The 54,991-nt window shown below is 61.3% G+C and carries 61 protein-coding genes and 1 riboswitch (1 of these 62 cut by a window edge); of the genes, 43 read left to right on the forward strand and 18 right to left on the reverse strand.

The features are described 5' to 3' along the window. The first annotated feature begins 51 nt into the window (after nt 1-51). The 9 genes from NAV32_RS12740 to NAV32_RS12780 all read left to right on the forward strand — a co-directional run bounded on the left by NAV32_RS12740 (nt 52) and on the right by NAV32_RS12780 (nt 7,634). Nucleotides 52-789, forward strand: coding sequence for a hypothetical protein (locus NAV32_RS12740; RefSeq protein WP_256053176.1), 738 nt, complete (start codon nt 52-54; stop codon nt 787-789). A gap of 169 nt (nt 790-958) precedes the next feature. Further along, entirely contained in the window at nt 959-2,131 is a 1,173-nt protein-coding gene (locus NAV32_RS12745) for a phage tail sheath protein (protein ID WP_256053177.1), read from the forward strand. Nucleotides 2,132-2,178: 47 nt separating this feature from the next. Continuing rightward, a complete protein-coding gene (locus NAV32_RS12750) occupies nt 2,179-2,694 on the forward strand; it encodes a phage major tail tube protein (RefSeq protein WP_256053178.1) in 516 nt (171 codons plus the stop codon). A 72-nt stretch (nt 2,695-2,766) separates the two neighbouring features. Further along, on the forward strand, nt 2,767-3,063 hold the full coding sequence (locus tag NAV32_RS12755; protein ID WP_256053179.1) for a phage tail assembly protein: 297 nt from the start codon (nt 2,767-2,769) through the stop codon (nt 3,061-3,063). A gap of 8 nt (nt 3,064-3,071) precedes the next feature. After that, on the forward strand, nt 3,072-3,212 hold the full coding sequence (locus NAV32_RS12760) for a GpE family phage tail protein (RefSeq protein WP_256053180.1): 141 nt from the start codon (nt 3,072-3,074) through the stop codon (nt 3,210-3,212). Next, nucleotides 3,184-5,784 (forward strand): phage tail tape measure protein, encoded by a 2,601-nt coding sequence (locus NAV32_RS12765; RefSeq protein WP_256053181.1) that lies wholly within the window; start codon nt 3,184-3,186, stop codon nt 5,782-5,784. The genes NAV32_RS12760 and NAV32_RS12765 overlap by 29 nt, the downstream gene beginning before the upstream one ends. 16 nt (nt 5,785-5,800) lie before the next feature. After that, the gene (locus NAV32_RS12770) at nt 5,801-6,244 is read left to right on the forward strand and encodes a phage tail protein (protein ID WP_256053182.1); all 444 of its coding nucleotides are present in this window, start codon (nt 5,801-5,803) and stop codon (nt 6,242-6,244) included. Further along, nucleotides 6,241-7,536, forward strand: coding sequence for a phage late control D family protein (locus NAV32_RS12775; protein ID WP_423836429.1), 1,296 nt, complete (start codon nt 6,241-6,243; stop codon nt 7,534-7,536). Before NAV32_RS12770 ends, NAV32_RS12775 begins: the two co-directional genes overlap by 4 nt. After that, complete coding sequence (locus NAV32_RS12780) at nt 7,506-7,634, forward strand: hypothetical protein (RefSeq protein WP_256053183.1); 129 nt, start codon at nt 7,506-7,508, stop codon at nt 7,632-7,634. The genes NAV32_RS12775 and NAV32_RS12780 overlap by 31 nt, the downstream gene beginning before the upstream one ends. A 76-nt stretch (nt 7,635-7,710) precedes the next feature. On the opposite strand, the gene NAV32_RS12785 is transcribed toward NAV32_RS12780, so the two are convergent. From NAV32_RS12785 to NAV32_RS12805, 5 genes are all read right to left on the reverse strand, one after another. Then, on the reverse strand, nt 7,711-9,756 hold the full coding sequence (locus NAV32_RS12785) for an ATP-binding protein (protein WP_256053184.1): 2,046 nt from the start codon (nt 9,754-9,756) through the stop codon (nt 7,711-7,713). A gap of 43 nt (nt 9,757-9,799) precedes the next feature. After that, nucleotides 9,800-10,030 (reverse strand): helix-turn-helix domain-containing protein, encoded by a 231-nt coding sequence (locus tag NAV32_RS12790; RefSeq protein ID WP_256053185.1) that lies wholly within the window; start codon nt 10,028-10,030, stop codon nt 9,800-9,802. Between the two features lie 19 nt (nt 10,031-10,049). Next, the gene (locus NAV32_RS12795; protein ID WP_256053186.1) at nt 10,050-10,514 is read right to left on the reverse strand and encodes a BRCT domain-containing protein; all 465 of its coding nucleotides are present in this window, start codon (nt 10,512-10,514) and stop codon (nt 10,050-10,052) included. A gap of 5 nt (nt 10,515-10,519) precedes the next feature. Next, nucleotides 10,520-11,032: a hypothetical protein gene (locus NAV32_RS12800; RefSeq protein ID WP_256053187.1), complete on the reverse strand. Its 513-nt coding sequence runs from the start codon at nt 11,030-11,032 to the stop codon at nt 10,520-10,522. Between the two features lie 75 nt (nt 11,033-11,107). Further along, nucleotides 11,108-11,521, reverse strand: coding sequence for a helix-turn-helix domain-containing protein (locus NAV32_RS12805; protein WP_256053188.1), 414 nt, complete (start codon nt 11,519-11,521; stop codon nt 11,108-11,110). Nucleotides 11,522-11,609: 88 nt separating this feature from the next. Here NAV32_RS12805 and NAV32_RS12810 point away from each other — a divergent pair, with 88 nt between their 5' ends. From NAV32_RS12810 to NAV32_RS12900, 19 genes are all read left to right on the forward strand, one after another. Next, nucleotides 11,610-11,846 (forward strand): hypothetical protein, encoded by a 237-nt coding sequence (locus NAV32_RS12810; protein ID WP_256053189.1) that lies wholly within the window; start codon nt 11,610-11,612, stop codon nt 11,844-11,846. A gap of 35 nt (nt 11,847-11,881) precedes the next feature. Next, nucleotides 11,882-12,364, forward strand: coding sequence for a YmfL family putative regulatory protein (locus NAV32_RS12815; RefSeq protein WP_256053190.1), 483 nt, complete (start codon nt 11,882-11,884; stop codon nt 12,362-12,364). After that, nucleotides 12,361-12,903, forward strand: coding sequence for an antA/AntB antirepressor family protein (locus tag NAV32_RS12820; RefSeq protein WP_256053191.1), 543 nt, complete (start codon nt 12,361-12,363; stop codon nt 12,901-12,903). Before NAV32_RS12815 ends, NAV32_RS12820 begins: the two co-directional genes overlap by 4 nt. A 106-nt stretch (nt 12,904-13,009) precedes the next feature. Further along, the gene (locus NAV32_RS12825) at nt 13,010-13,327 is read left to right on the forward strand and encodes an ogr/Delta-like zinc finger family protein (RefSeq protein WP_256053192.1); all 318 of its coding nucleotides are present in this window, start codon (nt 13,010-13,012) and stop codon (nt 13,325-13,327) included. Continuing rightward, on the forward strand, nt 13,324-13,713 hold the full coding sequence (locus NAV32_RS12830; RefSeq protein WP_256053193.1) for a hypothetical protein: 390 nt from the start codon (nt 13,324-13,326) through the stop codon (nt 13,711-13,713). The genes NAV32_RS12825 and NAV32_RS12830 overlap by 4 nt, the downstream gene beginning before the upstream one ends. A 75-nt stretch (nt 13,714-13,788) precedes the next feature. Continuing rightward, nucleotides 13,789-14,031 carry a hypothetical protein gene (locus NAV32_RS12835; protein ID WP_256053194.1) on the forward strand — a complete coding sequence of 81 codons (243 nt, stop codon included), beginning with the start codon at nt 13,789-13,791 and terminating at the stop codon, nt 14,029-14,031. Continuing rightward, nucleotides 14,028-14,267, forward strand: coding sequence for a hypothetical protein (locus NAV32_RS12840; RefSeq protein ID WP_256053195.1), 240 nt, complete (start codon nt 14,028-14,030; stop codon nt 14,265-14,267). The genes NAV32_RS12835 and NAV32_RS12840 overlap by 4 nt, the downstream gene beginning before the upstream one ends. Further along, nucleotides 14,264-17,014, forward strand: coding sequence for a toprim domain-containing protein (locus tag NAV32_RS12845; protein ID WP_256053196.1), 2,751 nt, complete (start codon nt 14,264-14,266; stop codon nt 17,012-17,014). Before NAV32_RS12840 ends, NAV32_RS12845 begins: the two co-directional genes overlap by 4 nt. A 39-nt stretch (nt 17,015-17,053) precedes the next feature. After that, entirely contained in the window at nt 17,054-17,323 is a 270-nt protein-coding gene (locus NAV32_RS12850) for a hypothetical protein (RefSeq protein WP_256053197.1), read from the forward strand. Nucleotides 17,324-17,343: 20 nt separating this feature from the next. After that, entirely contained in the window at nt 17,344-18,075 is a 732-nt protein-coding gene (locus NAV32_RS12855; RefSeq protein WP_256053198.1) for a hypothetical protein, read from the forward strand. 11 nt (nt 18,076-18,086) lie between these two features. Continuing rightward, nucleotides 18,087-18,221, forward strand: a complete 135-nt coding sequence (locus tag NAV32_RS12860) for a hypothetical protein (protein WP_256053199.1) — start codon at nt 18,087-18,089, stop codon at nt 18,219-18,221. Nucleotides 18,222-18,634: 413 nt separating this feature from the next. Further along, a complete protein-coding gene (locus tag NAV32_RS12865; RefSeq protein WP_256053200.1) occupies nt 18,635-19,141 on the forward strand; it encodes a hypothetical protein in 507 nt (168 codons plus the stop codon). After that, nucleotides 19,141-19,440: a hypothetical protein gene (locus tag NAV32_RS12870; RefSeq protein WP_256053201.1), complete on the forward strand. Its 300-nt coding sequence runs from the start codon at nt 19,141-19,143 to the stop codon at nt 19,438-19,440. Before NAV32_RS12865 ends, NAV32_RS12870 begins: the two co-directional genes overlap by 1 nt. Next, nucleotides 19,430-19,666 carry a hypothetical protein gene (locus NAV32_RS12875; RefSeq protein WP_256053202.1) on the forward strand — a complete coding sequence of 79 codons (237 nt, stop codon included), beginning with the start codon at nt 19,430-19,432 and terminating at the stop codon, nt 19,664-19,666. The genes NAV32_RS12870 and NAV32_RS12875 overlap by 11 nt, the downstream gene beginning before the upstream one ends. Then, complete coding sequence (locus NAV32_RS12880) at nt 19,659-19,850, forward strand: DUF7696 family protein (RefSeq protein ID WP_256053203.1); 192 nt, start codon at nt 19,659-19,661, stop codon at nt 19,848-19,850. Before NAV32_RS12875 ends, NAV32_RS12880 begins: the two co-directional genes overlap by 8 nt. A gap of 102 nt (nt 19,851-19,952) precedes the next feature. Continuing rightward, on the forward strand, nt 19,953-21,122 hold the full coding sequence (locus NAV32_RS12885; protein ID WP_256053204.1) for a tyrosine-type recombinase/integrase: 1,170 nt from the start codon (nt 19,953-19,955) through the stop codon (nt 21,120-21,122). A gap of 290 nt (nt 21,123-21,412) precedes the next feature. Continuing rightward, entirely contained in the window at nt 21,413-22,597 is a 1,185-nt protein-coding gene (locus NAV32_RS12890; RefSeq protein WP_256053205.1) for an MFS transporter, read from the forward strand. A 504-nt stretch (nt 22,598-23,101) separates the two neighbouring features. Further along, nucleotides 23,102-24,502 (forward strand): DegQ family serine endoprotease, encoded by a 1,401-nt coding sequence (locus tag NAV32_RS12895; protein WP_256053206.1) that lies wholly within the window; start codon nt 23,102-23,104, stop codon nt 24,500-24,502. Between the two features lie 187 nt (nt 24,503-24,689). After that, nucleotides 24,690-24,787: riboswitch (glycine riboswitch) on the forward strand. A gap of 154 nt (nt 24,788-24,941) precedes the next feature. Next, complete coding sequence (locus NAV32_RS12900; protein ID WP_256053207.1) at nt 24,942-26,216, forward strand: D-amino acid dehydrogenase; 1,275 nt, start codon at nt 24,942-24,944, stop codon at nt 26,214-26,216. A 93-nt stretch (nt 26,217-26,309) separates the two neighbouring features. Here NAV32_RS12900 and NAV32_RS12905 read toward each other — a convergent pair whose 3' ends face one another. Together NAV32_RS12905 and NAV32_RS12910 are read right to left on the reverse strand one after the other, a co-directional pair. Further along, on the reverse strand, nt 26,310-26,663 hold the full coding sequence (locus NAV32_RS12905; protein ID WP_256053208.1) for a YkgJ family cysteine cluster protein: 354 nt from the start codon (nt 26,661-26,663) through the stop codon (nt 26,310-26,312). Nucleotides 26,664-26,726: 63 nt separating this feature from the next. Then, on the reverse strand, nt 26,727-27,023 hold the full coding sequence (locus NAV32_RS12910; RefSeq protein ID WP_336604868.1) for a GNAT family N-acetyltransferase: 297 nt from the start codon (nt 27,021-27,023) through the stop codon (nt 26,727-26,729). A gap of 183 nt (nt 27,024-27,206) precedes the next feature. Here NAV32_RS12910 and NAV32_RS12915 point away from each other — a divergent pair, with 183 nt between their 5' ends. The 4 genes from NAV32_RS12915 to NAV32_RS12930 all read left to right on the forward strand — a co-directional run bounded on the left by NAV32_RS12915 (nt 27,207) and on the right by NAV32_RS12930 (nt 33,047). Beyond that, a complete protein-coding gene (locus tag NAV32_RS12915) occupies nt 27,207-29,294 on the forward strand; it encodes a 4Fe-4S binding protein (RefSeq protein ID WP_256053209.1) in 2,088 nt (695 codons plus the stop codon). Nucleotides 29,295-29,400: 106 nt separating this feature from the next. Continuing rightward, the gene (locus NAV32_RS12920; RefSeq protein WP_256053210.1) at nt 29,401-30,306 is read left to right on the forward strand and encodes a chemotaxis protein CheV; all 906 of its coding nucleotides are present in this window, start codon (nt 29,401-29,403) and stop codon (nt 30,304-30,306) included. A 64-nt stretch (nt 30,307-30,370) separates the two neighbouring features. After that, nucleotides 30,371-32,734: a DNA polymerase II gene (locus tag NAV32_RS12925; RefSeq protein ID WP_256053211.1), complete on the forward strand. Its 2,364-nt coding sequence runs from the start codon at nt 30,371-30,373 to the stop codon at nt 32,732-32,734. A gap of 106 nt (nt 32,735-32,840) precedes the next feature. Beyond that, complete coding sequence (locus tag NAV32_RS12930) at nt 32,841-33,047, forward strand: DUF3079 domain-containing protein (protein WP_256053212.1); 207 nt, start codon at nt 32,841-32,843, stop codon at nt 33,045-33,047. Nucleotides 33,048-33,065: 18 nt separating this feature from the next. Here NAV32_RS12930 and NAV32_RS12935 read toward each other — a convergent pair whose 3' ends face one another. Then, nucleotides 33,066-33,743 (reverse strand): TIGR04211 family SH3 domain-containing protein, encoded by a 678-nt coding sequence (locus NAV32_RS12935; RefSeq protein ID WP_256053213.1) that lies wholly within the window; start codon nt 33,741-33,743, stop codon nt 33,066-33,068. A 257-nt stretch (nt 33,744-34,000) separates the two neighbouring features. Further along, nucleotides 34,001-34,309: a hypothetical protein gene (locus NAV32_RS12940; protein WP_256053214.1), complete on the reverse strand. Its 309-nt coding sequence runs from the start codon at nt 34,307-34,309 to the stop codon at nt 34,001-34,003. A 384-nt stretch (nt 34,310-34,693) separates the two neighbouring features. On the opposite strand from NAV32_RS12940, the gene NAV32_RS12945 reads away from it, so the two are divergent. Beyond that, the gene (locus NAV32_RS12945; protein WP_423836430.1) at nt 34,694-35,851 is read left to right on the forward strand and encodes an NAD(P)-dependent oxidoreductase; all 1,158 of its coding nucleotides are present in this window, start codon (nt 34,694-34,696) and stop codon (nt 35,849-35,851) included. A gap of 33 nt (nt 35,852-35,884) precedes the next feature. Here the strand turns inward: NAV32_RS12945 and NAV32_RS12950 are convergent, their stop codons facing one another. The 9 genes from NAV32_RS12950 to NAV32_RS12990 form a co-directional block, all read right to left on the reverse strand. Further along, nucleotides 35,885-36,106, reverse strand: a complete 222-nt coding sequence (locus tag NAV32_RS12950) for a hypothetical protein (protein WP_256053216.1) — start codon at nt 36,104-36,106, stop codon at nt 35,885-35,887. Between the two features lie 61 nt (nt 36,107-36,167). Further along, nucleotides 36,168-37,241 carry a hypothetical protein gene (locus tag NAV32_RS12955; RefSeq protein WP_256053217.1) on the reverse strand — a complete coding sequence of 358 codons (1,074 nt, stop codon included), beginning with the start codon at nt 37,239-37,241 and terminating at the stop codon, nt 36,168-36,170. Nucleotides 37,242-37,243: 2 nt separating this feature from the next. Continuing rightward, complete coding sequence (locus tag NAV32_RS12960; RefSeq protein WP_256053218.1) at nt 37,244-37,492, reverse strand: acyl carrier protein; 249 nt, start codon at nt 37,490-37,492, stop codon at nt 37,244-37,246. Further along, entirely contained in the window at nt 37,489-39,411 is a 1,923-nt protein-coding gene (locus NAV32_RS12965) for an HAD-IIIC family phosphatase (protein ID WP_256053219.1), read from the reverse strand. The genes NAV32_RS12960 and NAV32_RS12965 overlap by 4 nt, the downstream gene beginning before the upstream one ends. A 36-nt stretch (nt 39,412-39,447) precedes the next feature. After that, entirely contained in the window at nt 39,448-40,986 is a 1,539-nt protein-coding gene (locus tag NAV32_RS12970) for an MBOAT family O-acyltransferase (protein ID WP_256053220.1), read from the reverse strand. Nucleotides 40,987-41,271: 285 nt separating this feature from the next. Then, the gene (locus NAV32_RS12975) at nt 41,272-42,612 is read right to left on the reverse strand and encodes a short-chain fatty acid transporter (RefSeq protein WP_256053221.1); all 1,341 of its coding nucleotides are present in this window, start codon (nt 42,610-42,612) and stop codon (nt 41,272-41,274) included. A 131-nt stretch (nt 42,613-42,743) separates the two neighbouring features. Continuing rightward, entirely contained in the window at nt 42,744-43,925 is a 1,182-nt protein-coding gene (locus tag NAV32_RS12980; RefSeq protein ID WP_256053222.1) for an acetyl-CoA C-acetyltransferase, read from the reverse strand. Nucleotides 43,926-43,959: 34 nt separating this feature from the next. After that, nucleotides 43,960-44,616 (reverse strand): CoA transferase subunit B, encoded by a 657-nt coding sequence (locus tag NAV32_RS12985; RefSeq protein ID WP_256053223.1) that lies wholly within the window; start codon nt 44,614-44,616, stop codon nt 43,960-43,962. A gap of 39 nt (nt 44,617-44,655) precedes the next feature. After that, entirely contained in the window at nt 44,656-45,354 is a 699-nt protein-coding gene (locus NAV32_RS12990; protein ID WP_181086396.1) for a CoA transferase subunit A, read from the reverse strand. Nucleotides 45,355-45,508: 154 nt separating this feature from the next. Between NAV32_RS12990 and NAV32_RS12995 the strand changes: the two genes are divergently transcribed. The 10 genes from NAV32_RS12995 to catA form a co-directional block, all read left to right on the forward strand. Then, nucleotides 45,509-46,426 carry a LysR family transcriptional regulator gene (locus NAV32_RS12995; protein ID WP_256053224.1) on the forward strand — a complete coding sequence of 306 codons (918 nt, stop codon included), beginning with the start codon at nt 45,509-45,511 and terminating at the stop codon, nt 46,424-46,426. A gap of 205 nt (nt 46,427-46,631) precedes the next feature. After that, nucleotides 46,632-47,585 carry an AraC family transcriptional regulator gene (locus tag NAV32_RS13000; RefSeq protein WP_272890277.1) on the forward strand — a complete coding sequence of 318 codons (954 nt, stop codon included), beginning with the start codon at nt 46,632-46,634 and terminating at the stop codon, nt 47,583-47,585. Nucleotides 47,586-47,811: 226 nt separating this feature from the next. Beyond that, complete coding sequence (gene benA / locus NAV32_RS13005) at nt 47,812-49,173, forward strand: benzoate 1,2-dioxygenase large subunit (RefSeq protein WP_256053226.1); 1,362 nt, start codon at nt 47,812-47,814, stop codon at nt 49,171-49,173. Continuing rightward, the gene (gene benB, locus NAV32_RS13010) at nt 49,174-49,662 is read left to right on the forward strand and encodes a benzoate 1,2-dioxygenase small subunit (protein WP_256053227.1); all 489 of its coding nucleotides are present in this window, start codon (nt 49,174-49,176) and stop codon (nt 49,660-49,662) included. A 10-nt stretch (nt 49,663-49,672) separates the two neighbouring features. Continuing rightward, nucleotides 49,673-50,683 (forward strand): benzoate 1,2-dioxygenase electron transfer component BenC, encoded by a 1,011-nt coding sequence (gene benC, locus NAV32_RS13015; protein ID WP_256053228.1) that lies wholly within the window; start codon nt 49,673-49,675, stop codon nt 50,681-50,683. A 115-nt stretch (nt 50,684-50,798) separates the two neighbouring features. After that, entirely contained in the window at nt 50,799-51,578 is a 780-nt protein-coding gene (locus tag NAV32_RS13020) for a 1,6-dihydroxycyclohexa-2,4-diene-1-carboxylate dehydrogenase (RefSeq protein ID WP_256053229.1), read from the forward strand. A gap of 118 nt (nt 51,579-51,696) precedes the next feature. Further along, nucleotides 51,697-53,040: an MFS transporter gene (locus NAV32_RS13025; RefSeq protein ID WP_256053230.1), complete on the forward strand. Its 1,344-nt coding sequence runs from the start codon at nt 51,697-51,699 to the stop codon at nt 53,038-53,040. A 29-nt stretch (nt 53,041-53,069) separates the two neighbouring features. Then, nucleotides 53,070-54,191 (forward strand): muconate cycloisomerase family protein, encoded by a 1,122-nt coding sequence (locus NAV32_RS13030; protein WP_256053231.1) that lies wholly within the window; start codon nt 53,070-53,072, stop codon nt 54,189-54,191. Between the two features lie 15 nt (nt 54,192-54,206). Then, nucleotides 54,207-54,497 (forward strand): muconolactone Delta-isomerase, encoded by a 291-nt coding sequence (gene catC, locus NAV32_RS13035; RefSeq protein WP_256053232.1) that lies wholly within the window; start codon nt 54,207-54,209, stop codon nt 54,495-54,497. 71 nt (nt 54,498-54,568) lie between these two features. Further along, on the forward strand, nt 54,569-54,991 hold the 5' portion of the coding sequence (gene catA / locus NAV32_RS13040; RefSeq protein ID WP_256053233.1) for a catechol 1,2-dioxygenase. Its footprint extends 516 nt past the window's final position; only the first 423 of its 939 coding nucleotides appear in the window; the start codon lies at nt 54,569-54,571; the stop codon falls past the right edge of the window.

Below are 54,991 nucleotides of genomic sequence, written 5' to 3' on the forward strand. Positions count from 1 at the left end.
CCCCTCGAAACATCGCCTATCCCGGTCGAATCAAATTGATCTGAGGTGCTCATGACTATCTACATTATCGACGGCACGGGCATCATCAACGGCCCGGTAGAACTCCCTGTTATCCCCGGCCTCGGCATACAGTTGCCGGGCAACGCCATCGAACTGCCTGAGCCGCTACCTGAGCCATCAGCCGGTCATGTATGGGCGCTTGTTGAGGGTACCCCGACGCAACTCGCCGATCATCGCGGCACCGTGTTCAGCACGGCAACTGGCGTAGCTCATCAGCACGACCAGTTGGGTGAGCTGCCCCCAGAACTGACTACCGAGCCTCGGCCTTCTGCCGATCACCTATGGAATGGCGGTGCTTGGGTATTCGATTCCGAGCTCGCTGCTCGCAACCGGGAGGCGCTGACCGTCACCCTCTGCGCCCGTATCGACGCCTCCGCCGACACCGCCCGCGCTCGCGTCGCCGGCGACCCGCTGCGCGCTGTGGAGTACGACCGCGCCGCCAGCGAGGCGCAGGCCTTCGCCGCAGCCGACTACCAGGGCGACGTACCGCCCATGGTCGCCGCTTGGGCTATCGGCGGGCGTACCGGGCAAGAGGCGGCAGACGACATTCTGCGCGAAGCCGCCCAATACACCGCCGCGCTCGTCGTCCTGCGCGAAACGCGCCTGGCGGCGAAAGAGCAGGTCCGCATCCTGATGGCCGCCGGCGAAGTCGAGCAGGCGCAGCAGGTGGTTGAGCAGACCGTTGCGGCGATCGAGGCGGCAGTGGCGGGGATCGGCAACAACGGCTGACCATCCCGCGCACCACCTCACTATGGTCAGAACCAACCCCGCTTCGGCGGGATTTTTCATGCCCGCGCTGTAACACCCCCCGCTACACAACCCGCCGCTCGCCGCCCTTGCGCGCGCGCGTCACCCTTGAGGCTCACTGATCCGGCACACGCCCGCAGGAGCCTCCCGCATGTCGACCGAATACCATCACGGCGTCCGCGTCCTCGAACTTAACGAGGGCACGCGCCCCCTTCGCACCGTTTCCACCGCCGTGGTGGGCATGGTCTGCACCAGCAGCGATGCTGATGCGGTCAAATTCCCGCTGAACAAGCCCGTACTGCTCACCGACGTGCTCACCGCTTCCGGCTCTGCCGGCGAGCTGGGCACCCTGGCGCGCAGCCTGGATGCCATCGCCGACCAGGCATCGCCCGTCACCGTTGTGGTGCGCGTGGAAGAGGGCGTAGACGAGGCGGAAACCACCTCCAACATCATCGGTGGCGTCACCGCCGGCGGGCAGTACACCGGCATGAAGGCGCTGCTCGCTGCCGAGGCGCAGCTGGGCGTCAAACCGCGCATCCTCGGCGTGCCGGGGCTGGATTCGCTGCCTGTCACCACCGAGCTGGTGGCCATGGCCGAGAAGCTGCGCGCCTTCGCCTATGCCAACGCCTACGGCTGCGAAACGGTGAGCGATGCCATCGCCTACCGCGACGGCTTCGGTGCACGCGAGCTGATGCTCATCTGGCCGGATTTCGTCAACTGGGACACCGCCACCAACGCCAACGCCCCAGCCAGCGCCGTTGCCCGTGCCCTGGGCCTGCGCGCAAAGCTGGACCAGCAAGTCGGCTGGCACAAGACGCTGTCCAACGTGCCGGTCAACGGCGTGTCCGGCCTGTCCCGCGATATCTACTGGGACCTGCAAAACCCCGCCACCGATGCCGGCCTGCTCAACGCAGCCGAGGTCACCACGCTGATCCGTCGCGAAGGCTTCCGCTTCTGGGGCTCGCGCACCTGCAGCGCCGACCCGCTGTTCGCCTTCGAGAACTACACCCGCACCGCTCACGTACTTGCCGACACCATGGCCGACGCGCACTTCTGGGCCGTGGACAAACCCATGCACGCGAGCCTGGTGCGCGACATCGTCGAGGGCATCAATGCCAAGTTCCGTGAGCTGATCCGTGGCGGCTACCTGATCGGCGGCGAGTGCTGGTTCGATGAGGCCGCCAACGACAAGGACACCCTCAAGGCCGGCAAGCTCTTCCTGGACTACGACTACACCCCCGTGCCGCCGCTGGAAGATCTGATGCTGCGCCAGCGCATCACCGACCGCTACCTCGTCGACTTCGCCGCCGGCATCAAAGCCTGACCCCACACAACCCGCGCGGCCTCGCCGCGCCGTAGGAGAGCGCCGCCATGGCCCTGCCCAAAAAGCTCAAGAACATGAACCTGTTCAACGATGGCGAAAGCTACGTTGGCCAGTGCAAGTCCGTCACCCTGCCAACCCTCACCCGCAAGCTGGAAAGCTTCCGGGGTGCAGGCATGGACGGCCCGGTCAAGGTCGACCTCGGCCACGGTGACGACGGCATCCAGCTCGAATGGACCCTCGGCGGCTGGGATCTGACCGCCCTGCGCCAGTTCGGCGCCGTACAGGCCGATGGCGTGATGCTGCGCTGGGCCGGTGCCGTACAGCGTGACGACACCGGCGAAGTCTCCGCCGTGGAAGTGGTCGCCCGTGGCCGGCACGAAGAGATCGACTTCGGCGATGCCGAGTCCGGCGAAGACACCGAGCATTCGTTCACCACGACCTGCAGCTATTACAAGCTCAGCGTGGACGGCAACGTCGAGATTGAAATCGACCTGCTCAACTTCGTGTTCGTCGTCAACGGCGAAGACCGCCTGGCTGAGCACCGCGCCGCCATCGGCCTGTAACCAATGTGAGGGGCAGCTCCAATTGGTTAGGAGCTGCTCGCACAACCCACTAGCAACCCAAGGAGCAACCCCATGAGCAAACCCACCCATAGCGACCCCCTCGTCCTAGAACGGCCGATCCCGCGCGGCGAGAAGAACAGCATCACCGAGATCACCCTGCGCAAGCCCGCCGCCGGCGAGCTGCGCGGCCTCAAGCTGGCCGATCTGATCAACGGCGACGTCAACGCCACCATTCGCCTGGTGCCGCGCATCAGCCAGCCGACCCTCACCGAGCAGGAAGTCGCCGCCCTGGACGTCGCCGACCTGCTGGGCTGCGCGGATACCATTGCCGGTTTTTTGCAGAAAACGACCGTCTACCTCGAAGCGTAGATGACGTCATGGCGGACATCGCCTTGGTGTTCCACTGGAGCCCGGAGCAGATGAACGCCATGCCACTGACCGAACTGATGGACTGGCGCGAGCGCGCCATCGACCGATGGGAGCGCACGCATGGCGCGCGATCTAAGCCTACGCGTTAACCTCAAGGCCCTGGACAACGCCACCAAGCCGCTGCGCACCATCGCCGGCGGCGCGGTGGGCTTGGGTCGCGCGCTCAAGGACACCCGTGGCGAACTCAAGGGCCTGCAGGCCCTGCAGAAGGACGTCACCAGCTTTCGCAACCTCAAGGGCGCGTCGGAGCAAACCGGCGCGGCCATGCAGGCCAACCGCGAGCGCGTCAAAGCGCTGTCCCGCGAAATGGCCAACACCGCCACGCCCACCAAGGCGCTCACACGCGAGTTCCAGGGTGCAGTCCGTCAGGGGCACAACCTCAAGCAGACGCACGCCCAGCAGCAGCGCGAGCTCCAGGGCCTGCGCAGCAAGCTGGGCGAGGCGGGTATCAGCACCCGCAGCCTGACGCAGCATGAGCGTGAGCTGCGTCAGCGCGTAGAGGGCACGAATAAAACGCTGGCCCAGCAGGAGCAGCGCCTCAAGCAGCTCACCACCCAGCAGAAGCGCCTCGGCCAGGCCAAGGCCCAGTACGAGCGCACCCAGCAACTGGCCGGCAGTATGGCCGGCGCCGGCGCCGGCGGACTGGCGGCAGGCAGCGGCATCCTCTACGCCGGGGCGAAGATGTTGGCGCCAGCTGTGGCTTCCGAGCAGCAAGGCTCGCTGATTGCAGCACAAAGCGGTGAAGGCGCAGACCGGGCTGGGCAATACACCAACATCATCAAGGGCATCCGCGCAGATGGCTTAGGCGGTGACGTGGCCGCCGTAGGCGCTGCTGTAGCGGCTGTCAGCAGCACCTTGGGCGCGCTGGGTAAAGTGAGCGACAGAGAACTGGACCGTGCCTCGCGCAAGGCTCTGGATATGTCCGCCGTACTGGGTGGTGACGTTGTCGAGCACATCCAGACCGCCGCCATCATGATGAAGAACGGGCTGGCCGGCAGCAGCGACGAAGCGTTCGACCTCATTACCCGCGGTATGCAGGGTGTATCCACCCAGATGCGCGGCGAGCTGCCAGAAATTCTCCACGAATACTCGACCCACTTCCGGGGCTTGGGCTTTGATGGCAAGGAGGCCATGAGTCTGCTGGTGGACATGGCCGCGCAGGGTAAATTCGCCCTGGACAAGACGGGCGATGCGCTCAAGGAATTCAGCATTCGCGGCTCGGACATGTCCAAAGCCAGCGTGGCGGCCTATGAGATGGTCGGGCTGAACGCCGAGAAAATGTCATCTGCGATTGCGCAGGGTGGCGATGGCGCACGGCAAGCGCTGGAGCAAACGGCCAAGGGCCTGATGAAAATCAAGAGCCCCGCAGAACGCGCCAACGCTGCCATTGCGCTGTTCGGCACGCCTGTAGAAGACCTGGCAATCGATCAGATACCTGCATTTTTGCAGGCGCTATCCGGTAGCACCGATAATCTGGGCAAGGTCGAAGGTGCAGCAGATCAGCTGGGAACAACACTGCGCGACAACCTCGGTGGCGATCTGGATAAATTGAGCGGCTCCTGGGGCGCGCTGGTTTCCTCCATGTTCAATGATCAGGGCTCAATGCTGCGCGACGTCACCCAGACGCTCACCGGCATCATCGGCGGGGTGAAAGGCTGGGTTGCCGAGAACCCCAAGCTGGCCAGCAACCTGGTTAAAACCGCTGCCGGTGTGGCCATCCTCATGGCCGGCATGGGCGGGCTGACGTTGGCGATTGCCAGCATCCTCGGCCCGTTCGCGATGGTGCGTTACGGCATGATGCTGTTCGGCATTCGCGGGGCGGGGCTGGCCGGCACGCTGTTTAACCTCGGCAAAACGGCGCTGCCGCTGGTGGGCAAGGGCATCCTGTTCATCGGGCGCGCGCTGATGATGAACCCCATCGGGCTGGCCATCACCGCCATCGCTGCCGGGGCCTACCTCATCTACCGCAACTGGGAGCCGATCAAAGCGTTCTTCCTGGGCATCTGGTCGGAGATCCGCGCGGGCATTGGCGGTGGGCTGGCGGGCATTGGCCAGCTGATCGTCAACTTCAGCCCGCTCGGGCTGTTCTACCGCGCATTTGCCGGGGTGATGAGCTACTTCGGCGTGGATCTGCCAAGCAAGTTCAGCGAGTTCGGCGGCAACATGATCCAGGGGCTGATCAACGGCTTCACCGGGATGTTCCCCAACCTCACCGCCGCCATCAGCGGGGCGGCGACCAGCGTGGTCAGCACGTTCAAGGGGCTGCTGGGCATCCATTCGCCGTCCCGTGTGTTCGCAGGCCTGGGCGGTGACACCATGGCCGGCCTGGAACAAGGCCTGGCAGGCGGCGAGAGTGGCCCACTGTCACAACTGGCCGGTACCGCCAAGCGCCTGACGGCGGCGGGTGCGGTCGGGTTGAGCATGGCCGCCGGGGCAATGCCTGCGGCTGCAGCGCAGGTCGCATTCGACACCCGCGCCCCGCTGGCAGCGGCTGCCAGCAGCGGCGGGGCGGGCGGCATCACCATTCAGGGCGACACCATCACCATCATCGTGCAGGCCGGGCAGGGGCAGGACGTGGCGCAGCAGATCAAGCGCGCCCTCGAAGACCATGAGCGCGGCAAACTCACCCGCGCCCGCAGCGCGCTGTACGACCAGGACTGACAGGAGCACCACCCCCATGATGATGGCCCTCGGCATGTTCGTTTTCAGTCTGGAAACGCTCGCCTACCAGGAATTCCAGCGCCAGACCGAATGGCGCCACGGCAGCACCTCACGCATCGGCACCAACCCCGCGCGGCAGTACCTCGGGCGCGGTGACGACAGCATCACCCTGCCGGGCGTGCTGCTGCCGGCGCTGGCCGGCGCGCAGATCAGCCTCGATACGCTGCGTTTTATGGCCGACACCGGCAAGGCGTGGCCGCTGGTGGAGGGCACCGGGAAAATCTACGGCACCTGGGTGATCGAAAGCCTGAGCGAAACCCGCACGCTGTTCTTCCGCGATGGCCAGGCCCGGCGCATCGAGTTCACGCTCAAACTGGTGCGCATCGACGATGGGCGCGTGGACATGCTCGGCAGCGCCATTGGCGCCGGCGGCAACCTGCTGCGGGGGCTGCTGCGGTGATCGACACACTCATCACCCAGGGCAAGGGCCTGCTCGGCGCTGCCGTAGGCCAAGCCCAGGGCTACGCCCAGCAGGCGGCGGACGCCTACCGCGAGGCCACGGCCTACCCAAGCCCCATCTGCCGCGTAGTGGTCAACGGGCGCGACATCACCCTGGACATCGAGCAGCGCCTGATCAGCATCGAGCTCACCGACAACCGGGGCATGGAGGCCGACCAGCTCACCATCACCCTAAGCGACCATGACGGGCTGCTGGCCATCCCGCCGCGCGGCGCCACGGTCAGCCTCTGGCTGGGCTGGAGCGACATCGGCCTGGTTGAAAAGGGCAGCTATACCGTGGATGAAACCGAGCACAGCGGCGCGCCGGACGTGCTCAGCATTCGCGCCCGCAGCGCAGACCTGCGTGAAGGCCTCAAGGCGAAGAAAGAGCGCTCCTGGACCGGCCAAACCATCGGCACCATCGTTTTTCAGATCGCCGCCGCCTACGGCCTGAGCCCGGTGATCAGCGCCGCGCTGGAGGCCATCGAACTGGCGCAGATTGACCAGGCCAACGAATCAGATGCCAACCTGCTCAGCCGCCTGGGCCAGCAGTTCGACGCGATTGCCAGCATCAAATCCGGCAACCTGCTGTTTATGCCGGCGGGCAAAAGCGTGACCGCCAGCGGCCTGTCGCTGCCGCACATCACCCTGACCCGCGCCGACGGCGACCAGCACCGCTACCTGCAGGCCGACCGCGACAGCTACAGCGGCGTGCGTGCCTACTACTACGAGCTGGAAAGTGCAGAGAAAAAAGAGGCCATCGCCGGCGGCGGCGACAACCTCAAGGACCTGCGCCACAGCTACACCGACCGCGCCTCCGCCGTGCAGGCCGCTCGCGCCGAGTGGAGCCGTCTGCAGCGCGGTACCGCCACGCTCAGCTACACCCTGGCAAAGGGCCGACCGGACCTGATCCCGGAACTGACCTACAGCCTGACCGGCATCAAGGCTGAAATCGCCGCCATCGTCTGGGTGGGTGCCAACGTGCGCCACTCATTCACGCCCGAGAGCTACACCACCGCCCTGGAGCTGGAATCCAAACTGCCCGACGCCGATGACATCGCCGGACTTGCCGAGCAAAGCAACTACACCGGCGTGCTCGCCTGGTACCGCGACAAGAAGACAGGCAAGCAGCACAAAGTTATTGAGGGCGAGGCGGCCAGGCTCAAGCGGCTTACGCCCCTGTACAGCACCAAGAAAAGCGCCGAGAGCGCCGTGGAGCGGGAATGGAAACGGATACAACAAGCCAGCGCCTGACCGAGCCACCGCCAGCCCCGGAACAACCGCAGCGCTCCGCTTGGGAGCTGATCGACGAAGAGTGGGGCGAGCAGGGCGAAGCGCCCATGTGCATGTAAGGAAAAACCCGGCGCTTGGCCGGGTCGTTATGGTCTGTAGCTTAAACCACCCACTATCTGCCCCTAACCCGCGCAGTTAGGCAAACTGTTCTGCTTTCAGGGTTTCAATTGGAGGGGAGAGCATAGCCGCTGCTTCGGCTTGCTGTAGGTTGGCAACTAGCTCTTCCTTAGCAATTCCATCAAGGCTCTCACGTTGCGTCTTCAGTTTATCAAGTAAAAAATCGTTAACTAATTCGAATTCATCGAAGATGCTATACCAATTCTTGACGTACATTTTGATCTTGCCGTCATTGGAAACTAGCCCTGGCTCACCGTATACCAAGCCGCTTTTGATTCGACTATGAATCATATGGGCCTGCTTCGATATAGTTCGGCCAACTAGAACAAGCTCATATTTAGTATGATCACTTCCGAAATGGGTGCAATTGCTAAGAATGGATGCATATTCGTCAAGCTGTTGGAGGTGCTTATTATTAAGCGCCACCCCTGGTCGCTTGATTTCGATTATGACACACCGGAAATATTTTCTACCGGTCGCTGGGTCATACTCTGGGCGACGTCTTGCAAGGAAAAGGTCAACCTGACGATTTATACCCTCGATGTCCGCACCTTCATCAATATCGCCAATATCTACGTTGTCGATTCCCTTGATGTGGGCGCGGAGAGCTTTTGATGTGCTAGTAAATGACTCTTCCTCTGCTCCCAGAGTTTCGTAAGCAGGACCGAATAGCCAAGTGTTGCATTCTACGATTTGCTGGAGGTCCGGTGTCTCCAATACAGTAGAGTAATGTTTCTCCATCAATTCTTTTAAGCCGGAAATTACTGTCTCCCGACGCTGTAGAGCTTCGATGGTTGAAACGATATGATCGAGTCGAGTGCGCTGGAGTTGGGATGAGAAAGTGCGAAGTGTTTCTTCGTCAAGATTCATGACGCTTTCCAGGACATCCAGAAGGCTATCATTTTGATTTGAAACTAATACTCTATCAAGTAGCCTTATGATTATTTTGCTTTGTTTAAGTTTGAGGCGGTTAAATATAGCGGGGTCTGCACAAAATATTTCCTTGACAACCGTTTTCAACTGGCCAAGTTGCCACTTTGCGTCGTCTAAGCTTTTTTCTTCGTAGCTTGGGAAAATGCCTTGCTCTTCGAATTTTTCAATCTGTTGGTCGGCGAAGCGGCGAAGGAAATCGTCATACATCTCTTGCGTAAGGTTGGCTATCTGCGCGACCAGCCCCTTCCAGACCGGTGAAGACTGATTATTCCCTACAGAGACTAAATCCTCTTTTACAGGTTCGAAATTTTCGGCCCAAGAGGAATTTATAAATATGCTTGGGTAGAAATTTGGTTTCTTATTAAACCTGCTGTGTTGCTTGTAGATTATCTTGTTTTCAGAATCTAAGAGATAGTTATAAGAATCTTCGGAGCCAGGCCTGGTATCCCAACGTATGATACGAACCAAGAACTCTTCATCTTCAATGGTCAACGTAGCGTCTCGCTTTTCATGACTCGGTATGTTGACCCGATTACCATTGAAATACAGCGCCTTTTCTTCGTTGAGAGCTAAGAACCAGCCGAACTCAACGCCCAGCTTTTCAGCAAGAATCTCATCCGTAGGTAGGGTCTTTGTGAATTCTCTGAGTTCAACACAAGTTCCGCTTTCTAACGGGGATAAGAGTGCATGTTGTTGCTCCGGCACCAGCTCGGTAATGTCGAAGCTCTTGATGTCCAGGTCGCTGATTGTTATCTTTGCGCTGTTATTTTGGTGTTTAGTAAACCATGTCGCGTCCTTGCATAGTCGATGAAATGAAAGCCGACCTCGACCATGGGCCCCGTGTTGCTCTTGATCATGCTTCTTGGAAGACTCGTTGAATTTCCCAAAATTATTACGATGGTTCGCGAAGTCAATTCCCTCTCCATCGTCAAGGACAGTAACTACATCAAGCCCATGAAGTTCGTTTCTTGTGATCGTTAGCCGAATATTGGTCGCTCGCGCGTCAAATCCGTTCCATATCAACTCAAAAAGTGCTTTCCAAGGGTCGAAGTTTCTAAAGTGCTTCTTAATCCCCTCACCTGTGATTTCTGTGGAACCCCGATAATTCACAACGCTCTTACGACTTTGCATTCTTTCAGTATCCGATCAGAGCAAGCCATAGGGCTAAACTTATTTATTGATTTCGAGCGCCTGTGATGATGTACAGCACATTCGTATCGCTACGCGCCGCCAACGCCTGCAGGTAGTCGATAGGGATAACCGAGGACCCGTTTTCGAACCGCTTTTGCTTGTAGTCGGTGATGCCGGCCAAGTGCGCCAGTTCATGCACAGCCAGGCCGAGGCGTTCGCGTTCTTCGGTCAGGCGGGCGCCGAAAGCATGGTCGAGGAGATCTTGGTGAGTCATGGGAAACAGTCCTTGTCGGTTAGCAGGGGAGTTCGCCGCTTTCGAACAAAGCATGTAGCTGGAGTTCATCCAGGATGAACGCGCCGGCTTCGCGGGCTTTCTCGACTTTGGCCGGGCCGGCGTTATCGCCAATGCAGAGGAAGGCCAGCGCCTTGCTCGCCGTCTTCATCACGCGAAGACCCTGCTCAGCCGCGACGCGCTCAAGCTCTTCGCGCCTGGCGGATTTGAAGCCGGTAAAGAGGATCTGCGGGCGCTCATCAGGTGAGGCTTTGGGTTTTGGCTCCGGCGCGGGCGGGGCAGCCTCGTTAAGCAAAAGCTCTTCACCCGCAAGGAACTCAACGATGCAGTCTTTCCGATAGGTCTTGGGAAGGCTGTCGGTTTCGCTCCGGCCTTGGATGTAACGGGTGTTTTCGCTCCAGCGGGTCAGTGTTCGTTCACTGACGGCACCGTGTGCGTCCCGGTAGATGAATCGAAGACTAGCCATGGTTATCAGAGCCGCCCAGGGCGGGCTCTGACGTCCAATATTTGTTCGGTCGCAGGGTTGTAGTCGCACTCATACACGTGCGGCTGGAAAGCGCCGAAGCCGTTTTGCAGTTCGATCTTGTCACCGAGCAGGGTGAGGGTGCCCTGTTGCTGATTCAGCCAACGGAAGTGGCTGAACTTGGTCTCGAAGGTGCCGTCGGTCCACTTGAAAGAGTACTTGGCGAGCTTCTCTACGAACGGCTTGCAGCGCATACCTCCACCAATCAACTGCCTGTCACCCCAGCACTGCAGGTCTTTCATGCAGGTCGCGTCGTCAACCTTGGGTTCTGCCTGGGCGGTCGGCTCATCGCTATCGCTTGAGCACATCGAGAAAGCGAACACCACGATGACAGCGAGAATGATCAATCCCAGGAACTGCTGCTTGGCGGTTACCCCTGGATTGGCGACGCCACAGTGGGGGCAGGTTTTCGCGGAAGTATCGACTTGCTGTTTGCAAGATTTGCAGTTTGTGAGCGCCACGATCGGTCCTTCGTATGGATGCCGGCGCAACAGAGGAGGCTAAAGCCGGCGGCTACTGTTCTTGTTGGGAACAGATCATGCCAGCCTTTTGATATCAGCGACAACGGCCTCAAGCTCCTGGAGGCGCTGCTCAAGTGTTTTCAGCCGTTTCTTTTCCTCAGCAGCGCTCTGTATTTCTCGCTGGGCGTCTTCGTCCAAAGCTCGGTACAGCTCAAGGATGGCCTGTTCGCGGGGATTGGCCGCTTCGCCGCCTGCCGATGGGGCCTGCGCGCTTTGGTCGCGGAGCATCGAACCCTGTCCGGTGAGCAGCCAGTCAATTGAGATTCCCAACTGGGAACCTATAGCTATGAGCGCCTCTGGACGTGGCTCTCTGTGCCCGCCGGCCCAGTTCTGCAGCGAACTGTAGGAAATATCGCAGCGTTCAGCCGCTTTCTTCAGCGATAGACCCTGAGACTCAATCGCTGTTCTAATTCGCCTGCCAATTCCCATATGGGAAATTACCTCTTGACTGTTCCCGCTTGGGAATCTAATGTGTGCCTCATTGAGAACATATTAGCTAAGCGAGGCACAGCAAACCATGAACAAGCGACAGATTCACGCGCGGCTGATTGAGCAGGGCCTCAACTTCCGCAAGTTTGCCCTGGCCAACAACTACGACCCGCGCACCGTCACACAAACGGTTGAGCGCTGGGCAGGCTCTGAGACGCCGCCGAACGGGCGGATTGCATTTTCCGTGATGCGTGACCTCTCCAAGCAGATAGGCGTGGAGCTGATCCCCGGTCTGCTCGCGCATCCCTTTGCCCACGCCAGCTAACCGTAACCGGCTTAAGCCACAGGGAAAACTAGAAGATGAAGCGTGAATTTCTAGCCAGCCGCCGCCAGGTGATGACCGCCACGCTCGCCGCCTACCCGGGCGGGCGTGAGTGTGCCGCAGCCCGGTTGGGGCTCCCGCCGAAGAAGCTGGACAACCACGTTTACGAAAACGCCGGTAGCCGCCCGCTGAGCGATGAACAGATTCATCAGCTCGAACAAGAGGCGTGCACCACTCATCTGCCCGACTACATCGCCGGGCTGTACGGCGGCGTGTTCGTACCGATCGCCAACCCGGACGAACTCGACAACATCGACCTGTATGCCCGCTCGTTGGTGACTACCACCAAGCGCGGCACCGTGGACCAGTTCATCGCCGACGCGCTCGCTGACGGCGTGATCGATGCCCTGGAGCTGGAGGCCATCCTGGCGGCGCACCGCAAGCACATTGCGGCGCGTCATGAGGAAGTGCAGGCGGTGATTCTGCTTCACACCAAGCCGCAACAAGGAGAGCAACAGTGAGTACCAATCTGATACCGGTATTACAGGGCGAACTGGAGGGCAGGGCGCAGCAGTTATGCGATGCGCGTGACCTTCATCAGTTCATGCAGGTCGGGCGCGATTTCAGCACCTGGATCAAGGACCGAATCGAGCAATACGGCTTCGTTGAAGGCGAGGACTTTTCCCCCGTTTTGGGGAAAAGTACCGGCGGCAGACCGACCAGCGAATACCACCTCACCCTCGATATGGCGAAGGAATTGGCCATGGTCGAGAACAACGATCAAGGCCGTCAGGTTCGCCGCTACTTCATCGCCATGGAACGCCAGGCGCGTGAAAGCCGAGGCGCTTCGTACCTGAGCATGAACCACCAGCTGGCGATGCACCGGCAGATTCCCAAGCTGATCGCCCAGCTCAAGGCGGAAACCGTGCCGGCCATCCGCGCCACGCTGTATGCACAGCTCACCCAGCATTGCCACCAGCTCGCCATTCCGGCGCCGGCGATGGAATGCGTGGGGCGCAGCGTGCAGCCTCCTGCTGATCTGTTCAGCGCACAGGCATAACGCAACAAGGCAGTACGCCCTCAGCCCGCGATAAGCCGGGCGGGGGCTGCAAGTAAGCATTTACCGGCCCAGGCCGGAGCCGCGACTGGCGGCAGGGGAGGAAGAAGTGAGCGTTGCCCATAACGGTGGTTACAAATGTCTTTGCCCGGCCTGCGGAAGCCGCATGCGGATTCGCAACAGCGAGGCGCAAACGCCGGTGTTCAAGACCATGTACGCGCAGTGCACCTCGGTGGCCTGCGGGGCGACCTATACCGGCTCGCTGAGCTGGGACTTCGCCCTGAGCCCCTCCGGCCTGGACAGCCCCCGTATTTCGCTGCCGCTGGCCCCTTCGGTGCAGCGCATGCAGGCGCTGCGCGACAGCCGCCCGAAAACCGATCAACTCGACATGCTGGACCACATGGAACCGGAGGTAGCAAACGCATGAATACCATCACTGCTGTAACCAACACAGCATGCGACGTCCAGGAGTACCGCAGCAGCATGCAGCTGGCGGCACGCCATTTCCTTCAACGCCACCAGGGCGAGCACCTGCTCGACGATGGCCACCTGTACGACCGCACCGTGAGCTACCTGGTCAACTCGCTGGAGGTGCCGGCGTTCATGGCGGACCGCCTGGCGTATCTGGCCATGAGCGAGCTGGATTGCCTCAAGCGCCCGGTGATCGGTATCGACTACGCCGCAGGCACTGACGAGACACGCGTGACGCTGATCGATTTTTTTTCGGGCGAGGCGGTATTAATCCCCCTGCGCCATTTGCCGGCGAGGCTCCAGCCGCCAGCGGCGCACCTGGCTGCAGCAGCCGTTAACTGATCACCCCTTGAATTGACCCATTTCCATGCCCGCCTTTGCGCGGGTAGGGGAAAGTTGCGCCCGAACGGTGGCCCCATGAGCACAGACGTTTCCATTGAAATCAAGCTGAACCCCACCCAGGCCGAGGCCTATCTGCGCTGGCTGACCGTGCAGTTTCAACTGCAGATGACGGACTGCTGGTTCGACGACAAGTACCGCTACACAGCCCAGGGCTGGCGCGGCAAGCGCATCCTGGAAGACCACCCGCACATCGCCGGCCTGTACCGCACCATGCGCGAGCTGGGCAAAGAGCTAAAGCCCCAGGAGGTGCAGGCATGAGCATCCATCCTGCAATGCCGGCCTGTGAGGCGCTGGCGGCTGCCGAGGCGCGCTATTTGTTCAGCGGGATGCTCCAGGATTTGCTCAGCGCGAAAGAGAGCGCAGACAAACAAACGTCAGCATGCTGGATTGGCGGCTACCTCGGTGGGCTGATGGAGTGCCAGGTCATCACTGCCGCCGAGTACACGGTTATGCGCGATGAAATATCAAACTTCGTCTGGGGGCCGCGCCCATGAAAGACATGGACCGCCAGATCCGCGAGGAAGTGCTGCGCCGCTTCGAGGCTGACTTTGGCCTCAAGCGCCGCGCCGGTACCGACTACATGCGCGGCGGCACCTGCCCGAGCTGTGGCAAGAGGGAGCTGTATTCGCGCTACGACCAGCCGTGGTTCGTGAAATGCGGCCGCGAGAGCAAATGCGGCGAGCAGTGGCACGTGAAGGAACTGTTCGAAGACCTGTTCGACGACTGGAGCAAGCGCGCGCCGGCCACCGAGAAGGACCCGACCGCCACAGCCAAGGGCTACCTGCAGGCCGCACGCGGCTTTCACCTGGAGCTGATCGAGGGCTGGTACACCCAGGAGAACTACTGGAGCCGCGAGCTGGGCATTGGCTCGGCCACGGTCCGTTTCCCACTGGAGCAGGGCGGCTACTGGGAGCGGCTGATCGACCGCCCGCACCGCTTCTGCAAGCAGAAGGCGCGCTTCGCGCCCGGCCAGAGCATGCGCGGCCACTGGTGGTGCCCGCCGTGTGTGGATCTGCTGGAGGTCCAGGAGCTGTGGATTACTGAGGGCATCTTCGACGCCATCGGCCTTCTGCACCACGACATTGCCGCCGTGTCGGCCATGAGCAGCAACGCCTTCCCGGCGGAATCGCTCAAGGCGCTGGCCAAGGCTCGCACCGAAGCCGGGGCTAAGCTGCCGCGCCTGGTCTGGGCGCTGGATAACGAGCCGGGCGCGCATCGCTACACCCGCCGCTGGGTGAAGCAGGCTCGCGAGCTGGGCTTTGTGTGCGAAGCCGCGCAGATCCCGCAGCGCGACCGCAAAGCGGATTGGAACGATCTGCACCAGCGCTGGATGTTCCTCGACGAGGACAAGCGCGCCGAGCAGGTTGAGGGCGACCTGAAAGAGGCCCGTTACCAGGGCGCACTGCTGATCGCCGAGAGCGCGGCGGAGAAGGCCACGCTGATGTACGAATGGCGTGAGCGGCACGAATTCCACTTCGGCTTCGGCAACCGTATGTACTGGTTCAAGCTCGACCTGGAGAAATTCAACAAGGCCAAGCAGGCCCTGGAGGACAGCGAGCACAACGACGACAAGCTGCTGAATGATCGGCAGATGGTCGAGAAGGCCCTGCGCCAGAGCGGCTGCGTGGTGGAAATCGCCAACTGCTACCCCAAGGCCCTGTATTTCCAGCGCAACGAGGTGACGGACGAGTCCTGGTACTACTTCCGCGTGGACTTCCCGCACGACGAACCCACCGTGCGCAACACCTTCACCGGTGGCCAGGTGGCGGCGGCGAGCGAGTTCAAGAAGCGCCTGCTGGGCATGGCCGCCGGCGCGGTGTTCACCGGTACCGGCACGCAGCTGGACAAAATCATGAAGGACCAGCTGTTCGGCCTGAAAACCGTCAAGACCATCGATTACATCGGCTACAGCAAGGAGCACGGCTGCTATGTGTTCGGCGACCTGGCCGTGCGCGGCGGCGTGGTGGAGAAGGCCAACGCCGAGGATTACTTCGAATTCAAACAGCTGCGCCTGAAGACGCTGCAGAAGAGCATCCGCCTGGAAATCGCCCGTACCGACGAGGGCTACCGCGCCGAGTGGGTCGACTGGCTGTGGACCTGTTTCGGCACGCAGGGCATCGTCGCGCTGGCCTACTGGTTCGGCTCGCTGTTTGCTGAGCAGATCCGCGCCGAATACCAGAGTTTTCCCTTCCTGGAAGTGACTGGCGAGGCCGGGGCGGGCAAGTCCACGCTGCTGATGTTCCTCTGGAAGCTGTTCGGTCGCCCGGACGAGGAGGGCAAAGACCCCTCGAAAATGTCCAAGGCCGGCCTGCGCCGCTGGATGGGGCAGGTTTCCGGCATGCCGCTGGTACTGCTGGAGGCCGACCGCAGCGACAACGACCGTGGCGCCGCCAAGGCCTACGACTGGGACGAGCTCAAGCCGCTGTTCAATGGCGGCACCCTGGGCGTGACCGGTGTGAAGACTGCCGGCAACGAAACCTACGAGCCGCCGTTTCGCGGTGCCATCGTGATCAGCCAGAACGCCACCGTGGCGGCCAGCGAGGCCATCCTCACCCGTATCGTCAAGCTGCACTTCGTGCGGCCCCAGGTCACCAGCCAGAGCCGCGCCGCAGCGGACAACCTCAACCACCTGGGCGCGATGGACGTGAGCCACTTCCTGATGATGGCCACCAGGGCAGAAAGCGCTGTGATGGAAACATTCCGCGCCCAGGTGAAGGTGCACGAACAGGCCCTGCGCGAGCTGAAAGAGATCCGCATCGAGCGAATCATCAAGAACCACGCCCAGCTGTTGGCCCTGCTCGATGCCCTGCGCCTGGTAGTGCCGCTGACCGACCGCCAGCACGCTGCCGCTCAGCGCGAGCTCAAGGCCATGGCCCTGGTGCGCCAGCACGCCGTCAACGCAGACCCGAGCGAGGTGGCGGAGTTCTGGGAGGTGTTCGATTACCTGCAATCACTCAGCGATGACGCCGTGGTCGACCACAGCAAGAACCCCGACCTGATCGCCATCAACCTCAACGAATTCTGCGAGCGCGCCGCCGAGCACAAACAGCGCCTGGCCGACATCGGCACCCTGCGCAACCTGCTGCCCAACAGCCGCAGCCGCAAGTTCATCGAGAAAAACAAATCCGTCGACAGCGCCGTGCGCGCTGCCTTCAACCAGCGCAACCCCATGTCCAGCCGCTGCACAACCGTGAAGTGCTGGACCTTCCAAAACCCCGACGCCAAGCGCGGCAACGCTTGATCGGGCTGTAACACCCAACCAAAACCAAGGAGAAGCACCATGCAACTAGAAGTAATCCGCGGCCCTGCCGCATCCGGCAAAACCACCCAGTTGCGCCAGATTGCCAAGGCAGACGGGCAAGACGAGGGGCACATCCTCCTCGCGCACCAGTTCACTCAGGCCGCACTGAAGAGCCGCATCCGCTTCCTGGCCGCTCGCGGCGCCAGGGTCGTGTGCATCGACGAGTGCACAGAGGAGCAGATCGAGTTGCTCCGCCGGCTTAGCGCAGCGTTGCCGGAGGTTCACATCCACGCAGCTGTTGCCGCCTGACCAGACCAAGGAGAAGCACCATGCAAAAGCACTTCAGTATCACCAACGCCATGCGCGAAAAGGTCGCCGATCAGCTCACCCTGCAGGCCGTCGCCCAGCACGGGCCACGTATCGCTGCCGATCTGGCTGCGCTCAACAAGCAGTTCTGGGCGAAGCACTGCGCTGCGGTCGAGACGTTGCCGGGGCTGAGCAAGAAGCACTGGCCTGATTTGATCCTGGCTGGGGCAGTGACTGCTACAGCGAGCTGCACACCGACCTACATGCAGCCGCGCGAGGACAATGAGCCACGCGAGCAGAAGCTGGTCGCCGTGTACAAAAACTACAAGGAAGACGCGCGCAACGCGCTGGTAACGAAGGTGCTGGGGGCATCTGCGTTCGAGGGCGTCAGCCGCTACCTGGACCGCGAACGTTATGAGGGGCATTGGGTTATCGGTCTGAAAAGCCACACCGGCGGCGTTCCGCGCCTGCATTACATGGAGCGCATCACCGACCCAGCCTTGGAATCACTCGCTCTACTGATCTGTTCCGAACTGGCGGGCGTCATCAATGCCGCCGTGGCCTTCCGCGAACAGGCGATGAGCGTGCTGCGGGCCTGCCGCTCTTCGCGCCAGGTTGAGGACATCTTCCCTGAGGCGGCCAAGCTGCTGCCGCAGCCGGTGAAGAACAACAAGGCGCTGGCCCCAACCGAGCTGGCCGCGAGCGTGCGCAACATGCTCGTCCAGGGCGTGCCGCCAGTAGCGGCTCAGGCGTGAGGTCTCGATCGATGAACCACTACGACGATGACAAACCCACCCTGCGCGAACGCCTGGCAATGACCGGCTGGGTCGGCACCGGCCTGGCCGGTCTGCTGACAGCAGCCAACCACCTGCCGGACCTGTTCCTGGCACTCGCACGCTGAAAACAAGAAGGCCCCGGTGAGCGGCAACTCACCAGGGCCTGACCAACCCCAAGGAGAAGCACCATGCAAGTGAATCAACCGAAGGAAGGCGGGGAGAAGGCTATCACGCCGCCGAGCGACACCGCCGCACCTATCACCTGTGAACAGATCCAGCAGTACATGACCGGCGGAGGATGCCCAACAGCAGGCGCACTGGGCGAATGCGCCGCCATGTGGTGCAACGGAAACGTCTGGACCGCTGCGCTATACATCTGGAATCCCGACTTCCACGACTCAGCGGCCGTTGCCGGCTGGTTCAGGAGCCTCGGCGCCTCCGAGATCGAAATCCCCACACCCTGTACTCGACGGCCAACGGTGACCGCAATGGCCAGTGCTTCGAGGGCGTCACCCGCCAATGGCTTGTGGAGTTCACTATGCGGGAGGTGCGCGGTCGGCTGACCGAGCCAGCCCCGGCGCAGGATGAGCGGAGGTTCGTCAAGAAGGAGATTTGCCCGAACTGCGAGCATCAGTTTCCCAGTGGCGCGAACCCTTACATCAATCAGTTGCGCGCTGCGCTTTCCGCCCGCCCTGAGCAGACCGAGCAGCTGCCTGTAGCGTGTCGAGAGTGCCGAGTGATCGGTTTCCGCCCAGGTATGGGAGAGGTCACGTTCTATGTCGAGGGCGGCGTTCCGCAGTGGATGAACATCGGCGAAACGATCTATGTGTCTGACGCCGCCCCCATCGCGCAGACCGCCCCGCAGCCGGAGCAGATCAACTTAAGAGCGCTGCTGAATAACGGCACAGCGCTGTCGAACATCGCCTACAACCTTGCGCAGCGGCCTGGCGTTACGCTGGACAAGATCGTCTGCGACACGCTTTTGTCCGCTTGCCGGGGCTGGGACGCCGCCTGCGCCACCCTGCGCACTGAAGGAGGTGAGTGATGCCTAGCACCACCGAACCCCTGCGCCCAACCATGGCCAGCCATCCGCTGCCCCTGAACACCATCACCTCCGTGCCTGAAAAGCTCTGTAGCAAATGCGGCGAATGCTGGCCCGCCGATACCGAGTTCTTTTACCGGCAGGCGGGCAGACCGGACGGCCTCGGCAGCATGTGCAAGGCCTGTTATGCGGAGACGCCGAGCATGATCAGGCGCAACGCCGGCAAGAAGAAACTGAACCACGCCAGCTCGCCCTGGGAGGCGCTGTTCGCTGATGCGCAGGAGGTGCAGCATGCCCGTTGAAATTCGAACCCGTTACACAACCGGGACATACGTGGCCACCGTGCGCGGTGACAAACGCACCGCCAGCAACACCATGGGCGCCCGCTGGGCCGCCGAAGCCCTGGCGCGCAAGCTGGGCCTGGACCCAACCCTGCTACGCGAAACCCAGCGCGACCTGCTGCGCAGTGGGGTGGAGTTGTTTGTGCATCCGGAAACGCCGAAGGCGAAGGAGGTCGCCCATGGCTGACGAGGTTCGCCAGCACATGCTTGAGTGCGAAGCCCGCGGCTGGCTGCGCAAGGGCTACCGCACGGCGGATCAAGTCGCCGAGCTAAGGGCGCTGATCACCAAGCATCGCGGTGCCGCCGGCGCCGAACGCCTGGTCGAGGAAATGCGCCGGCAGTGGCAGCGGCGTTCGGAGTGGCTCACCTAGAAAATACCACCATCAATTCGAGGCCCGGCGACGGGCCTTTTTCTATTGTTGCTGGCGGGGCGGCTGTACGGTGCCGGCGTCAGCAACGGCGTGGGGACGCATATGGCAGATGGAGTTGAGGTTCGCGGCAAGGCCGTCCGGGTCTACTTTCGGTTTGAGGGCAAGCTCTGCAAGGAGCCATTTCCAGGCGAGCCAACGCCCGGCACGATAGAGCGGGCCACGCGGCAGGCGGCGATCATCCGGCATGAAATCAAGGCCGGCACGTTCGTCTATGCCCGCTGGTTTCCTGATTCACCCAAGGTCAAATCGGGGACGTATTCGCACTGGCTGGATCTGTTCCTGGACATCAAGCGCAACGAGCTGGCGCCGTCCGCGATCCGCAGCCATGAGAGCCGGATCAAGAATCACATCCGGCCACAGTGGGGCGAGCGGCAGGTCGAGAGCATCACTTACCTGGAGATGCAGGCATGGGTGCAGAAGGTGCTGATGCCGAAGCTGCACAGCAAGACGGTGCGCGAGATCGTCGCGCTGACCCGGCAGGTATTCCAGCTGTACCGCACCAAGAACCAGGCGGCGTATGACCCGACCGAGGGCATCATCATCCGCCAGCCTGATGCGGAAGATCCTGATCCGTTCACGCGCGAGGAGATCGAGGCCATCCTCGGGGCGGAATCGCCCGACAGGGCGCAGGAGCTGAACCTGATCAAATTCATGATCTGGGCGGGGCCGCGTGTATCTGAGGCGATAGCGCTGGCCTGGGAGGATGTCGACCTCGAAACGGGGGAGGTGACATTCAAGCGCGCGAGGGTGCGCAGTGCCTACAAGGTGACCAAGACCCGGCGCTCGACGCGCAAGCTGCGGCTGCTCAAACCTGCCCTGGAAGCATTGCGCGACCAGAAGGAGCGGACGAAGGATCTGCCGCCGGTGGAGATCCTGGTCACCGACCGCGACAACCGGACCAAGCGCAAGCAGCTGGTGCGCTTCGTGTTCCACAACTCGCACACCAACGCGGCCTATTCGACCTCGGACAATCTGCGCAACGGCTGGTGGCTGCAGCACCTCAAGCGCGCCGGCGTGCGCCACCGAGGCCCGAACCATTGCCGGCATACCTTCGCCAGCCAGATGCTGACCAGCTGCGCAGTACCGATCGACTGGATCGCCGCGCAGATGGGCCACACCTCGACCGAGATGATCCTTCGGCACTACGGGCGCTGGATCAGCCAGGACGCCACCGACATGACCAGCATCATCGAGCAGCGCCTCGGCCTGTAACCCTCCGATCCCAGCCAAACCGCGCTGCGGGGCCTGATTTCAGCGGCCTGCAGCGCTCTGCCAGTTCCCATATCGTTCCCAAATCGTTCCCAAAAATATAATCTGCAGCGGCGGAGCCAGCGTCTATACGTCATGCAGAAGGGTAGGCGGTGATTTCGAATCTCACCTCCTCCGCCATATCGCGAACCGAAGGCCCCGTATTCCGGGGCCTTCGTCGTTTCTGCAGCATGGAAAGTCCGCCTGGGATATTGTTCGTCCGGTCACCCATCCAACTTCAGGCAGGCGTATCGATGTCCGCTGTGAAATCACCTGCAAGGGACACGTTCTTCATCCTCTCGCTGGTGGTTTTCAGTTTCATTTCGTTCATTTCCATCGGCATACCTCTGGCCTCACTGCCGGGGTACATCCATGAAAGCCTTGGTTTCAGCACCATGACGGCAGGGGTCGTGATTGGGGTGCAGTACTTGGCCACCTTGCTCTGTCGCCCGCGCGCGGGGCGGCTGGTGGATGAGCAAGGAGCGAGGAAAGCCGTGCTGGCAGGCATGGCGTCTGGTCTGCTCAGTGGTGTGCTGCTGTTGGCTGCGGCGCTGCTGGAGCCCTGGCCGCCGCTCAGTCTCGGCGTGATGCTGGCGAGTCGTCTGGTTCTCGGCTTCGCGCAGAGCCTGATCGGTATCTCGGCAATCAGTTGGGGGATCGCCCGGCTCGGCTCGCACAGCACCGCACGGATGATTTCCTGGAACGGCATTGCAGCCTACGGAGGCGTGGGGATTGGCGCTCCGATAGGTGTGTTGCTGGTGCAATCCCTGGGCGTGTGGAGCCTGGGCGCAGTCACCATGCTGTTGGCGACAGCGGGGCTGGGGCTTGCATGGCGCCGAGGCGATGCGCCGCTCAATCCCGGTGCGCGGCTACCCTTTGGCAAGGTGCTGTGGCGTGTGGCGCCGCCCGGTTTCAGCCTGGCGTTCGCCACAGTCGGTTACGGAACCCTTACCGCCTTTATCGCTTTGTATTACAGCGCGCGCGGTTGGGAGGGCGCTGCCTGGTGTCTGACGGCTTTCGCCTTCGCCTTTATTGGCACGCGCTTGCTGTGTCCCAATCTGATCAATCGCGTGGGCGGCTACTCGGTTGCATTGGCTTGTCTGGTGGTGGAAATACTCGGGCTGTTGATGCTCTGGTTGGCTGAAACGCCGGGTGCGGCACTGGCCGGCTCTGCCCTGACCGGGTGCGGCCTATCCTTGCTCTATCCGGCGTTGGGTGTGGCGGTCGTGTCCAGGGTGGGTGTGGCCAATCGCAGTTCGGGTCTGAGCGTTTTTGCCATGTTCTTCGACCTTGCACTGGGAATGTCGGGTCTTGTCATGGGTGTACTGGCGGCCTGGATCGGCATGCAGAATATTTTCCTCGGGGCTGCGCTGGTGGCCGGCAGCAGTCTGGGGATAATCTGGGTGCTGCGTGTGCAGGAGCGAAAGGCTGCGAGCTGATTGGCCGCCACTATCTCCAGCCTTCTACAGTCTGGATGCTGACATCCAGCGTGGCGCGGCGGACCAGAGCTGCGGCGCACGGACGGTAAGCGCGTTTATCCCTGTGTCGCTGCCTCCACAAATCCAGCGGTGGCCGAGTGTCGGGATCGGACTGCCTGACCAGGTTTTCCAAGGTTTTGCTGTTCATGGAGCCTCCAGTGGCGCTGTCGATTGAAGTGAATCGCATCCCTGCGTGACCACCCTGATCTTCCATGCTGCAGAAGATTGCCTGGTTCGAGTTACAGCCTGTTGACAGGCAATTGCGGCTCGCGCTCATACCTTACGTTCCCTTTACATCCGCTTCACACGAAGCTGACCCTGGTTGTCGTAAATTCATCTCGAGGCGCTTCATCGGGGTGGCTGGCGTGTGCTGAGCACCCCCGAGCAGCCGAGTTGTTCTTGCCTTGTCCGCCCGGTCTGTTCCGGGTGGGCCGAAATCATGTTGACGTCGGGAGATCATCGATCATGTTTCTTCGCAGTAATTTCCTGGCCGTTGTGGCGGGTGTCGCCTTGCTTGGACAGGCACTCGCTGCCCAGGCCGCATTGCCTGATTTCACGCCGCTGGTGGAAGATGCCTCGCCGGCTGTGGTGAATATCAGTACCCGGCAGAACCAGCCGGTGCGCGGTGCATCTGCGCAAATGCCTGATCTTGAGGGCATACCGCCGATGTTTCGCGAATTCTTCGAGCGCCGGATGCCGCAGCAGCCGGATCGCCGTCGCGAAGGGCAGTCGCTGGGCTCCGGCTTCATCATTTCCAAAGATGGCTACATTCTGACCAACAATCATGTGGTAGCCGATGCCGATGAAATCATCGTGCGCCTGCCGGACCGCAGCGAGCTGCAGGCCAAACTGGTGGGGGCTGATCCGCGCAGTGACGTGGCGGTGCTGAAAATCGAAGGCGCCAATCTGCCCACGGTGAAAGTGGGTAATTCGGAGAAGCTGAAAGCGGGGGAGTGGGTCGTCGCCATCGGTTCGCCGTTCGGCTTCGATCATACGGTGACTGCCGGTGTGGTCAGCGCCATTGGTCGCAGCTTGCCCAACGAGAGTTACGTGCCTTTTATTCAGACGGACGTGGCGATCAATCCGGGCAACTCCGGTGGTCCGCTGTTCAATCTGGCTGGCGAAGTGGTGGGTATCAATTCGCAGATATTCACGCGTTCGGGCGGATTTATGGGGCTTTCGTTCGCGATCCCCATCGATGTTGCGATGGATGTCGCCAATCAGTTGCGTGAAGACGGCAAGGTCAGTCGCGGTTGGCTTGGTGTGGTGATCCAGGACGTGAACAAGGACTTGGCCGAATCCTTCGGCCTGGAGCGTCCCGCCGGTGCCCTGGTGGCGCAGGTGATGGATGGCGGGCCGGCAGCCAAAGGCGGGCTGCGGGTGGGCGATGTGATCCTGAGTCTCAATGGCAAGTCCATCGACAGGTCCGGTGATCTGCCGCATCAGGTCGGTGCGCTGAAGCCGGATACCACGGTCAGGTTCGAAGTGATCCGCGACGGTAGCCGCAAGAATCTCAAGCTGAAGATTGGCGCACTACCGGATGAAGGGCAGGCACTCGCTGCGGCCAGTGGCTCGGGCAAGCTCAGTGACAACCGCCTGGGCGTGACGGTGAGTGCGCTGAATGCCGAGCAGAAGCGGGCGCTCGATCTTGAGGGCGGTGTCGTGATCAGCGAAGTCGGCAACGGCCCGGCGGCCATGATTGGCCTGCGTCCGGGCGATGTGATCACCCATCTGAACAACCAGGCCATTGATTCGGTGAAGACGTTCGGTCAGGTCGTCGAAAAGCTGCCGCACAATCGCTCGGTGTCGATGCGGGTGTTGCGTCAGGGGCGGGCCAGCTTCATTACCTTCAGGCTACCGAGATAATTGCGGCTCCGGGAGGGAGCAGTGGCTGAGGTGGTCCGATAGTCGAAAGTCGGCTGTCGGATCCCTACCTTCTGGACTATCTTTTGTCGCGAGCCTGCTGTAGAAACGCATGGACATGATTACAGCCAGCCCCACTACCTAAATCGGGGCCGGCTGCTTTTGTCGCGGTGCCTTGTGCAGCCGGCATGATGTGGTATCGGGAGAGACTGTAACGGCATGGCCGTCGACAGCGCCGAAGGAGCAACCGCCCCGGAAACTCTCAGGCAAAAGGACCGATACCGCTGTTGAACTCTGAAGAGCCGCCGGGCAATCGTCAGCCGGGCGCACCGAAGGAGCAAGCGAGTCCGCTCGTGAAAACTCTCAGGTCCAGGACAGAGGGGGCGCCTGATCCGCATAGTGCGGATGGGCTCCAATCCCTATGACGTCCTGGAGCGACACAATGAAAACAATCGCTGTCATCGGTGGTGGTATCACAGGTATCACCACGGCCTACGCGCTGGCCAAGCGCGGATTCGACGTCACTCTTTTCGAAAAGCACCGTTATGCCGCGATGGAAACGTCCTTCGCCAACGGTGGGCAGCTTTCTGCGTCGAACGCCGAGGTCTGGAACCACTGGTCGACCATCCTTAAGGGCATGAAGTGGATGCTCAAGAGCGATGCGCCATTGCTGGTTAATCCAAAGCCCAGCTGGCACAAGCTTTCCTGGTTTGCGGAATTCATCGCATCCATCCCGCAGTACCGCGCCAACACCACCGAAACCGCACGCCTGGCCATCGCCGCGCGTGAACATCTGTTTGCCTGGGCCGAGGAAGAAGGCATCGACTTCGACCTGAAGAAGGCAGGCATCCTGCATATCTATCGGGACCGGGCCGGCTTCGAGCATGCCGGTGAGGTCTCCAGATTGTTGGCCGCCGGTGGTTTGCCGCGCCGTAGCGTAACGCCGGACGAGATGCGCGCCATCGAGCCGACTTTGGCAGGGCAGTATTACGGCGGCTATTACACCGAGTGCGATTCCACCGGCGATATTCATCTGTTCACCAATGGCCTGGCAGCGGCGGCGATCCGCCTTGGCGTCGATTGCCGCTATGGTCAGGATGTGAAGCGTGTGGCCACCGATGACAGGCAGGCCAGTGTCACCCTTGGCACCGCAGATGGTGAAGAAACCCTGCACTTCGATGGCATGGTCGTCTGCGCCGGCACCGCCAGTCGGGCGCTCGCCGCGCAGTTGGGCGATCGGGTGAATATTTACCCGGTTAAGGGGTATTCGATCACGGTCAATCTCAATGACGAAGCCAGTCGCGCCGCTGCGCCGACGGTGAGCCTGCTGGATGACGAAACCAAGCTGGTGACCAGCCGTCTTGGCGATCATCGCCTGCGTGTAGCGGGGACTGCCGAGTTCAATGGCTACAACCACGACATCCGCGCCGATCGCATTCGCCCGCTGGTGGAGTGGGTGAACGAGTGTTTCCCCGGCGTCAGTACCCAGAGCGTCATTCCCTGGGCCGGATTGCGTCCGATGATGCCGAACATGATGCCGAAGGTCGGGCGCGGCAAGTCACCTTGCGTGTTCTACAACACCGGCCACGGCCATCTCGGCTGGACGCTGAGCGCCATCACTGCGGACATGATCGGCGATGTGGTGGGGCAGACCCTGGGTTTGCCTGAGCCTGTGGTTGTACCCATCGCGGCAGCCCGGCAGTCAACTGCTGCCTGATCTCCTGTCAGCTGGATCGCTTGACGTCCGCTACACGAAACCCCGCCTTGTCAGCGGGGTTTCGTGTTCGTGGGGCTTCGTTCGGTGATGAAATCAGACCAGTACCTGGCGAGTGCTGGCGATCAGTTGATGCACCTGTTTTTCCACCTGGGGCGGGGTGGCTGTTTCCGGACCGCGTCCGCGCGGGCAGGGCAAGCTGGTGGTGGTGCCGAACAGGCGGCAGATAAGTGGCCGCTCGGCATAGGCCTCGCAACCCTGCGGGCCGAGGTGCACGCAGTTCCAGTGCTCCAGCGCAGCCTCATGTTCGGCGTCGCTTTTATGCGGCAGCCGCGCCATTTCTTCGGATGAGGCCGTGACCGGCCCGCAACAGTCATGGCAGCCGGGTTCACAGGCGAAGCCGGGAATCTGCCGTCGCAGCTGATCGATCTTGCGGATGGTGCGGTTCATTGCGTGTTGCGTTCCAGGTGATATCAGGCGGATAGAGTACCCCCGATGTCTTCGCTATGCGCTTCAGGAGGGTTGTTCGAGGAGGTCGTTCCAGTCCGGATGCTTCTTCACATAGGCCCCGATGAACTCGCAAACCGGCACGATACGCTTGCCGCGCTGGCGGGCGTCGTCGAGTGATTTGCGGACCAGCATGCTACCCATGCCCTTGCCGCTGAGGCTGTCGTCGATTTCGGTGTGGGTAAATATCTGTCGGTCGCCTTCCTCGTGGTACTGCGCAAAGCCCAGGGGCTGGCCGTTTATTTCAAGAACGTAGCGCTGCTGCTCTTCGTCGTGTCGAACCTTTGCATCGTGATAGCTCATGGGTGTTGTCCTCGTGAATATTCGTCGGGGCGGTTTGCCTTTCGGGTAGACCCTTCCTTGAACTGAAGTACTGCCTTATCGACCGGCAAGTCGCATGGTGCCGGCACAGCCGCTGGATAGCATGGAGGAACAAGAACAAGTCTCGAGGCTCCGATGACACACAGCGCCAGCCTTTTATCATGCGTGCGCGCGCTTTTGCTGTTGTGCGCCCTGACCAGCCCGTCGCTCTACGCGCAGGAGATGGATGCCGGGATCATGCAGCTGTTCCCCAAGGCCACGCGCATCGAGCCGAAACAGGAAGATCCGCCCGTTCATAGCGTCTATCAGCTCGATGAACTGCTCGGTTATGCCTTCGAGTCCGCTGACTACTCGACGCTTCAGGGCTTTTCTGGCAAGCCGATACGCTTGCTGATCGGCATGGACCCTCAGGGCGTGCTGGTGGGTGTCAGGGTGCTGGAGCATCACGAGCCGGTATTTCTGCATGGGCTGGGAGAGCAGTCGCTGTTTGATTTCGTTGATCAGTACCGCCTCAAACCCATCGGCAAACCAATTATCGTCGGCGGTCGGCAGGGTGCCAGTGAAGGTGACTCGGTCACCCGAATCGACAATGTCAGCAAGGCCACCGTATCGGTTGTCATCCTCAACGAGACGGTGCTGCTGTCGGCCCTGACGGTCGCGCGCAAGCTTTTGGACGGCTTTGCCGGTGGTCCCCTGGCAACCCCGAAGATGGATATTTACGAACCGCTCGACTGGAACCAGCTGCTCGAACGCGGCCTCGTCCAGCACTGGACCTTGACCCATGATGAGGTGGAACAAAGCCTCGGGCACGAACTGGACGGGTATCCAGGCCTGAACATGGACGAACCTTTTTTTGCCGATCTGCATTTCGCCTATCTGAATGCGCCCGTGATCGGTCGCAACCTGCTGGGGGAGGCAGGCTTTCAACGGCTCAACGAGGAGTTGAAGCCGGGCGAGCAAGCGCTGCTGGTGATGTCTTCCGGCATGTACCCCCATGTTCCAGAGGACTTCGTGCCGGCAACAGCGCCCAACCGCATTGTGCTGATGCAGAACGAGCATGCCATCGAACTGCACGACATGAACTTCAATAACGGTGCGGTACTGGAGGTGCTCAACTCGCCCATCACCGATGTCGAAGCGCATGTCTTTCGTATCAAGTCCCATGCGGCATTCAATCCGGCGGAAGTGGCTGGATTACGCCTGATCGCGCAGTTGCGGCGTAATCATCTGGTGGAAACCAAGGTCGATTTCACCCGTAATTTCCAGCTCGATCCTGACTTGTTCGATATTCAGCAGGCTGCCGTAGAAGCCAAACCTGTGCCGATCTGGCTGCGTATGTGGCAAGAGCGCTGGTGGCAGATCGGTTTGCTGGGGCTGTCGCTGATGGTGTTGAGCGGGGTGTTCATCTGGCAGCATCGAATTAGCCAGCAGAGCCGCAACTTCCATCTGTTCCGCGCATGTTTTCTGCTGTTTACCCTAGTGTTTATCGGACTGTATGCCCAAGGCCAGTTGTCGGTGGTGAATATCTTCACTCTCTTGCTGGCGCTCGCAAAGGACTTCGATATCCGCGTGTTTCTGATGGACCCGGTGATCTTCATCCTCTGGAGCTTCACCTTTGTCTCGCTGTTCATCTGGGGGCGTGGTGTGTTTTGTGGCTGGCTTTGCCCCTTCGGCGCGCTGCAGGAAATGCTCGGCTGGGTGGCCAAGCGGCTACGCATTCGTCAGTGGAAGATTTCCGAATCTGTCCATCTGCGACTGCAGTGGCTCAAGTACCTGATTCTTATCGGTCTGGTGGCCGTGGCGTTCTATTCACTGACGCTGGCGGAGCGGCTGGCGGAGGTGGAGCCGTTCAAGACCAGCATCACACTGTTCTTTGTACGCTCCTGGCCGTTCGTGCTGTATGCGCTGGTTCTGCTCGGGCTTGGGTTGTTTGTGCACAAGTTCTACTGCCGCTATGTTTGCCCGCTCGGCGCCGGGCTGGCAGTGCTGGGCAGATTCCGGCTGTTCTCCTGGCTCAGGCGCATCGATGCCTGTGGTCAGCCCTGTCAGCATTGCCGGAATCACTGTGAGATCGGTGCGATCCGGCGTGATGGCCGCATCGACTACGACGAGTGCATCCAGTGCCTGGAATGCATCGTCATCCTCAATAACGAGGACCAGTGCGTGGCCAGTATCAGCGCACGCAAGAAAATGCAGAAAACCGGTAAGCCGGTCGACCTGATCGCTAGCGATGCTTCGGTGCGCGCCTCATGAACGGAAAAGTCTCGCTGGCGGGCTGAAGATTCCGCCAGGCCAGCCGATACTGTCCTGTATCGAGATGATCCCCGGTGACGAACCGGCTTTCTCCACAGGACTATGCATGGACACTCTATCGGCCACCGGCTCTCTGTCGCTTCTGCTGTTCACGCTTCGCAGCGGCAAGCAGATGGCGATCAATCTGTTGAAGGTCAGCGAGATCATTCCGACCCCCGCGCTGATCCGGCTTCCCGAATCCCACCCGCATGTGCAGGGCGTCGCCACGCTGCGAGGCCAGCCACTGTCGGTCATCGATCTGAGCCTGGCCATTGGTATGCCGCCTCTGCAGGACGTCCAGGGCGGTTGCCTGATCGTCACCGAAATCAGTCGCTGCAAGCAGGGCCTGCATGTGCAGTCGGTAGTCAGGATCGTGCATATCCCGACGTCAAAGATTCTGCCGCCGCCTTATGGCACGCGCGCCAATTCCTTCATCACCGGCGCTGCAGATATCGATGGTCAGCTGGTACAGATTCTCGATGTGGAAAAAGTACTTCTGAATATCATGCCGGCCCCGGTCGACGCGGATATTTCCCAGCTTGATGATCAGGATGCCCAGCTGCTCGGGGAAACCCGTGCGCTGATCGTCGATGACAGCCAGGTGGCTCTGCACATGACGCTGGCGGCGCTCGGCAAGATGGGCATCACCTGCCATGCCGTGCGCAGTGCCCGGGAAGGCTTTGCGACGCTCGACCGCCTGGAAGGCACTCCCGAGGCAATCAACGTGGTGGTTTCGGATATCGAAATGCCCGAAATGGACGGCTACACCTTTACCCAGGCCCTGCGCAGCCACCCGGACTACGCTGCCCTCTACGTGCTGCTGCACACCTCGCTGGACAGCACCATCAGCGCCAACAAGGCCAAGGTCGCCGGGGCCAACGCCATTCTCACCAAATTCTCGCCGCCGGAAATCACCAAATGCATGCTGCGTGCGGCGCGGGTCATTCATCTGGGCGAGGATGCGCCGGCCTGAGCGAAACCCATTGCACAATGCCGCGTAGAATAGGCCGCTTCGGCAAGCTTTGAGGTGGACAGCGGTGGATCTACAGCAGGGTTTCGTCCTGACCCGGCATTGGCGCGACACGGCTGCAGGCACCGAAGTGGAGTTCTGGTTGGTGACCGATGCAGGGCCTCGCCGGATTCGCGTGCCCTCTCAGCCGTCGGTCGCTTTCATCCCCGCTGAACAATGCGAGCAGGCGCGGGTACTGCTCAAGGGCGAACGTGACGTCGAGCTGCGTCCGCTTGACCTGAGGGACTTCCACCAACGCGCGGTGGTTGGCCTGTATTGCCGGCAACACCGGCAACTGATGAACCTTGAAAAGCGCTTGCGCCAGGCCGGACTGGACGTCTATGAAGCCGATATACGCCCGCCGGAACGCTATCTGATGGAGCGCTTCATCACCGCGCCGGTCAGCTTCAGCGGCACGCCGGATGCCGAGGGCGTGCTGCTGAATGCGCAGGTCAGGCCTGCGCCGCAGTACCGTCCGCAGTTGAAACTGGTCTCCCTGGACATTGAAACCACCGCCACCGGCGAGTTGTATTCCATCGCACTGGAAGGCTGTGGGCAGCGTCAGGTCTATATGTTGGGCCCGGCCAACGGCGACGACGCTGGGGTGGATTTTCAGCTGGAGTATTGCGACAGCCGCAAGCAGCTGATCGAGCGGCTGAACGACTGGCTGGCGCAGCATGATCCCGATGCCATCATTGGCTGGAATCTGGTGCAATTCGACCTGCGCGTGCTGCGCGAACAGGCGCAACGTCATCAGGTGCCGCTGCGCCTTGGTCGTGCTGGCGAAGAGATGACCTGGCGTGAGCACGGCAGCCGACGCAACCACTTTTTCGCCGCGGCGGCGGGAAGGCTGATCATTGACGGTATCGAGGCGCTGCGTTCGGCGACCTGGAGTTTTCCCTCGTTCAGCCTGGAGAATGTCGCCCAGACGCTGCTCGGCGAAGGCAAGGCCATCGATACGCCGTATCAGCGGATGGACGAAATCAACCGCATGTTCGCCGAGGACAAGCCGGCACTGGCGCGTTACAACCTCAAGGACTGCGAGTTGGTCACGCGCATCTTTGCCAAGACCGAACTGCTGACCTTCCTGCTGGAGCGCGCCACCGTCACCGGCCTGCCAGCCGACCGCAGCGGTGGCTCGGTGGCGGCGTTCGAGCATCTGTACATTCCGCTGATGCACCGAAAGGGCTTTGTCGCGCCGAATCTCGGCGAGCGACCACCACAGGCCAGTCCTGGTGGTTTCGTGATGAATTCCCGGCCCGGCCTCTACGAGTCGGTGCTGGTGCTGGACTACAAAAGCCTCTACCCCTCGATCATTCGCACCTTTCTCATCGACCCGGTGGGACTTGTCGAGGGCATGCGCAATCCGGCGGACAGCGACTCGGTGGCCGGCTTTCTCGGAGCGCGCTTTTCCCGTACGCGGCATTGTTTGCCGGCCATCGTCGAGCGGGTCTGGCAGGGTCGCGAGACGGCCAAGCGCGACGGCAACATGCCGCTTTCGCAGGCGCTGAAAATCATCATGAATGCCTTTTACGGCGTGCTTGGGTCCAGCGGCTGCCGTTTCTTCGACCCGCGCCTGGCATCGTCCATCACCCTGCGCGGGCACGAGATCATGCGCAGGACACGCGAGCTGATCGAGGCCCAGGGCTACCGCGTGATCTACGGCGATACCGATTCCACCTTCGTCTGGCTCAAATGCGCGCGCAGTGATGAGGATGCCACGCAGATCGGCCAGGCCTTGGTGCGCCATATCAACCAGTGGTGGCAGGAATACCTGCAGCAGGAATTCGGCTTGAACAGCGCGCTGGAAATCCAGTTCGAAACCCATTTCAAGCGCTTTCTGATGCCCACCATTCGTGGCGCGGAAGAGGGCAGCAAGAAGCGCTATGCCGGGCTGGTCACGCATGCCGATGGCAGCGAGGGCCTGGTGTTCAAGGGGCTGGAAACCGTTCGCTCTGACTGGTCGCCGCTGGCGCAGCAGTTCCAGCAGGAGCTGTACCGACGCATCTTCAAGCGTGAGCCCTATCAGGATTATGTGCGCGACTACGTGCGCAGTACCCTGGCCGGCGAACTGGACGAGCTGCTGGTGTTTCGCAAACGACTAAGGCGCCGGCTGGATGACTATCAGCGCAACGTGCCGCCGCATGTGCGCGCCGCACGGATTGCCGACGAGTACAACCTGCAGCAGAGGCGGCAGCGCCAATACCAGAACGGTGGCTGGATCAGCTATCTGATAACGCTGGCCGGGCCTGAGCCGCTGGAGGTGCGACGCACGGCCATTGACTATGACCATTACGTGACGCGCCAGTTGCAGCCCATAGCGGATGCCATCCTGCCGTTCGTGAACGACAGTTTCAGCGCCCTGATCGATGAGCAGCTTGGCCTGTTCTGACGAGTGGAGGCGGGTGCCGGAAGTGTCATTCTTGAGCGTGATCAAGTTCAGCTCTTGGCTCACTCGATAACCTGACGGCGTCTATCTGTCGCAGGCCGAGGTTGACGTGGCCAAGAAGTTTCCCCTGAATCCCCCACATCCCGAGCGTATCTGCTGGGGCTGCGACCGCTATTGTCCGGCCGATTCGCTTGCCTGCGGCAACGGCGCCGACCGTACCCAGCATCCGGCGGAAATGATCGGTGAAGACTGGTATCTGCACGGTGACTGGGGCGACCTGATCGCCACTGACAACCCGGACAGAAAGCTCGGCTGAACCTGGTTCGGTATCTATTCAGAACCAGCGGTCGTTACGCTTGCGTCCCCGGGTCATCGCCGGAAGGATCAGCCCGGCCAGCAAGCCCGCTCCGGCGATACTGCCGCCGTAGACCATATAGCGCATCAGCACCTGATTGTTCTCATCTCCCAGCCGCGCCTGAGCGTCGCGCAGCTCCGATTGGGCGGCGGTGAGCGCTTCGTCGAGCGCTGTGCGTCGCGCCTCCAGCTCATCGATCAAGGCTTTGCGTGAATCCAGGGTTTCCTGCATGCCCTGCACGCGGATTTTCCAGCTGTCATCAATGGTTCGCAGCTGTTCGCTGAGCTCGGCAACCTGCTGCTCCAGCTGCGGCAAGCGCTCGGCCTGGCCGGGAACCTGCTGCAGGTCACTGCTGCGAATCCAGACGCGGTCGCCGTTTTCGCCACGCACCTGGCTGTAGTCGCCACTGGTTTCGAGCAGTTCGACTTTCTGCCCGGAGGTCAGGCTACCGACGATGCGGTAGCCGTCTGTTGGGCCGCTGCGTACATAGGTGGTCAGGCTGTCACTGACCCAGCGCTCATTGCTTGCCTGCTGCGCATGGGCCGGTGCAATGACGGCCAGCAGAGTACCCAGTACACCGGCGCGAAAGGCGCTGCATCGAGCGGTCGACCTGAAGAAACGGGAAGGAAGTGCAAGCAGATGACGAGATAAGGGCATGACGGTCTTCGCGTTGAAAAAAAGATGGAGGCTTCAGTGAGCGGGCCTGCGCGAAAGCGGACCCGTAGCCGGCGAGTTTCTCTGCAGCGTGCCGCAGAGCGAAGGAGCAGGGATGTGCCGGCAGGAGGATGCTTTCTCCCAGGATCGGGCCTGCGACCTCTGTAATGCTGCAGACAGGACTGACAGCAGGCAGCTCCCGGGGTTCATTAAGTTTTCATCATTCTTATGCGGCACCAACGGACTCAGTTGCCGTTGGGTTACAGCATCTCGACCGGGTGAGCCCTGATCAGCACCTGCTCCTGGCGGAAGCGGGTTTCCAGCGACGTGCCGTAATGCCTCCACCAGGCGCGGTCGAGTTCGGGCGCCATCACTTCATAAATGATCAGGTCGTCGCGCACGGCGTGATTGCCTTCTTCACACCAGAGCCCGTCGACCGGGGCGCGTGTATGAGCGGTCAGGCCGCCAAACTCTTGCATAAGCTCGTCGCGCACCTCGCCAAACAGGGTCTTCGGCAAGGCATTTCCATCGTTGTCATAAAGCGGAAGCAACAGCTGGATCAGGTGCATAACTCAGTGTCCGGTGGGCTTTATCCATACGACCGCCGGGAGACGTACACAGCACTGCAATGAGGATCAACGGCAGGCCGCCTGGGCTGTTTCAGGATTTTGTTACAAGCGCTTGAACCCCTGGCCGCTTCCCCGGTCGGAGCAGAGCGCTATGCCTATAGCCGCCTGTCATCTCGGTCAGAGAGCGAGTCATGGAACAGGTATAAACGTACTTCATCCTGCTGCGACCAAAACAATCGCACCCAGGCTTGAATGGATGGATGGATGGATGGCTTGTTTCACAACTTTTTCAAGGTGTAACGGTCCCATCTAAGGTCGATAAAAAAGGGATTTTCAAAAATGGCCGCCACGACGCTTAAAAGAGTGGGAGTTTCCGGCACAGGCATGATTTCGCGTTGCTTCATTCGTCTGATCATGAAGCACTATCCGGACCTGCAAATAAGCCGTGTCCTTACCCGCCGGGGAATCGACGCAATCGATGATTTTCCGCTCAGGGAGGCGCTGACCAACTCCATAGATGACCTTGTCGAGCACTCGGACCTTATTGTTGAGTGTAGCGGTGACGTGTTTTTAGGTACGCAGGTCATCGAGCGTGCCTTTGAAACCGGCTTGCCGGTTGTTACCGTGAACGCCGAATTGCAGGTCACCACGGGTTCCTGGCTGGCCGGCAGGGGACTGCTCACCGAAGCTGAAGGCGACCAGCCCGGTTCGCTTGCCGCGCTGCATGAAGATGCCGTGCAGATGGGGTTCAAGCCCCTTGTATACGGCAATATGAAGGGCTATCTCGAGCATAATCCCACCCGCGAAAACATGCTCTACTGGTCGAAACGACAGGGCATCAGTATCGATCAGACCACCTCGTTCACGGATGGCACCAAGGTGCAGATCGAGCAGGCGGTAGTTGGCAACGGTTTTGGCGCGGGCATTTCCCGACCTGGATTGGAGGGGTTGCCCTCGACCGATCTCAATCGCAGCGCCAACGTGCTTGGCTTGATCGCGGAAAATATCGGCCAGCCGATTGTGGATTACGTCATACCCAGCGGGTATCCGGCGGGAGGCGTCTTTCTGGTCTGCCGTCACGATGAAGTTCAGGCCCCGGCCATCGAGTATTTCAAGCTGGGTGCTGGTCCGTACTACGTACTGTCGCGGCCCTTTCATCTCTGCTCGCTGGAAGTCGGCAAGACGGTACGCCGGGTGCTGGGCGGTGGCGGCGTGCTGTTGAACAACTCGACGGAACCGACCCTGGGTGTTGCAGCCATCGCCAAGCGCGAGATGAAACCCGGCGAGACCATCGTGCGGGGCATTGGTGGTTTTGATGTGCGTGGTGAAGCGATACGGCTTGCGGAGGAACCCGACCACGTGCCCATCGGTTTGTTGCGCAATACCGTGCTCAAGCGTGCGCTAGAGCCCGGTCAGATGATTACCTTCGATGATATTGAGGTTCAGCCGAGTCGCGTGCTGGACATCATTCTCAACCAGCGTCAGCGCGCGAGCAGTGCAGATGCGCTGGCCGTCAAGACCTACAACCGGGCGGCGCTGTAATGCGCACGCCCGTGGGACTGGATGAGCGCAGGCTCAGTTAACGCTGGCCGCCAGTCCTTGCCTGCAGGTGCCCAGGTCGCTCCCGGCACTTACAGCATTCCAGACATCCCGCACGATCCGAACCACTGCGCCGCCGAAGCAGTTCGCCTCCGACAACGCCTCCTGCTCATTCTCGAATATCGCCAGAACACTGCCGTAGGGATAGACCACACCCCATTGCTCGGCACCCTTGGCTGCAATCGCTGTAGTGTCCATCTGATATCTTCCCTGGCTGTTGCTAAATATGACGGAATGCAGTCATTTAAATAGCACGGCGTCAAAACGCCGGCAATTGCCGTTCGGCGGAACGGCTAACTAGCGTTGGAGCCGCTCGGTTGTTGGGAACGTCGCGCAGCTGCTCGGCCAGCGCAAGGGTGAATTCCTGCGCGGCTGACCAGCGCAAATGCACGGCGTCGACAAAGGAATTGACCGGCGTGTTCCAGTCCTTGTCGGCGTTCCAGTAGGTGCCCCCGGCTGCGTCCAGCGCATCGGCGATGCGCCTGTCGAAATCGGCAAGGAAGGTGCCCTCTGGATCGTATTTCTCTTTCCACTCCGGGTTCAGCGGGGTGGATACAACCAACAGCCTACGGCCTTCTTGCTGAAGGCGTGCGCTCATTTCGCGCAATGCGTCGAAGCAGTTTCGGTCCAGTGCATCCGGACGGCCATACAGCAGTTGACGGGTGTTGCTGGTCTGCAGCGGGCCGTCGCCGAAGCGGGTGAACACCAGGGGGGCCCATTCAATCCGACCGGCACGCTGGGCCTTGATGCTCAGTGCGTTGCGGACGAGCGATTGCGGCGAGAAATAGCGCATGTAGTAGCCCCAGCGCGGCGCGTTGTCATAAACGTAGGGAGCGACATGCTCGCGGTTGAATACGGCGGTTGGCACTTTCCAGCAGCCGGCGAAGTCTTGTGGGTCGGCAATCATCACGACGCTGCGGATGCTCGATTCACGGTCGAGCAACCAGTGGCCGACGTAGGTCGATTGATTGGCGAACAGCCCGCAGAAGGCGCCGTTCAACGGGCGGATATCGGGCATCGCCTGGACCAAAGCATTGCCGTCGACGTGCCGCCAGGCCACCGATGAGCCGATGATCAGCAGGTTGGGCGAGCGAATCGGGTTGTTCCGCAGGAAGTTGAGTTTCTCGTCCGCGCAAAGGTTGTTGGAGAACGCCGGGGGCGGCAGGTTGCCGGTCCGCTCCAGACCAAACAGCGTCAGGCAGAACAGCGCCAGCGCACCGAGCAGGCCGGCCAGCACTGCCAGTAGATAACGCGCACGCACCTGATCCGGTGCGCGGGCTGCCGCTTGCTCACGAGTGCTGTCGGCTATGGATGCTTCGGCGGTGTGACGCATGATTACCTTCCTGCGAGTCTGGCGCTGATGACCTGGGCGAAGTGACCGACGTTGCGCAGCGACTCCAGCTCCGCCGTGCGGAATTTGATGCCAAAGCGCTGTTCTGCAGCGACCGTGAGCATGACGTGGGTCTGGCTGTCCCAGCCCTCGATATCGTTGGCGGTCATTTCTGGCGAGAGGACAATGCTGTCGTCGTCGAACACGTCGTGAAAGACCGGTGTGAGTGCCTGGATGACTTCTGCTTCGGTCATGCCTGTACCTCGATAAAGTGGCGGGTTGGGCGGCTGGAACCGAGGTCGTAGCGCCAGAATGTTGCCTCGCTGGCGGCCTCGGTGGGAGCCGAATGCGGGACGAATCCCAGCTGGGGGTAATGCTCGGCGACCATGCCGTTGCGTCCGCTGGGTCGGTATTCGCCGATCAGGGTGCGATAGCCCGCTGCCCTGGCGGCATGGACAAGCACATCGAGAACGGCTTCCTCAACCTGTCGGCCCAGCACGCGACAGCTCATCAGCCAGCTGTCGATCAGCAGCTCGTCGTCTGCGAAGGCGGTGTCCGGCCGGGCCAGGACGACGCTGATCAGCCCGTTGTCGCCGTATTTGTCCGCCAGGCGGATGGCCAGCGCCACAGCGCGCGGGCCTTTTCTGGCGATACGCTCGACTTCCGCCTCGCTGTAGCGGCGCGTGGTGAGGTTGAACTGGTTGGTCTTGTTGATCAGCTGCGTGCTGCGGGCAAGTTCGGCATCACCAATCCTGGTGGCGTACAGCACCATCTGCAGGTCACGCAGGTAGCCTTGCATGTCGGTGGCCTGGGTCATGGCGACCTTGCGCTCGGCATTCAACGCATAGTTGCGCCCACGCGTGGCGTCGTCCGAGGTAAAGGAGACGGCTTCGAAATAACCGGCTGCGGCGATACGCGCCGGGTAGTCCGCGACGTCTTCGGGCAACTCCGGCACCGCGACCTGCGGCAGTTCGCGGCGCACAATATCGCGCTCGGCCGGGTTGTCGTCGACGAAGACCAAGCTGTCCAGGCCGATATTCAGCATCGAGGCGATGCGGCGCAGGTTGTTGGCCTTGTCTTCCCAGTTGGCGACGAAGGCGGCGATGTCGCTGCGCTTGAGTACCATTTCAGGATGTTTGAATGCTGCCTCGGCGATGTTCTGATCGTTCTTGCTGCACACCGCGAGGATGATTCCGCGACGTGCCAGCAGCGCTGTGTAGTGCTGGAAGGCCAGGAAAGCTTCGCCGCTGGGCGAACCCTGCCCCAGATGGAGGCCGTCGATGCCATCATCACCAACCACGCCACCCCACAGGGTGTTGTCCAGATCCAGCGCCAGGCATTTGCGCGACAGGCCGACGCTGGCGGCGGCGATGCGCGCCAGCTGGTCGCCGTACAGCGGCGCCAGGTTCGGGCTGACCAGTTGCTTGGCCTGGTGCCAGCGCAGCGGCTCGGCCAGGCCATCGCCATAGCTGCCGCGTGCCGCTTCCCAGGCAAGATCCAGCAGCAACACGCCGTCTTCCCGTGCGGCGCGACGGATAGCTGTGTTGAGTCGGTCGATCAAAGCCCAGGGCGAAGCCGGGACCAGGGCTTCGAACGAGCCGAAGATTGGCGGGTCGGCCGGCACGATGGTCTGCTGCAGCACCTGCGCGGCATAGCGCTCACGTGCGCAGCGCCAGAGCAGGCGCAATTCATCGACGCGCGTGGTCACCGCAGCAGCCACGCTTTCAGGCGAGGCCTCCAGCGGCAGTTGCAAAGGGGCGTCGCGGGCATCCAGTGCCAGTACGATCAGTTGTGGAGCAAAGCTCGCCAGCTCCGCATCGTCCATCAGCAGCGCCTGGCGGTACATGCCGTAAGGGGCAACATGCACCTTGAGCGCCAACCCCCGCTGCAGGCCGGCGACGCGGATTGCCGGAACCAGATGATCCACGGTATGCGAGGCGAGCAGGGCGATACGCAATGGCTGCAAGCCCGCAACGGATGCTTCGCCATTGGTTGCCGCCTGCAAGCCTTCGCTCGCCAGCCGGTCGAGGCGGGTCGTCAGGGTGAAGTCCCGCCGGTAGTTTGCGAGCCGTGTGGTTGCTTCGAGCCGGGCGAGTGGGTCTGGCTCACGTTTGACCTCGCCGATGGCGGCGCTCAGGTCTGGGTGTTCGGCTAGCCAGAGAAGCTGATCCATTAGCCATTCACTCCTTCAGGATTGGAACCAGGGTGCTCAGAACTGGAAGTAGAGAAACTCGGTAGGCGCGACGGAGAACGCCACAGCAAGGGCGAAGAAGCCCAGCACGCCGATGGCCACGCCAATGACCGGTGTCGGGCTCCATGAGGTAAAGGGAAACCAGCGCAGCAGCCAGCTTTCGCGTGGCTGTGCATCCAGGGCGGTGTGAAAGCGCGCCATCCATTGCTGCACGTTAGGCATCAGCCAGACGAAGGCGAGCAGCAGTGCGAGGGTGAGGTAGTCCGACTTGTCGAATTTGGTGCTCAGTTCGCTCAAGCCAACCATGCCAGAGAGTATCGCCAGTGCCGCCGGGACGCTTTCGGCGCGGAAGAACACCATCGCCACGACCACGCAGAGGAAGGTCAGCAGTACGGCGGAGCAGTGATACAGAGGCTTGTCGCTGTCGAGCGGCATTCCCCGGCGCGCCTTCCAGGCCCGATAGCCATGAGCAATCACCAGATAGAAACCATGCAGCAGGCCAAACACCACGAACTGCCAGCCTGCGCCGTGCCAGATGCCGGAGATGAACATGGTCAGCACGGTGGGGTAGGCCACCAGTACGACAAAGGTGCTCAGGCTCATCTTGCCGCGACGAGGCAACGGTTTGCCCGCCGCCATGCGTGAGCGGGTGATGCGCATGACGATGGGGTTGTAGATGTAGGCTGTGAGAAAGCGCGTCAGCGTCATGTGCCAGCGCGACCAGTAGTCGATGAGGTTGTGCGCCTTGAACGGACTGTTGAAGTTCACCGGCAGGCGCAGCCCGAACAGCAGCCCCAGACCGATGGCCATGTCGCTGTAACCGGAGAAATCGAAATAGATCTGCAGCGTGTAGGTGAGCGCACCAAACCAGGCGTCGTAGAGCGCCGGTGCAGTGCCATCGGCGGCGACCGCAAAGATCGGCGAGGCCCGGGCGCCGAGCGGGTCGGCGATGATCACCTTCTTGAAGAGGCCAAGCAGGAATATCGTCAGGCCCAGGGAAATAGTGTCCAGCCGCGGGCGAAAGGAGCCGTGATCCTTGAACTGCCTGAGCATCTCGCTGTGATGGGTGATCGGGCCGGCAATCAGTTGCGGGAAAAAGCTGATGAACAGGCAGTAATTGACGAAGTCGTGCTCGCTCACTTCGCCGTCATGGGCGTCTACCAGATAGGCGATCTGCTGGAAGGTGAAGAAGGAGATTGCCAGCGGCAGGATGATGTCGCCGACCGACCAGCCCAGGGCAAAGGCCTCGTCGAGTGTGCCGAACAGAAAGCCGGTGTATTTGTAGTAGCCGAGTAACGCCACGTTGGCGGTGACACCCAGCACCAGAACCATACGTGACGGTTGGCGTCTCAGGTAGCCGCCAATCAGGTAGTTGAACACCATGCTGCCGATCAGCAGCGGCACATAGATGGGGTTCCACCAACCATAGAAGACCAGTGACGCCAGTGTCAGCCAGATGGCTGCAAAACGGTGTTTGCCACTGCCCGCAAGTAAAATGAAACCCAGCAGAACCACCGGCAGAAACCCGGCGATGAACACCATGGAGTTGAAGAGCATCGTTATTTCCCTTTCGAGTCTTCAATGCCGTCCCAGTCGAGACGGCGGCTGCGTGCAAGCATTCGAGCTGAATGCTCACCCCTCCCATCGAACGCAACAAAATGTTGCGTTGCAGCAGGCCTTGTTCCTTGTCGCTACTACGGAATCAGATTCCTGTCCGTTAACTGCGACACTATCTGTAAAAAAAAATTTGCACCGTTCGTCGTCTGGCTGGGGAACCAATTGGGGGGTTGTAAAAACGAAACCCCGCATAAGCGGGGTTTCATGGGTATTACGGTTTTCTTGTCAGCCGAGGAAGTACAGACAACCGGAAATCACCAGCCCCGAGTACACCAGGGTAATCAGGCAGTAGCCCATGATGTCGCGTGCGCCCAGGCCAACGATGCCGAGAATGGGCAGCGCCCAGAACGGCTGGATCATGTTGGTCCATGCATCGCCCCAGGCAATGGCCATGGCGGTGACGGCTGGAGCAACGCCGAGCGCTTCACCGGCCGGCAGCATGATCGGGCCCTGAACCGCCCATTGACCGCCGCCAGAGGGCACGAAGACGTTGACCAGCCCAGCGCTGAGGAACGCCAGCACGGGGAACGTATCGACCGACGACCAGGCAACGAAGGTGTCGGTGACCTGTTTGCCCAGCGACAGGCCGTCAGCGTTGGCACCCACCATCATGCCCATGATGCCGGCGTAGAAGGGGAACTGAATGACGATGCCGCTGATCCCTCCGATGCCGTCCTGCACCGCACGCATGTAGCGTTCCGGTGAGCCGTGCAGCGCCAAACCGATGAACAGGAACAGGCCGATGACAATGTTAAGCGTCAGGGCAAAGCCGTTCTCGATGAAGTAATAGCCGAAATAAATCGCAGCCAGCGCGATGACGATCAGGTTGAGAATGCGGCTGTCATCCATGCGCTGAGCAAGCGTCTCGCGAGGCAATGGCTGGTGTTCGGGGTCCCGTAGGAGCGCGGGGTCAGCCACCTTGGGGGTTTTCGGATGCATGGCCCAGTTGAGAATCGGCAGGCCGATGACCAGCAGCGCGATGATGGTCAGGTTCAGCGTGGTGAACAGCGTGTCACCGACCCCAATGGCGCTGGTGACGACGCCACCGGTCATTCGCTCCAGGTCTGCACCGCCACTTGCCAGAGACAGCGGGATCGAACCGGACAGTCCACCGTGCCAGATCAGGAAGCCCGAATAGGCTGCAGCGACCAGCAGGGGATAGTCGACACCCTTCACCTCGCGCGCCAGGGCGCGGGCAAAAACCGCACCGATGACCAGGCCAAAACCCCAGTTGATCCAGGAGCCGGCCAGTGCGACCAGGGTTACCAGAACCACGGCGCGTCCCGGTGTACGAGCGATGCGCGCCAGGCCTCCCAGCAGGCGGTGAATGGCGGGTGCGCTGGCCAGTGCATGGCCGGTAACCAGAATCAGCGCCATCTGCATGGCGAAGGTCAGCAGCGACCAGAGGCCGGAGCCCCAGTGCTTCGCCATGGCCGGCAGGCCCTGCCCGGTAACGAGCATGCTGGCGGTGAGCACGATGAGGCTGAGGATAATGGCGAAAACGAAAGGTGAAGGCAGGTAACGCTGAATGAGCCTTACGCTCAAGGCGGTAATCGAGCTGAGCATGTTTGTGATCCTGTGTTGTTTTTTTTATTGGCGGCGCACCTGCATGCTGTGCGCCGCGACCTCGTTGGTAATACCGGTGCCCTTCAGGGCTTGTTGGAAAGAGTCCTCCTGTGTGATTCGGCGTGGGCCGTTCAGTTGCGTTCGATGGCCAGCGCCACACCCTGGCCGCCACCGATACAAAGCGTTGCGAGGCCTTTCTTCGCGTCGCGGCGAATCATTTCGTGCAGCAGGCTGACCAGAATCCGGCAGCCCGAGGCGCCGATGGGGTGGCCAAGGGCGATGGCACCGCCGTTGACGTTGACCTTGCTCGCATCCCAGCCCAGCTCCTGACCGACCGACAGCGCCTGTGCGGCGAAGGCTTCGTTGGCTTCGATCAGGTCCAGCTCATCCAGCGACCAGCCGGCTTTTTCCAAACAGCGGCGAGTGGCCGAAACGGGGGCAATGCCCATGATCGCGGGATCGACGCCGGCGTTGGCATAGGCCTTGATCTGCGCCAGCACCGGCAGTCCGAGCGCTTTGGCCTTGGCTGCACTCATCAGCAGCACTGCGGCGGCACCGTCGTTGAGTGAAGAGGCATTGCCGGCAGTCACTGATCCGTCTTTCTTGAAGGCAGGCTTGAGCCTGGCCAGCGATTCGGCAGTGGTGCCGGCACGTGGCTGCTCATCGGTGTCGAAACGCAGCGGCTCGCCTTTGCGCTGAGGGATTTCGATGGGAGTGATCTCGTCCTTGAAGCGACCGGCCTCGATGGCGGCAACGGCCTTCTGCTGCGAGGCTGCGGCGAAGGCATCCTGGGCTTCACGGCTGATGCCGTACTTGTCCACCAGGTTCTCAGCGGTGATACCCATGTGGAAATCGTTGAAGGCATCCCAGAGGCCGTCGCTGATCATGCTGTCGACCAGTTCGGCATGACCCATGCGCAACCCGGTGCGGGCTTTGGGCAGTACGTAGGGCGCCAGGCTCATGTTCTCCTGGCCACCGGCGATGATTACCTCGGCATCGCCGCAGCGAATCGCCTGGGTCGCCAGGTGCAGCGCCTTGAGGCCGGAGCCGCAGACCTTGTTCAGGGTGAAGGAGGGCACTGCATGCGGCAGGCCGGCTTTGACCGAGGCCTGTCGTGCCGGGTTTTGGCCCGCGCCGGCAGTGAGTACCTGGCCGAGAATGACTTCATCGACTTCGGCGGGGTTCAGGCCGGTCTGCTCCAGCAGGCGCCTGATCACGGCAGCGCCCAACGCTGGTGCGGAAATGTTGGCCAGCGCCCCCTGAAAGGCGCCGATGGCAGTACGGGTGGCGGCGACGATAACGACGTCTTGCATGGTTGTGCTCCGGGAAAATTCCGATCAAATGGGTTTAGAAGGACATTTCCGGTACGTCATCCGGGACCACCAGTTTTCCGGCGGTCTTGGCGACGATTTCCTCGACGCTCACCCCCGGTGCGCGCTCCTTGAGCACGAAGGCGCCGTCCTCGATTTCCAGATAGGCCAGATCGGTCAGCACACGCTTGATGCAGCCGGCGCCGGTCAGCGGCAGGGTGCATTTGGATAGCAGTTTGGATTCGCCGTCCTTCGAGGCGTGGGTCATCAGCACGATGATGTTGTCCGCGCCGGCCACCAGGTCCATCGCGCCGCCCATGCCCTTGACCAGCTTGCCGGGGATCATCCATGAGGCGATGTTGCCGTTCACATCCACCTCGAAGGCGCCGAGCACGGTCAGGTCGATGTGGCCACCGCGGATCATCGCGAAGGATTCAGCGGAGTCGAAAATGGAAGCGCCAATGCGCGCGGTGACGGTCTGCTTGCCGGCGTTGATCATGTCGGCGTCGAGCTCTGCCTCGGTGGGGAAAACGCCCATGCCGAGCAGGCCGTTCTCCGATTGCAGCATCACTTCCATGCCGTCGGGCACGTAGTTGGCCACCAGCGTCGGGATGCCGATGCCGAGGTTGACGTAAAAGCCGTCCTGCAATTCACGGGCGACGCGCTGCGCCATTTGTTCGCGGGTTAGTGCCATGGGTTTCAGCCTCTTGTTTTTTTAGAACTGCGACAGGTTTCAGCTGCGCACGGTGCGCTTCTCGATGCGCTTCTCGAAGGTGCCGCAGATGAGGCGGTCGACGTAGATACCGGGCGTGTGGATCTGCGCGGGGTCGATTTCGCCGGGCGCGACGATCTCTTCGACCTCGACCACGGTGATCTTCCCGGCTGCTGCGGCCAGCGGGTTGAAGTTCTGCGCGGTGTGGCGGTAGATCAGGTTGCCGTAGTGATCGGCTTTCCAGGCCTTGACGATGGCGAAGTCACCGGTGATGGCCTGTTCGAGAATGTGCGGGCGACCGTTGAATTCCCGCACTTCCTTGCCTTCGGCAACAGGCGTGCCGTAACCGGTGGCGGTGTAGAAGGCAGGAATTCCGGCGCCGCCGGCGCGCATCTTCTCGGCCAAGGTGCCCTGGGGGGTCAGTTCGACTTCCAGCTCGCCATCGAGCAACTGCCTTTCGAACAGGGCGTTCTCACCAACATAGGAAGCGATCATCTTGCGGATCTGCCGGTCTTCGAGCAGCAGGCCAAGGCCGAAACCGTCGACGCCGCAGTTGTTGGAAACCACTGTCAGATCGCGCGTGCCCTTGCGCTTGATCTCGGCAATCAGGTTTTCCGGGATGCCGCACAGGCCGAAGCCGCCGGCCAGAACGGTCATGCCGTCCTGCAACCCTTCCAGCGCCTCGGCATAACTGCTGACGCGTTTATCGAAACCAGCCATAAATAAGTCCTTCTTGTTTTTTGGGAGACTCGTTCGGGTCGAGTGTTTCCCCAGTGGAGTAATTTGTTAAGTTGATTTTTAAGAATCATTGATTGTTAAATCGAAACAGTGGCCTTTTGGAGGCTGTTTCAATTCCGTATCCGGGAGCGGGTAAATGACAGTCAAGCAGTTGCGAGCCTTCCTTGCCGTTGCCCAATCCCTAAGCTTTGTCCAGGCGTGCGAGCGACTGCATCTGTCACAGTCGGCGCTGAGCCTGACCATCAAGGCGCTGGAAGAGGGCCTGGGCGGGCGGCTGTTCAGTCGCACTACGCGCGCCGTCAGCCTGACGCCGGAAGGCGAAGTGCTGCTGCCGCTGGCGCGCCGGCTGCTGGCTGACTGGGATAATGCCGAGGATGAGTTGCGCCAGCGCTTCACCCTGCGCCAGGGGCGGGTGACGCTGGCTTCGATGCCTTCCTTTGCCGGTAACCTGTTACCGTCGGTGCTGCGTTCGTTTCGCCAGCAGTACCCCTCGATCAGCGTCACCGTGCATGACGTCATCAACGAGCAGGTCATGGAGATGGTGCGCGACCGCCAGGTCGAGCTGGGCATCGCCTTCGAGCCCGAGCCCGGCATGCCGCTGGATTTCACGCCCTTGTACAGCGACCGTTTCGTGGCCGTGGTGCCTGCCGATTCGGTGCTGGCCGGCTGCACTGAACTGGCTTGGCAGCAGTTGCTCGATTATCCATTCATCACCCTGCAACGCCCGTCAACGGTGCGCTTTATGCTGGAAGATCACCTTCGCCAGCGTGGCTGGGTGTTGCCGGTGCAGTTCGAAAGCCACCAGCTGGCAACCGTCGGTCGCATGGTCGCCAGTGGTCTGGGTGTCAGCGCAGTACCGGCGCTGTGTCAGGCGCAAATGCTCGAACTGGGCGCCTGCTGCGTCGCGTTGACGGAACCTCTGATCGAGCGACCGGTTGGCATCCTTACCAAGCCCGGCCATGAGCTGTCGGTGGCAGCGCAGGCCATTGCCGATACATTGCGTGCGGCGACAGGCTATCCAGAGACGGGCAGGGATGTTGTGTCAGACAAGTGACCGTTCGGTCATTAGCCCTTAGAAAGCGTGCGATTATCGGGCGGACCGCCTGTTGGGCCTTGGTCTTATCTCCTATGCTCCAAGCCAGCGATATTCTGTTCGTGACCAGAGTGGCCATTGTGCGCTCTGCCGTACGACAGGCGAGGGCGTGGAACAGGTTCTGACAACGCCCGGCCTCACCAATAACTATAAAGAGTGCCTTGTGATGGTCAGCTTGCTGGGTGCAAGAAATACGGTTTTTGAACATGCCGACCCCTATATGGTGTCGGACTACGTCAATCAGCATGTTGGTACGCACTGCATCCAAATGCCGCGCGCCGGCAGTCCGCAGGCCAGCCTGAGCCATTGCAGTTTCGGCAAGCTGGATCTGTGCCAGATCAGCTACGGCGGCAGCGTGCATGTCACTTCCCCCGCGCTGGAAACGATCTACCACCTGCAGTTGCTGCAGCGTGGCCATTGTCTGTGGCGCGGGCGTGGTCAGGAGCATTACTTCACCCCTGGTGAACTTCTGCTGATCAACCCGGACGACCCGGTCGATCTGACCTATTCCGACGATTGCGAGAAACTGATCGTCAAGCTGCCGGCTTCCTTTCTCGAACAGGCCTGCAGCGACAACCAGTGGCGTACGCCGAGTGAGGGTATTCGCTTTACGGCCAGCCGTTACGACCTGAGCAAGCTCGAAGGTATCGAGGGCTTGCTCGGCCTGATCTGCCAGGAAGCGAAAGCCGAACACTGCGTTGCACAATTGCAGGAGCAATACGGGCGCATCATTGCCTCCAAGCTGCTGTGTACCCTTGCCAACAATATTCAGTGTGAGCCGCTGGGTGACAGTTGTCCCTCGTTCGGGCGCATCACCGACTACATAGACGAGCACCTGAAAAAGGATATTTCCGTCGAGCAGCTGGCTCAGCTGGCGCGCATGAGCCCGCGCTCGCTCTACATGTTGTTCGAGCGCAGGGTCGGCACCACGCCCAAATCCTATATTCGCCAGAAGAAGCTGGAACAGATTCATGGCCGACTGAGCGACCCATCGGCCAAGGTCCGCAATATCACCGAAATTGCCATGGACTACGGTTTCCTGCATCTGGGCCGGTTCTCGGAAAACTATAAGAGCACCTTTGGCGAACTGCCGTCCGATACGCTGCGCCGCCACCACTGAGTCCCCCTTCGAGCTGCCCATCACCTGCGGCGGCTCTTTTCACTCCCTTCCTCTTTTGCTTCCCGCGCCTTCTGACAGGCGGTGGGCGGCGAGCTTGTGCCCGGACATGCGGCGCCATGTCGCATTGCAGAAAACGGATATAGGTGCTGCAGGAAACGGATATTGATGCCCGTTCATGCGCCATAACCTTCATCACGTAGAAACAATAACAATGGAGGTCCCGGCCATGTCCCTGGGAATCGAATACCTTGATTCGCTTGTTGAAGACGACAAAGAAAAAGGCATCTTCCGCTGCAAGCGCGAGATGTTCACCGACGAGCGCCTGTTCGAACTGGAGATGAAGCACATCTTCGAGGGCAACTGGATCTACCTCGCGCACGACAGCCAGATTCCCGAGAAGAACGACTATTACACCACCCACATGGGTCGTCAGCCGATCTTCATCGCCCGCAACAAGGAAGGCGAGCTCAACGCCTTCATCAACGCCTGCAGCCATCGCGGCGCGATGCTGTGCCGCTTCAAGAGCGGCAACAAGGCCACCTACACCTGTCCGTTCCACGGCTGGACATTCAATAACTCCGGCAAGCTGCTCAAGGTCAAAGACCCCAAGGAAGCTGGCTACCCGGACAGCTTCAACTGCGACGGCTCCCATGATCTGAAGAAGATCGCCCGCTTCGAGTCCTACCGTGGCTTCCTGTTTGGCAGCCTGCGTGAGGATGTCGCGCCGCTGGAAGACTTCCTCGGCGAGTCGAAGAAGATCATCGACATGGTCGCCGACCAGTCTCCCGACGGCATTGAAGTGCTGCGCGGTTCCTCCAGCTATGTGTTTGGCGGCAACTGGAAGCTGACGGCGGAGAACGGCGCTGATGGTTACCACGTCACCGCCGTGCACTGGAACTACGCTGCTACCCAGCAACAGCGCAAGCTGCGCGAGGCCGGTGAAGAGATCCGCACCATGAGTGCCGGCGGTTGGGGCAAGAAGGGCGGTGGTTTCTATTCCTTCGAGAACGGCCACCTGCTGCTCTGGACGCGCTGGGACAACCCCGAAGACCGCCCCCTCTATAGCCGCCGCGATGAGCTGGTCGCTGAAGTGGGTGAGGCTCGCGCTGACTGGATGATCGGCAACTCGCGCAACCTCTGCCTGTACCCGAACCTGTACCTGATGGACCAGTTCGGCTCGCAGCTGCGCATCGCCCGGCCGATCTCGGTGGACGAGACCGAAGTCACCATCTACTGCATCGCGCCGAAGGGCGAAAGCGACGAAGCGCGCGCCACCCGCATCCGCCAGTACGAAGACTTCTTCAACGTCAGCGGCATGGCCACGCCGGACGACCTGGAAGAGTTCCGCGCCTGCCAGGCCGGCTTCCAGGGCCGCGCCATGGAGTGGAACGACATGTCTCGTGGTGCCAAGCACTGGATCGACGGCCCCGATGAGGGCGCCAAGGAAATCGACCTGCACCCGCTGCTCAGTGGCGTCCGCTCCGAGGACGAGGGGCTGTTCGTCATGCAGCACCGCTACTGGCAGGAACAGATGATCAAGGCCGTCGAGACCGAACAGGCGAAGCTGATTCACGTGGAGGGCGCGTAAATGGCCATTACCTACGAAGCCGCGCGCGACTTCCTCTACCGCGAAGCGCGCTACCTCGACGACAAAGAGTGGGATGCCTGGCTGGAGCTCTACGCGCCCGATGCCAGTTTCTGGATGCCGGCCTGGGATGACCGCGACCAGCTGACCGAAGACCCCCAGCGCGAAATATCGCTGATCTGGTACGGCAACCGTCGCGGCCTGGAAGACCGGGTGTTCCGCATCAAGACCGAGCGCTCCAGTGCCTCCATTCCGGACACCCGCACCTCGCACAACATCAGCAACCTCGAGCTGCTCGAGCAGGCTGATGGCGTCTGCAAGCTGCGCTACAACTGGCACACCATGAGCTTCCGCTACAAGACCGTCGACCACTTCTACGGCACCAACTTCTACACCCTGGATGTACGCGGCGAGAACCCGCTGATCAAGGCCAAGAAGGTCGTGCTGAAGAACGACTACATCCGCCAGATGATCGACGTGTATCACCTCTGAGGGCGCCGCCATGACTCACAAGATTGCTTTGAACTTCGAAGACGGCGTCACGCGTTTCATCGATGCCCATATCGGTGAAACCGTGGCCGACGCCGCTTATCGTCAGGGCATCAACGTGCCGCTGGACTGCCGCGACGGCGCCTGCGGTGCCTGCAAGTGCTTTGCCGAAGCCGGGCGCTACGACCTCGGTGAGGAATACATCGAAGACGCACTGAGCGAAGACGAGGCCGAGCAGGGCTACGTGCTGACCTGCCAGATGCGCGCCGAGAGCGATTGCGTGATTCGCGTGCCGGCTTCATCGCAAGTGTGCAAGACCGAGCAGATCAGTTTCGAGGCGGCGATCAGCGATGTACGCCAGCTCTCCGAGAGCACCATCTCGCTGTCGATCAAGGGCGATTCGCTGACCCAACTGGCGTTCCTGCCGGGGCAGTACGTCAACCTCAAGGTGCCGGGCAGCGACCAGACCCGCGCCTACTCCTTCAGCTCCATGCCGCGCGATGGCGAAGTCAGCTTCCTGATCCGCAACGTGCCGGGCGGACTGATGAGCAGCTTCCTCACTGGCCTGGCGAAATCCGGCGACAGCCTGACCCTGGCAGGCCCGCTGGGCAGCTTCTACCTGCGCGACATCAAGCGTCCATTGCTGCTGCTGGCCGGTGGCACGGGCCTCGCGCCGTTTACTGCCATGCTGGAAAAAATCGCCGAGCTGGGCAGCGAGCATCCGTTGCACCTGATTTACGGCGTAACCATGGATCACGATCTGGTGGAAATCGACAAGCTCGAAGCCTTCGCCGCGCGCATCCCCAATTTCACCTACAGCGCCTGCGTGGCGAGCCCCGACAGCGTCTGGCCGCACAAGGGCTACGTCACTCAGCACATCGAGCCGAAGCACCTGAATGATGGCGAAGTGGACATCTACCTCTGCGGTCCGCCGCCGATGGTCGAGGCCGTCAGCCAGTTCATCCGTGAACAGGGCCTGCAACCGGCGAACTTCTACTACGAGAAATTTGCCGCCAGTGCGTGAGCGGATGAACGGCTTCCGTAGGAGCGAACTTGTTCGCGAAAGAGGTCGGCATAGAAACAGCGGCCCGGACTCTGCAGCGCAAGAGCTCGCGAACAAGGGTATCGAGGGTAGTTAGATGAACAAGCGTTTTGAAAACAAAGTGGCTGTGATCACCGGCGCTGCCCAGGGCATCGGGCGCCGTGTAGCCGAGCGCATGGGCGCAGAGGGTGGCCGGCTGGTGCTGGTGGACCGTTCCGAGCTGGTTCACGAACTGGCCGACGAGCTGGGCGCAAAGGGCGTCGAAGTGCTGACCCTGACCGCTGATCTGGAGCAGTTCGCCGATTGCCACCGCGTCATGGACGCGGCCAAGGAGCGCTTCGGTCGTCTCGACATCCTCGTCAACAACGTAGGCGGCACCATCTGGGCCAAGCCCTTCGAGCATTACCTGGAACACGAGATTGAAGCTGAAGTGCGCCGCTCGCTGTTCCCCACGCTGTGGTGCTGCCATGCCGCGCTGCCGCATATGCTGGAGCAGGGCGCGGGCGCCATCGTCAACGTGTCTTCAATCGCTACCCGCAGCGTAAACCGCGTGCCCTACGGCGCGGCCAAGGGCGGCGTGAACGCGCTGACCGCGTGCCTGGCCTTCGAGAACGCCCAGCGTGGCATTCGCGTCAACGCCACCGCACCGGGCGGCACCGAAGCACCGCCTCGGCGCATTCCGCGCAACAACGCCGAGCAGAGCGAGCAGGAAAAGATCTGGTATCAGCAGATCGTCGATCAGACCATCGATTCCACACAGATGAAGCGCTACGGAACCATCGACGAGCAGGCCGGGGCGATTCTGTTTCTGGCCTCCGACGATGCCAGCTACATCACCGGCGTGACCCTGCCGGTGGGCGGTGGCGATCTCGGCTGATAGCCGAGCGCCGCTACCCGCTTTTTGCAGCACGTACGAAGTATCGCAGTGCGTACAGCCCGATCTCAGCGGCTGGCGCGATGAACCATGACTTACAAAAACAATAGAGAGTCTTGCCATGCGTACAGTTGACGTTCATGAAGTTATCGATAACGCCCGTTTCAGCCAGTTCCACTGGCTGGTTATGTGCCTGTGCGCACTGCTGCTGATCTTCGACGGCTACGACCTGTTCATCTACGGTGTGGTGCTGCCGGTGATCATGACGGAGTGGGGGCTGACGCCGCTGCAAGCAGGCGCGTTGGGCAGCTACGCGTTGTTCGGGATGATGTTCGGCGCGCTGATCTTCGGCACCCTGGCCGACCGTATCGGGCGCAAGAAGGGCATCGCCATCTGCTTCGTGTTGTTCAGCGCTGCGACGGTGCTCAACGGCTTTGCCAGCACGCCGACCGAATTCGGCATCTTCCGCTTCCTCGCCGGCCTCGGCTGCGGCGGGCTGATGCCCAACGTGGTGGCGCTGATGAACGAATACGCGCCGAAGAAGCTGCGCAGCACCCTGGTTGCCATCATGTTCAGCGGCTATTCGCTGGGCGGCATGCTCTCCGCCGGGCTGGGCATCTACATGCTGCCGAGCTTTGGCTGGGAAGCGATGTTCTTCGCCGCTGCGGTGCCGCTGCTGCTGTTACCGGTAATTCTCTGGAAGCTGCCCGAATCAGTGGGCTTTCTGGTGCGCCAGGGCCGTAACGAACAGGCACGCAAACTGCTCAATCAAATCGATCCGAGCCTTGCGCTCAGCGCCAGCGACGAGCTGGTGATCACCGAGGTAAAAGGCAAGAGCGCCTCGGTGATCGAGCTGTTTCGCGACGGCCGTCTGCTCGGCACGCTGTCGATCTGGGTGGCGTTCTTCTGCTGCCTGCTGATGGTCTACGCGTTGGGTTCCTGGCTGCCGAAGCTGATGGCCAACGCCGGTTACAGCCTGGGGTCGAGCCTGTCGTTCCTGGTGGCGTTGAATCTGGGCGGCATGTTCGGCGCAATTCTCGGCGGTTGGCTGGGGGATCGCTTCAACCTGGCCAAGGTGGTGGTGGTGTTCTTCGCCGTGTCAGTGGTCTCCATCAGCCTGCTGGGTTTCAAGACACCGACGCCGGTGCTCTACAGCCTGATCACCCTTGCCGGCGCCACCGTGATCGGCACGCAGATTCTGCTCTACGCCTGTGCTGCGCAGTTCTATGGCCTGTCGATCCGCTCCACGGGTCTGGGCTGGGCCTCGGGCATCGGCCGCAATGGCGCCATCGTCGGCCCGCTGCTCGGTGGCGCGCTGCTGGGTATCAACCTGCCGCTGCAACTGAACTTCATCGCCTTCGCCATTCCTGGTGTGGTCGCCGCGTTGGCCATGGCTGTCTACGCCGTCTCCGGTCAGCGCAACAGCGGCGTCACGCCAACTGGCCTGTCGGCGGCGAAAGCCTGAACACTGAAATAGAAACTCCGGGAGCCGATATGAGCCATACCCTGATCGAAAGCATCCAGACGGTCATCGTCGACCTGCCCACCATCCGCCCGCACAAGCTGGCGATGCACACCATGCAGCAGCAGACGCTGGTGATCATCCGCGTGCGTTGCAGCGATGGCGTGGAAGGTATCGGCGAATCCACCACCATTGGCGGCCTGGCCTACGGCAACGAAAGCCCGGAGAGCATCAAGAGCAACATCGACAGCCATCTGGCGCCGATGCTGGTTGGTCAGGATGCGAGCAACATCAATGCCGCCACGCTGCGTCTGGAGCGGATCGCCAAGGGCAACACCTTCGCCAAGTCCGGCCTGGAGAGCGCGCTGCTCGACGCCCAGGGTAAGCGCCTCGGCCTCCCGGTCAGCGAACTGCTCGGCGGCCGCGTCCGCGACAGCCTGGAAGTGGCCTGGACCCTGGCCAGCGGCGACACCGCCAGGGATATCGCCGAAGCCGAGCAGATGCTCGATATCCGCCGCCACCGCATCTTCAAACTGAAGATCGGCGCCAACCCGCTGGAGCAGGATCTCAAGCATGTAGTGGCGATCAAGCGGGCGCTGGGTGATCGCGCCAGCGTGCGCGTCGACGTCAACCAGGGCTGGGACGAATCCCAGGCCATCCGCGGCTGCCGGGTGCTGGGCGAGAACGGTATCGACCTGATCGAACAGCCCATCTCGCGGATCAATCGCGGCGGCCAGATTCGCCTGAACCAGAGCAGCCTGGCGCCGATCATGGCCGATGAGTCCATCGAGAGCGTGGAAGACGCCTTCAGCCTCGCCGCTGACGGCGCCGCCAGCATCTTCGCCCTGAAGATTGCCAAGAACGGCGGCCCGCGTGCCGTGCTGCGTACCGCACAGATTGCCGAAGCGGCGGGCATCGCCCTCTACGGCGGGACCATGCTTGAAGGCGCCATTGGCACCCTGGCTTCGGCCCATGCCTTTGTCACCCTGAACAAGCTGACCTGGCACACCGAGCTGTTCGGCCCGCTGCTGCTCACCGAAGAAATCGTTACCGAGGCGCCGGCGTACCGCGACTTCCAGCTGGAAGTCCCGCGCACGCCGGGCCTCGGCCTGACCCTGGACGAAGAGCGCCTGGCGTTCTTCAGCCGCAAATAACCGGAGGCTGGAAACATGCTGTTCCACGTAAAGATGATCGTGAAGTTGCCACTCGACATGGCCCCGGCCAAGGCCGCCAAGCTCAAGGCCGACGAAAAGGAACTGGCGCAAAACCTGATGCGCGAGGGCAAGTGGCGCCATTTGTGGCGCATCGCCGGCCAATACGCCAACTACAGCGTGTTCGATGTGGCCAGCGTGCAAGAGCTGCACGACACCCTGATGCAGCTGCCGCTGTTCCCCTACATGGAAATCGAGGTCGATGCGCTGTGCCGTCATCCGTCCTCGGTCCGTGAAGACGATCGCTGATCACCGTTCAAGGCCGGGCACGTCCCGGCGCGTCAACCGTGTAACGACAAATACAAAATGAGGCCTGAGCCATGACTGTGAAAATTTCCAACTCCGATCACGTCCAGAACTTCTTCAAGGAAGCCAGCGGTTTCCGGAATGATGAAGGTAGCCGCCGCCTGAAGACCGTGGTCAACCGTATCCTGGTGGACACCGCGAAGATCATCGAAGACCTGGAAATCACTCAGGATGAGTTCTGGAAAGCGGTGGATTACCTCAATCGTCTCGGTGGTCGCAACGAGGCCGGCCTGTTGGTGGCGGGCCTGGGCCTGGAGCACTACCTCGACCTGCTGCAGGACGCCAAGGACGAGCAGGCCGGCCTGATCGGCGGTACCCCACGCACCATCGAAGGCCCGCTGTATGTAGCCGGCGCACCGATTGCCGAAGGTGAAGTGCGCATGGACGACGGCAGCGAAGACGGCATCGCCACCGTGATGTTCCTCCAGGGTCAGGTC

This window comes from Stutzerimonas stutzeri, assembly GCF_024448695.1.
Lineage (GTDB): Bacteria > Pseudomonadota > Gammaproteobacteria > Pseudomonadales > Pseudomonadaceae > Stutzerimonas > Stutzerimonas stutzeri_T.

What these genes read in the sequence shown, in the direction of transcription:
- NAV32_RS12740 (WP_256053176.1), top strand. Translation starts at nt 52, where the DNA reads ATGACTATCTACATTATCGACGGCACGGGCATCATCAACGGCCCGGTA.
- NAV32_RS12745 (WP_256053177.1), top strand. Translation starts at nt 959, where the DNA reads ATGTCGACCGAATACCATCACGGCGTCCGCGTCCTCGAACTTAACGAG.
- NAV32_RS12750 (WP_256053178.1), top strand. Translation starts at nt 2,179, where the DNA reads ATGGCCCTGCCCAAAAAGCTCAAGAACATGAACCTGTTCAACGATGGC.
- NAV32_RS12755 (WP_256053179.1), top strand. Translation starts at nt 2,767, where the DNA reads ATGAGCAAACCCACCCATAGCGACCCCCTCGTCCTAGAACGGCCGATC.
- NAV32_RS12760 (WP_256053180.1), top strand. Translation starts at nt 3,072, where the DNA reads ATGGCGGACATCGCCTTGGTGTTCCACTGGAGCCCGGAGCAGATGAAC.
- NAV32_RS12765 (WP_256053181.1), top strand. Translation starts at nt 3,184, where the DNA reads ATGGCGCGCGATCTAAGCCTACGCGTTAACCTCAAGGCCCTGGACAAC.
- NAV32_RS12770 (WP_256053182.1), top strand. Translation starts at nt 5,801, where the DNA reads ATGATGATGGCCCTCGGCATGTTCGTTTTCAGTCTGGAAACGCTCGCC.
- NAV32_RS12780 (WP_256053183.1), top strand. Translation starts at nt 7,506, where the DNA reads ATGGAAACGGATACAACAAGCCAGCGCCTGACCGAGCCACCGCCAGCC.
- NAV32_RS12785 (WP_256053184.1), bottom strand. Translation starts at nt 9,756, where the DNA reads ATGCAAAGTCGTAAGAGCGTTGTGAATTATCGGGGTTCCACAGAAATC.
- NAV32_RS12790 (WP_256053185.1), bottom strand. Translation starts at nt 10,030, where the DNA reads ATGACTCACCAAGATCTCCTCGACCATGCTTTCGGCGCCCGCCTGACC.
- NAV32_RS12795 (WP_256053186.1), bottom strand. Translation starts at nt 10,514, where the DNA reads ATGGCTAGTCTTCGATTCATCTACCGGGACGCACACGGTGCCGTCAGT.
- NAV32_RS12805 (WP_256053188.1), bottom strand. Translation starts at nt 11,521, where the DNA reads ATGGGAATTGGCAGGCGAATTAGAACAGCGATTGAGTCTCAGGGTCTA.
- NAV32_RS12810 (WP_256053189.1), top strand. Translation starts at nt 11,610, where the DNA reads ATGAACAAGCGACAGATTCACGCGCGGCTGATTGAGCAGGGCCTCAAC.
- NAV32_RS12815 (WP_256053190.1), top strand. Translation starts at nt 11,882, where the DNA reads ATGAAGCGTGAATTTCTAGCCAGCCGCCGCCAGGTGATGACCGCCACG.
- NAV32_RS12830 (WP_256053193.1), top strand. Translation starts at nt 13,324, where the DNA reads ATGAATACCATCACTGCTGTAACCAACACAGCATGCGACGTCCAGGAG.
- NAV32_RS12835 (WP_256053194.1), top strand. Translation starts at nt 13,789, where the DNA reads ATGAGCACAGACGTTTCCATTGAAATCAAGCTGAACCCCACCCAGGCC.
- NAV32_RS12840 (WP_256053195.1), top strand. Translation starts at nt 14,028, where the DNA reads ATGAGCATCCATCCTGCAATGCCGGCCTGTGAGGCGCTGGCGGCTGCC.
- NAV32_RS12845 (WP_256053196.1), top strand. Translation starts at nt 14,264, where the DNA reads ATGAAAGACATGGACCGCCAGATCCGCGAGGAAGTGCTGCGCCGCTTC.
- NAV32_RS12850 (WP_256053197.1), top strand. Translation starts at nt 17,054, where the DNA reads ATGCAACTAGAAGTAATCCGCGGCCCTGCCGCATCCGGCAAAACCACC.
- NAV32_RS12855 (WP_256053198.1), top strand. Translation starts at nt 17,344, where the DNA reads ATGCAAAAGCACTTCAGTATCACCAACGCCATGCGCGAAAAGGTCGCC.
- NAV32_RS12860 (WP_256053199.1), top strand. Translation starts at nt 18,087, where the DNA reads ATGAACCACTACGACGATGACAAACCCACCCTGCGCGAACGCCTGGCA.
- NAV32_RS12865 (WP_256053200.1), top strand. Translation starts at nt 18,635, where the DNA reads ATGCGGGAGGTGCGCGGTCGGCTGACCGAGCCAGCCCCGGCGCAGGAT.
- NAV32_RS12870 (WP_256053201.1), top strand. Translation starts at nt 19,141, where the DNA reads ATGCCTAGCACCACCGAACCCCTGCGCCCAACCATGGCCAGCCATCCG.
- NAV32_RS12875 (WP_256053202.1), top strand. Translation starts at nt 19,430, where the DNA reads ATGCCCGTTGAAATTCGAACCCGTTACACAACCGGGACATACGTGGCC.
- NAV32_RS12880 (WP_256053203.1), top strand. Translation starts at nt 19,659, where the DNA reads ATGGCTGACGAGGTTCGCCAGCACATGCTTGAGTGCGAAGCCCGCGGC.
- NAV32_RS12885 (WP_256053204.1), top strand. Translation starts at nt 19,953, where the DNA reads ATGGCAGATGGAGTTGAGGTTCGCGGCAAGGCCGTCCGGGTCTACTTT.
- NAV32_RS12890 (WP_256053205.1), top strand. Translation starts at nt 21,413, where the DNA reads ATGTCCGCTGTGAAATCACCTGCAAGGGACACGTTCTTCATCCTCTCG.
- NAV32_RS12895 (WP_256053206.1), top strand. Translation starts at nt 23,102, where the DNA reads ATGTTTCTTCGCAGTAATTTCCTGGCCGTTGTGGCGGGTGTCGCCTTG.
- NAV32_RS12900 (WP_256053207.1), top strand. Translation starts at nt 24,942, where the DNA reads ATGAAAACAATCGCTGTCATCGGTGGTGGTATCACAGGTATCACCACG.
- NAV32_RS12905 (WP_256053208.1), bottom strand. Translation starts at nt 26,663, where the DNA reads ATGAACCGCACCATCCGCAAGATCGATCAGCTGCGACGGCAGATTCCC.
- NAV32_RS12910 (WP_336604868.1), bottom strand. Translation starts at nt 27,023, where the DNA reads ATGAGCTATCACGATGCAAAGGTTCGACACGACGAAGAGCAGCAGCGC.
- NAV32_RS12920 (WP_256053210.1), top strand. Translation starts at nt 29,401, where the DNA reads ATGGACACTCTATCGGCCACCGGCTCTCTGTCGCTTCTGCTGTTCACG.
- NAV32_RS12935 (WP_256053213.1), bottom strand. Translation starts at nt 33,743, where the DNA reads ATGCCCTTATCTCGTCATCTGCTTGCACTTCCTTCCCGTTTCTTCAGG.
- NAV32_RS12940 (WP_256053214.1), bottom strand. Translation starts at nt 34,309, where the DNA reads ATGCACCTGATCCAGCTGTTGCTTCCGCTTTATGACAACGATGGAAAT.
- NAV32_RS12945 (WP_423836430.1), top strand. Translation starts at nt 34,694, where the DNA reads ATGATTTCGCGTTGCTTCATTCGTCTGATCATGAAGCACTATCCGGAC.
- NAV32_RS12950 (WP_256053216.1), bottom strand. Translation starts at nt 36,106, where the DNA reads ATGGACACTACAGCGATTGCAGCCAAGGGTGCCGAGCAATGGGGTGTG.
- NAV32_RS12955 (WP_256053217.1), bottom strand. Translation starts at nt 37,241, where the DNA reads ATGCGTCACACCGCCGAAGCATCCATAGCCGACAGCACTCGTGAGCAA.
- NAV32_RS12960 (WP_256053218.1), bottom strand. Translation starts at nt 37,492, where the DNA reads ATGACCGAAGCAGAAGTCATCCAGGCACTCACACCGGTCTTTCACGAC.
- NAV32_RS12965 (WP_256053219.1), bottom strand. Translation starts at nt 39,411, where the DNA reads ATGGATCAGCTTCTCTGGCTAGCCGAACACCCAGACCTGAGCGCCGCC.
- NAV32_RS12970 (WP_256053220.1), bottom strand. Translation starts at nt 40,986, where the DNA reads ATGCTCTTCAACTCCATGGTGTTCATCGCCGGGTTTCTGCCGGTGGTT.
- NAV32_RS12975 (WP_256053221.1), bottom strand. Translation starts at nt 42,612, where the DNA reads ATGCTCAGCTCGATTACCGCCTTGAGCGTAAGGCTCATTCAGCGTTAC.
- NAV32_RS12980 (WP_256053222.1), bottom strand. Translation starts at nt 43,925, where the DNA reads ATGCAAGACGTCGTTATCGTCGCCGCCACCCGTACTGCCATCGGCGCC.
- NAV32_RS12985 (WP_256053223.1), bottom strand. Translation starts at nt 44,616, where the DNA reads ATGGCACTAACCCGCGAACAAATGGCGCAGCGCGTCGCCCGTGAATTG.
- NAV32_RS12990 (WP_181086396.1), bottom strand. Translation starts at nt 45,354, where the DNA reads ATGGCTGGTTTCGATAAACGCGTCAGCAGTTATGCCGAGGCGCTGGAA.
- NAV32_RS12995 (WP_256053224.1), top strand. Translation starts at nt 45,509, where the DNA reads ATGACAGTCAAGCAGTTGCGAGCCTTCCTTGCCGTTGCCCAATCCCTA.
- NAV32_RS13000 (WP_272890277.1), top strand. Translation starts at nt 46,632, where the DNA reads ATGGTCAGCTTGCTGGGTGCAAGAAATACGGTTTTTGAACATGCCGAC.
- benA (WP_256053226.1), top strand. Translation starts at nt 47,812, where the DNA reads ATGTCCCTGGGAATCGAATACCTTGATTCGCTTGTTGAAGACGACAAA.
- benB (WP_256053227.1), top strand. Translation starts at nt 49,174, where the DNA reads ATGGCCATTACCTACGAAGCCGCGCGCGACTTCCTCTACCGCGAAGCG.
- benC (WP_256053228.1), top strand. Translation starts at nt 49,673, where the DNA reads ATGACTCACAAGATTGCTTTGAACTTCGAAGACGGCGTCACGCGTTTC.
- NAV32_RS13020 (WP_256053229.1), top strand. Translation starts at nt 50,799, where the DNA reads ATGAACAAGCGTTTTGAAAACAAAGTGGCTGTGATCACCGGCGCTGCC.
- NAV32_RS13025 (WP_256053230.1), top strand. Translation starts at nt 51,697, where the DNA reads ATGCGTACAGTTGACGTTCATGAAGTTATCGATAACGCCCGTTTCAGC.
- NAV32_RS13030 (WP_256053231.1), top strand. Translation starts at nt 53,070, where the DNA reads ATGAGCCATACCCTGATCGAAAGCATCCAGACGGTCATCGTCGACCTG.
- catC (WP_256053232.1), top strand. Translation starts at nt 54,207, where the DNA reads ATGCTGTTCCACGTAAAGATGATCGTGAAGTTGCCACTCGACATGGCC.